Annotated in this window: 50 protein-coding genes and 1 pseudogene (1 of these 51 cut by a window edge); 22 read left to right on the forward strand and 29 right to left on the reverse strand. The window is 70.2% G+C overall.

The window, feature by feature from the left end; genetic code table 11:
- Both PV396_RS26595 and PV396_RS26600 read left to right on the forward strand, forming a co-directional pair.
- On the forward strand, nucleotides 1-92 hold the final stretch of the coding sequence (locus PV396_RS26595; protein ID WP_319208696.1) for a hypothetical protein. It extends 1,966 nt beyond the left edge of the window; only the last 92 of its 2,058 coding nucleotides appear in the window; its start codon lies off the left edge, out of view; the stop codon is at nucleotides 90-92.
- Nucleotides 89-1,243, forward strand: a complete 1,155-nt coding sequence (locus tag PV396_RS26600; protein WP_319208697.1) for a tyrosine/phenylalanine carboxypeptidase domain-containing protein — start codon at nucleotides 89-91, stop codon at nucleotides 1,241-1,243. Before PV396_RS26595 ends, PV396_RS26600 begins: the two co-directional genes overlap by 4 nt.
- Nucleotides 1,244-1,366: 123 nt before the next feature.
- Here PV396_RS26600 and PV396_RS26605 read toward each other — a convergent pair whose 3' ends face one another.
- Nucleotides 1,367-1,642 (reverse strand): DUF397 domain-containing protein, encoded by a 276-nt coding sequence (locus PV396_RS26605; RefSeq protein ID WP_319208698.1) that lies wholly within the window; start codon nucleotides 1,640-1,642, stop codon nucleotides 1,367-1,369.
- Nucleotides 1,623-2,468, reverse strand: coding sequence for a helix-turn-helix transcriptional regulator (locus PV396_RS26610; RefSeq protein ID WP_319208700.1), 846 nt, complete (start codon nucleotides 2,466-2,468; stop codon nucleotides 1,623-1,625). Before PV396_RS26610 ends, PV396_RS26605 begins: the two co-directional genes overlap by 20 nt.
- A gap of 120 nt (nucleotides 2,469-2,588) precedes the next feature.
- Between PV396_RS26610 and PV396_RS26615 the strand changes: the two genes are divergently transcribed.
- Both PV396_RS26615 and PV396_RS26620 read left to right on the forward strand, forming a co-directional pair.
- Nucleotides 2,589-2,822, forward strand: coding sequence for a hypothetical protein (locus tag PV396_RS26615; RefSeq protein WP_319208702.1), 234 nt, complete (start codon nucleotides 2,589-2,591; stop codon nucleotides 2,820-2,822).
- Nucleotide 2,823: 1 nt separating this feature from the next.
- Nucleotides 2,824-3,018, forward strand: coding sequence for a hypothetical protein (locus PV396_RS26620; RefSeq protein WP_319209363.1), 195 nt, complete (start codon nucleotides 2,824-2,826; stop codon nucleotides 3,016-3,018).
- A gap of 51 nt (nucleotides 3,019-3,069) precedes the next feature.
- On the opposite strand, the gene PV396_RS26625 is transcribed toward PV396_RS26620, so the two are convergent.
- The 7 genes from PV396_RS26625 to PV396_RS26655 all read right to left on the reverse strand — a co-directional run bounded on the left by PV396_RS26625 (nucleotide 3,070) and on the right by PV396_RS26655 (nucleotide 11,209).
- Nucleotides 3,070-3,360 carry a DUF6355 family natural product biosynthesis protein gene (locus tag PV396_RS26625; RefSeq protein ID WP_319208703.1) on the reverse strand — a complete coding sequence of 97 codons (291 nt, stop codon included), beginning with the start codon at nucleotides 3,358-3,360 and terminating at the stop codon, nucleotides 3,070-3,072.
- A 230-nt stretch (nucleotides 3,361-3,590) separates the two neighbouring features.
- A complete protein-coding gene (locus PV396_RS26630) occupies nucleotides 3,591-5,678 on the reverse strand; it encodes a cell wall-binding repeat-containing protein (protein WP_319208705.1) in 2,088 nt (695 codons plus the stop codon).
- Between the two features lie 320 nt (nucleotides 5,679-5,998).
- A complete protein-coding gene (locus PV396_RS26635; RefSeq protein ID WP_319208706.1) occupies nucleotides 5,999-7,735 on the reverse strand; it encodes a tetratricopeptide repeat protein in 1,737 nt (578 codons plus the stop codon).
- A gap of 133 nt (nucleotides 7,736-7,868) precedes the next feature.
- The gene (locus tag PV396_RS26640) at nucleotides 7,869-8,459 is read right to left on the reverse strand and encodes a hypothetical protein (protein WP_319208708.1); all 591 of its coding nucleotides are present in this window, start codon (nucleotides 8,457-8,459) and stop codon (nucleotides 7,869-7,871) included.
- A 94-nt stretch (nucleotides 8,460-8,553) separates the two neighbouring features.
- Nucleotides 8,554-9,087: a GNAT family N-acetyltransferase gene (locus tag PV396_RS26645; protein WP_319208709.1), complete on the reverse strand. Its 534-nt coding sequence runs from the start codon at nucleotides 9,085-9,087 to the stop codon at nucleotides 8,554-8,556.
- Nucleotides 9,088-9,125: 38 nt separating this feature from the next.
- Nucleotides 9,126-10,073, reverse strand: coding sequence for an N-acetylmuramic acid 6-phosphate etherase (murQ, locus tag PV396_RS26650; protein ID WP_319208711.1), 948 nt, complete (start codon nucleotides 10,071-10,073; stop codon nucleotides 9,126-9,128).
- Between the two features lie 152 nt (nucleotides 10,074-10,225).
- A complete protein-coding gene (locus PV396_RS26655; protein ID WP_319208712.1) occupies nucleotides 10,226-11,209 on the reverse strand; it encodes a MurR/RpiR family transcriptional regulator in 984 nt (327 codons plus the stop codon).
- Between the two features lie 56 nt (nucleotides 11,210-11,265).
- Between PV396_RS26655 and PV396_RS26660 the strand changes: the two genes are divergently transcribed.
- Together PV396_RS26660 and PV396_RS26665 are read left to right on the forward strand one after the other, a co-directional pair.
- Nucleotides 11,266-11,667: a hypothetical protein gene (locus PV396_RS26660; protein ID WP_319208714.1), complete on the forward strand. Its 402-nt coding sequence runs from the start codon at nucleotides 11,266-11,268 to the stop codon at nucleotides 11,665-11,667.
- Entirely contained in the window at nucleotides 11,664-11,963 is a 300-nt protein-coding gene (locus tag PV396_RS26665) for a DUF4031 domain-containing protein (RefSeq protein ID WP_319208716.1), read from the forward strand. Before PV396_RS26660 ends, PV396_RS26665 begins: the two co-directional genes overlap by 4 nt.
- On the opposite strand, the gene PV396_RS26670 is transcribed toward PV396_RS26665, so the two are convergent.
- Together PV396_RS26670 and PV396_RS26675 are read right to left on the reverse strand one after the other, a co-directional pair.
- Nucleotides 11,945-13,048, reverse strand: a complete 1,104-nt coding sequence (locus tag PV396_RS26670) for a GNAT family N-acetyltransferase (protein WP_319208718.1) — start codon at nucleotides 13,046-13,048, stop codon at nucleotides 11,945-11,947. The two genes, PV396_RS26665 and PV396_RS26670, sit on opposite strands and share 19 nt — an antisense overlap.
- Nucleotides 13,049-13,088: 40 nt before the next feature.
- Entirely contained in the window at nucleotides 13,089-13,799 is a 711-nt protein-coding gene (locus PV396_RS26675) for a hypothetical protein (protein WP_319208720.1), read from the reverse strand.
- A 46-nt stretch (nucleotides 13,800-13,845) separates the two neighbouring features.
- Between PV396_RS26675 and PV396_RS26680 the strand changes: the two genes are divergently transcribed.
- Nucleotides 13,846-14,535 carry a maleylpyruvate isomerase family mycothiol-dependent enzyme gene (locus tag PV396_RS26680; protein WP_319208721.1) on the forward strand — a complete coding sequence of 230 codons (690 nt, stop codon included), beginning with the start codon at nucleotides 13,846-13,848 and terminating at the stop codon, nucleotides 14,533-14,535.
- Between the two features lie 95 nt (nucleotides 14,536-14,630).
- Nucleotides 14,631-15,323 carry a copper homeostasis protein CutC gene (locus tag PV396_RS26685; RefSeq protein WP_319208722.1) on the forward strand — a complete coding sequence of 231 codons (693 nt, stop codon included), beginning with the start codon at nucleotides 14,631-14,633 and terminating at the stop codon, nucleotides 15,321-15,323.
- Nucleotides 15,324-15,330: 7 nt separating this feature from the next.
- Here the strand turns inward: PV396_RS26685 and PV396_RS26690 are convergent, their stop codons facing one another.
- On the reverse strand, nucleotides 15,331-17,397 hold the full coding sequence (locus tag PV396_RS26690; RefSeq protein ID WP_319208723.1) for a HelD family protein: 2,067 nt from the start codon (nucleotides 17,395-17,397) through the stop codon (nucleotides 15,331-15,333).
- Between the two features lie 311 nt (nucleotides 17,398-17,708).
- Between PV396_RS26690 and PV396_RS26695 the strand changes: the two genes are divergently transcribed.
- On the forward strand, nucleotides 17,709-17,912 hold the full coding sequence (locus PV396_RS26695; protein WP_319208724.1) for a hypothetical protein: 204 nt from the start codon (nucleotides 17,709-17,711) through the stop codon (nucleotides 17,910-17,912).
- 10 nt (nucleotides 17,913-17,922) lie between these two features.
- Here the strand turns inward: PV396_RS26695 and PV396_RS26700 are convergent, their stop codons facing one another.
- The 5 genes and pseudogenes from PV396_RS26700 to PV396_RS26720 form a co-directional block, all read right to left on the reverse strand.
- On the reverse strand, nucleotides 17,923-18,204 hold the full coding sequence (locus tag PV396_RS26700) for a hypothetical protein (RefSeq protein ID WP_319208726.1): 282 nt from the start codon (nucleotides 18,202-18,204) through the stop codon (nucleotides 17,923-17,925).
- Between the two features lie 81 nt (nucleotides 18,205-18,285).
- Nucleotides 18,286-19,932: a DNA repair helicase XPB gene (locus PV396_RS26705; RefSeq protein ID WP_319208727.1), complete on the reverse strand. Its 1,647-nt coding sequence runs from the start codon at nucleotides 19,930-19,932 to the stop codon at nucleotides 18,286-18,288.
- 414 nt (nucleotides 19,933-20,346) lie between these two features.
- Nucleotides 20,347-20,859: a hypothetical protein gene (locus PV396_RS26710; protein WP_319208729.1), complete on the reverse strand. Its 513-nt coding sequence runs from the start codon at nucleotides 20,857-20,859 to the stop codon at nucleotides 20,347-20,349.
- 17 nt (nucleotides 20,860-20,876) lie between these two features.
- Nucleotides 20,877-21,943 (reverse strand): annotated as a pseudogene (locus PV396_RS26715) (RHS repeat-associated core domain-containing protein); the annotation flags it as partial.
- A 129-nt stretch (nucleotides 21,944-22,072) separates the two neighbouring features.
- The gene (locus tag PV396_RS26720; protein ID WP_319208730.1) at nucleotides 22,073-24,634 is read right to left on the reverse strand and encodes a helicase C-terminal domain-containing protein; all 2,562 of its coding nucleotides are present in this window, start codon (nucleotides 24,632-24,634) and stop codon (nucleotides 22,073-22,075) included.
- 181 nt (nucleotides 24,635-24,815) lie between these two features.
- Here PV396_RS26720 and PV396_RS26725 point away from each other — a divergent pair, with 181 nt between their 5' ends.
- Both PV396_RS26725 and PV396_RS26730 read left to right on the forward strand, forming a co-directional pair.
- Nucleotides 24,816-25,886 carry a hypothetical protein gene (locus PV396_RS26725; RefSeq protein ID WP_319208732.1) on the forward strand — a complete coding sequence of 357 codons (1,071 nt, stop codon included), beginning with the start codon at nucleotides 24,816-24,818 and terminating at the stop codon, nucleotides 25,884-25,886.
- Nucleotides 25,887-25,940: 54 nt separating this feature from the next.
- Nucleotides 25,941-26,564 carry an HAD family hydrolase gene (locus PV396_RS26730; RefSeq protein WP_319208734.1) on the forward strand — a complete coding sequence of 208 codons (624 nt, stop codon included), beginning with the start codon at nucleotides 25,941-25,943 and terminating at the stop codon, nucleotides 26,562-26,564.
- Here the strand turns inward: PV396_RS26730 and tnpB are convergent.
- Nucleotides 26,534-28,324, reverse strand: a complete 1,791-nt coding sequence (gene tnpB, locus PV396_RS26735) for an IS607 family element RNA-guided endonuclease TnpB (RefSeq protein WP_319208736.1) — start codon at nucleotides 28,322-28,324, stop codon at nucleotides 26,534-26,536. The genes PV396_RS26730 and tnpB overlap by 31 nt on opposite strands.
- Nucleotides 28,321-28,956 carry an IS607 family transposase gene (locus PV396_RS26740; protein ID WP_319208737.1) on the reverse strand — a complete coding sequence of 212 codons (636 nt, stop codon included), beginning with the start codon at nucleotides 28,954-28,956 and terminating at the stop codon, nucleotides 28,321-28,323. Before PV396_RS26740 ends, tnpB begins: the two co-directional genes overlap by 4 nt.
- 410 nt (nucleotides 28,957-29,366) lie before the next feature.
- Here PV396_RS26740 and PV396_RS26745 point away from each other — a divergent pair, with 410 nt between their 5' ends.
- Entirely contained in the window at nucleotides 29,367-29,750 is a 384-nt protein-coding gene (locus PV396_RS26745; RefSeq protein ID WP_189145246.1) for a cold-shock protein, read from the forward strand.
- A 44-nt stretch (nucleotides 29,751-29,794) separates the two neighbouring features.
- Here PV396_RS26745 and PV396_RS26750 read toward each other — a convergent pair whose 3' ends face one another.
- The 4 genes from PV396_RS26750 to PV396_RS26765 form a co-directional block, all read right to left on the reverse strand.
- On the reverse strand, nucleotides 29,795-30,679 hold the full coding sequence (locus PV396_RS26750; RefSeq protein WP_319208738.1) for a 1,4-dihydroxy-6-naphthoate synthase: 885 nt from the start codon (nucleotides 30,677-30,679) through the stop codon (nucleotides 29,795-29,797).
- Nucleotides 30,663-31,412, reverse strand: a complete 750-nt coding sequence (locus PV396_RS26755; protein ID WP_416071494.1) for a futalosine hydrolase — start codon at nucleotides 31,410-31,412, stop codon at nucleotides 30,663-30,665. The genes PV396_RS26750 and PV396_RS26755 overlap by 17 nt, the downstream gene beginning before the upstream one ends.
- Nucleotides 31,382-31,852, reverse strand: a complete 471-nt coding sequence (locus tag PV396_RS26760; RefSeq protein ID WP_319209317.1) for a DUF2771 domain-containing protein — start codon at nucleotides 31,850-31,852, stop codon at nucleotides 31,382-31,384. The genes PV396_RS26755 and PV396_RS26760 overlap by 31 nt, the downstream gene beginning before the upstream one ends.
- A gap of 92 nt (nucleotides 31,853-31,944) precedes the next feature.
- Nucleotides 31,945-33,396, reverse strand: a complete 1,452-nt coding sequence (locus PV396_RS26765) for an MFS transporter (RefSeq protein WP_319208740.1) — start codon at nucleotides 33,394-33,396, stop codon at nucleotides 31,945-31,947.
- Between the two features lie 450 nt (nucleotides 33,397-33,846).
- Between PV396_RS26765 and PV396_RS26770 the strand changes: the two genes are divergently transcribed.
- Nucleotides 33,847-34,806, forward strand: a complete 960-nt coding sequence (locus PV396_RS26770; RefSeq protein WP_319208741.1) for a DUF3027 domain-containing protein — start codon at nucleotides 33,847-33,849, stop codon at nucleotides 34,804-34,806.
- A 204-nt stretch (nucleotides 34,807-35,010) separates the two neighbouring features.
- Here PV396_RS26770 and PV396_RS26775 read toward each other — a convergent pair whose 3' ends face one another.
- The gene (locus PV396_RS26775; protein WP_319208742.1) at nucleotides 35,011-35,898 is read right to left on the reverse strand and encodes a prohibitin family protein; all 888 of its coding nucleotides are present in this window, start codon (nucleotides 35,896-35,898) and stop codon (nucleotides 35,011-35,013) included.
- Nucleotides 35,899-36,140: 242 nt separating this feature from the next.
- Here PV396_RS26775 and PV396_RS26780 point away from each other — a divergent pair, with 242 nt between their 5' ends.
- Both PV396_RS26780 and PV396_RS26785 read left to right on the forward strand, forming a co-directional pair.
- Nucleotides 36,141-39,332 (forward strand): sacsin N-terminal ATP-binding-like domain-containing protein, encoded by a 3,192-nt coding sequence (locus PV396_RS26780; protein ID WP_319208743.1) that lies wholly within the window; start codon nucleotides 36,141-36,143, stop codon nucleotides 39,330-39,332.
- Nucleotides 39,333-39,579: 247 nt separating this feature from the next.
- Nucleotides 39,580-40,377 (forward strand): hypothetical protein, encoded by a 798-nt coding sequence (locus PV396_RS26785; RefSeq protein WP_319208745.1) that lies wholly within the window; start codon nucleotides 39,580-39,582, stop codon nucleotides 40,375-40,377.
- A 98-nt stretch (nucleotides 40,378-40,475) separates the two neighbouring features.
- Here the strand turns inward: PV396_RS26785 and PV396_RS26790 are convergent, their stop codons facing one another.
- Nucleotides 40,476-40,886: a hypothetical protein gene (locus tag PV396_RS26790; protein WP_319208746.1), complete on the reverse strand. Its 411-nt coding sequence runs from the start codon at nucleotides 40,884-40,886 to the stop codon at nucleotides 40,476-40,478.
- Nucleotides 40,840-44,457 (reverse strand): ALF repeat-containing protein, encoded by a 3,618-nt coding sequence (locus PV396_RS26795; RefSeq protein WP_319208748.1) that lies wholly within the window; start codon nucleotides 44,455-44,457, stop codon nucleotides 40,840-40,842. Before PV396_RS26795 ends, PV396_RS26790 begins: the two co-directional genes overlap by 47 nt.
- 471 nt (nucleotides 44,458-44,928) lie before the next feature.
- Here PV396_RS26795 and PV396_RS26800 point away from each other — a divergent pair, with 471 nt between their 5' ends.
- The 4 genes from PV396_RS26800 to PV396_RS26815 all read left to right on the forward strand — a co-directional run bounded on the left by PV396_RS26800 (nucleotide 44,929) and on the right by PV396_RS26815 (nucleotide 49,430).
- Nucleotides 44,929-45,537, forward strand: coding sequence for a hypothetical protein (locus tag PV396_RS26800; protein ID WP_319208749.1), 609 nt, complete (start codon nucleotides 44,929-44,931; stop codon nucleotides 45,535-45,537).
- Between the two features lie 146 nt (nucleotides 45,538-45,683).
- Nucleotides 45,684-47,261, forward strand: coding sequence for an FG-GAP-like repeat-containing protein (locus PV396_RS26805; RefSeq protein ID WP_319208750.1), 1,578 nt, complete (start codon nucleotides 45,684-45,686; stop codon nucleotides 47,259-47,261).
- Nucleotides 47,262-47,519: 258 nt separating this feature from the next.
- Nucleotides 47,520-48,377 carry a hypothetical protein gene (locus tag PV396_RS26810; RefSeq protein ID WP_319208751.1) on the forward strand — a complete coding sequence of 286 codons (858 nt, stop codon included), beginning with the start codon at nucleotides 47,520-47,522 and terminating at the stop codon, nucleotides 48,375-48,377.
- A gap of 120 nt (nucleotides 48,378-48,497) precedes the next feature.
- Nucleotides 48,498-49,430, forward strand: coding sequence for a hypothetical protein (locus PV396_RS26815; protein ID WP_319208752.1), 933 nt, complete (start codon nucleotides 48,498-48,500; stop codon nucleotides 49,428-49,430).
- A gap of 64 nt (nucleotides 49,431-49,494) precedes the next feature.
- Here PV396_RS26815 and PV396_RS26820 read toward each other — a convergent pair whose 3' ends face one another.
- The 3 genes from PV396_RS26820 to PV396_RS26830 all read right to left on the reverse strand — a co-directional run bounded on the left by PV396_RS26820 (nucleotide 49,495) and on the right by PV396_RS26830 (nucleotide 52,633).
- Nucleotides 49,495-51,942, reverse strand: a complete 2,448-nt coding sequence (locus PV396_RS26820; RefSeq protein WP_319208754.1) for an HAD-IC family P-type ATPase — start codon at nucleotides 51,940-51,942, stop codon at nucleotides 49,495-49,497.
- 193 nt (nucleotides 51,943-52,135) lie between these two features.
- Entirely contained in the window at nucleotides 52,136-52,429 is a 294-nt protein-coding gene (locus tag PV396_RS26825) for a DUF2530 domain-containing protein (RefSeq protein WP_319208755.1), read from the reverse strand.
- A 21-nt stretch (nucleotides 52,430-52,450) separates the two neighbouring features.
- Nucleotides 52,451-52,633 carry a ribbon-helix-helix protein, CopG family gene (locus PV396_RS26830; protein WP_319208756.1) on the reverse strand — a complete coding sequence of 61 codons (183 nt, stop codon included), beginning with the start codon at nucleotides 52,631-52,633 and terminating at the stop codon, nucleotides 52,451-52,453.
- Nucleotides 52,634-52,788: 155 nt separating this feature from the next.
- Between PV396_RS26830 and PV396_RS26835 the strand changes: the two genes are divergently transcribed.
- From PV396_RS26835 to thpR, 3 genes are all read left to right on the forward strand, one after another.
- Nucleotides 52,789-53,226, forward strand: a complete 438-nt coding sequence (locus PV396_RS26835; protein WP_055531761.1) for a MarR family winged helix-turn-helix transcriptional regulator — start codon at nucleotides 52,789-52,791, stop codon at nucleotides 53,224-53,226.
- Between the two features lie 294 nt (nucleotides 53,227-53,520).
- Complete coding sequence (locus PV396_RS26840; RefSeq protein ID WP_319209318.1) at nucleotides 53,521-54,858, forward strand: MFS transporter; 1,338 nt, start codon at nucleotides 53,521-53,523, stop codon at nucleotides 54,856-54,858.
- 14 nt (nucleotides 54,859-54,872) lie between these two features.
- Nucleotides 54,873-55,472, forward strand: coding sequence for an RNA 2',3'-cyclic phosphodiesterase (thpR, locus tag PV396_RS26845; RefSeq protein WP_319208758.1), 600 nt, complete (start codon nucleotides 54,873-54,875; stop codon nucleotides 55,470-55,472).
- Nucleotides 55,473-56,076 lie beyond the last annotated feature (604 nt).

Here is a 56,076-nt window from a genome sequence, read left to right on the forward strand (position 1 = left end):
GCAAACCCCGGAACCGCGCCGACCGGAAAAGGGCCTACGAGGCGTTGCACCGCAAGCTGATCCAGCTCACCGGCACCGGTGCGCAAGGATGACCACCGAGCTGACCCGGATGGCTCGTGCCGACGACGCCGTACGGCGTTTCGAGGCCGCCGCCGTGCAAATGAACTCACTACGTGTGGTGACACCGGACGATCTGCCCGGGCATCGCGAGCGGTTCGTCCGTGACTGGGAGCGGGGCCGCCCTCGCGACCCGCACTTCACCTACCAGGAGGCCCCGGACGACGGTTTGCGCGCAGCCACGGCACTGCTCACGGACATCAAAAGGCTGACCGATCCCTGGCACCGTCTGGTCCAGGACGAGGCACACAACGCCGTGGAACTCTTCCGCGCCTGCGCCGACCACGATTCCGACCGCATCACCGGGCTGACAGTGCGGGCGAACGGCCGTCCGGACGCCGCGCTGCTCACCGAGGCGCACGCCGTACTGTCCCCGCACCAGGGCACTGCGGACACCGACGTCGGAGGACTGGACGCCGCGTCCGCCGCGTCCGTACTGACCGAAATCCTGGACGCCTGCGGTCTGTCCGACTGGACCGTCCTGATCAAGGCAGACATGGCGGCCCGTATGAGCGTGCTCGCGGCCCGTCGGCAGATCAACCTGCGGTCGGACCTGCTCGTATCGGTGGAAGGCCTCGTCCATCTCACCATGCACGAAATCGGCACGCATGTGTTCCGCTCGGTCAACGCCCGCCGCGGCCCACGGATCCTCCATCTCCGGCTGCCCGGCCACACGGCGACCGAGGAGGGGCTGGCCGTCTGGCACGAGCAGACCGTGGCCGGGGCAACCAACGTGGATCCAAGGTTCGCGTTGCGCGTCATCGCCGTGCACCGTGCCCTCACCGGCAGTTTCACCGAGGTGGTCACCGACCTGCTTCCGCACACCGGCCTGCGCACCGCGTTCGACGTGGCTGTACGCGTGAAGCGCGGTCTGACCGACACGTCCGCCCCGGGTGGCTACCTCAAGGACCACGCCTATCTCGCGGGCTACCGCATGATTCGGAGTCACCTCGAACAGTTCCCGCAAAACTATCCGACCCTGATGAGCACCAAGTGGCCCCTTCGCCTCGTCGAGTCCCTGACCATGGCCGGCCTTCCCGCTGCGCTCCCCGGACCCCTGCTGCTGCCGGACACCGAACTGGCGCAATACGTCAGGTCACTCGCCGAGGAAGCCGCAGCAGGGTGATCGGTCGTGGTCGAGCGCGGTCCAGAAGGCCCGGCCAGGTCGATGTGGCCGCGCTGCGAGCGGAGTTGGGGCTCAGGCTGGGCGCATGACACCCGGGATCCCAGGTGTGGGATCCAGGCCGGGTCAGTTGTCCCGAGGCTGCTTGAGGTCTTCGACAAATGCCTCCCACGCCTCCGCCCGGAACGCCAGAATCGGCCCCCGGCGGTTCTTGGAGTCTCGTACGGGGACGTGGGTGGGGTGGCCGTCGGCGACTTCCAGGCAGTTGCCGCCGTCGCCGCCGCTGTACGTCGACTTGCGCCAGCGGGCGACTTCCAGGCAGTCGCCGCCGCTGCCGCCGCTGTACGACGACTTGTACCAGGTGGCCGTGCTCAGGACCTGCTCAAGAGTGCTCTTCTCCATGCTCGTAATCGTGCGCCACCGATTCGATGAGGGCCAGTGAATCTTGAGGCGAAAGTGCCGCCGCCTGGAGGAGGTTGAACAGCAAGGTGTGTTGGTTGACCGTGGCAGGGTCGTCCTGGAGTTTCCCCATGTCCAGTGCCTCGACGAAGGAGAGCGGGGGCGCGTCCTCGAACTCCATGAGTTTCAGGGAGCCTTCCATCGACGCGTGCGCCCCGGCGCCGAACGGCAGCACCTGCACGATGATCCGGTGCTCCCGGATCAGCGCGGCCACGTGCCGTAGCGCCTCCGCCATCACTGCCGGGCCGCCGACCGTCCTCCGGAGCACCGCCTCGTCCAGAACCGACCAAAACAGCGGGGTTGTTGGGTTGCTGTTGAGCAGGCGGGCGCGGTCGAGGCGGTTGGCCACGTCCTCGTCGATCTCGACGTCTGTGGCCAGCGGCTTGTAGGCGCGGAACACCGCCTCCGCGTACGCCCTCGTCTGCAACAGCCCCGGGATGAGCAGTTGGGTGTACTGCCTGATGGCCGTCGCCACCGCTTCCGCCTCCGCCGCCTCGGCGAAGTGGTCGGGGTACTTGGACTTCGCGAGCGCGGCGCAGTTGCGCTCGAAGAAGTCCTTCGTGCCGAGGATCGCGTCTATCTGGACGGCGTACTCGTGCATCATCCGCCGCGTACCGGCCTCCAGCTGGCCGATGAACGAACCGCTGACGAAGAGCGGTCGGCCCAGTTCCTCCTGGCTCAGGCCCGCCGCCTCGCGGGCGTGGCGCAACTCGGCGCCCAGGAAGGCGCGGGGTGAGGAGGAGGGGTCGAGGTCCTTCGGTCCTGCCATGGCAGCAACTCCCTGTTGGACACATGGGGTTGTTGGGTCTTGGTGTCTGGCCAGGTTAGACGGGTGGCCGCCACTCTGTGTGGAGAAAGCGAACACTCAGAGTGGAGAGGAGCAGGTGCGATGGAGCTGCTGTCGAACGGGCGGTTGCAGTCGACCGAGGAGATCGTGGTGCGGTTGCGGGCGGCGCTCAAGGAGGTCGGGGTCGCCCTGCCGTCGCTGGGCGTCGACCCGGTGAGCGGGGCCGGCGGCGAACCCTTCGCGCTGGTGGTTCTCGGGCGCTGCAACGTCCGTACGGCGACACGGCTCGCCGCCGTGCTCGAAGGCTTGGCCGTGGGCGGCGACGAGGGTGCGTGAGGTGGCGTACGCCCTCGATGTGCGCGACGGGCGGATCGGGGAGGTCATGGGGCGCGAGGGCGGGTACGTGCAGCTGCGGCCCGTGGGTGGCGGGTGCGAGTGGGACTGCCCGCCGGAGGCGTTGGGGGAGGCGGCGCCGGGGGAGGTGCTGCGGGCGCGGGTGCGCCGGGTCAACCGGGAGGGGCGGCTGCCGTGAGGTGGTCTCCTCGCCCGGTCGACCCTGGATCAGATCAGGTCAGGAAAGAGATCAGCAGGTGCGGCCGGTGTAGAACGCGCCGTCGACCTTGCTGCTGCTGCCGAGCCAGGTGACGCCCGGGAGGACGCACTTCTCGTAGTTCGGGCCCCACACCTCGACCTCGATCACGATGTGCGAGCCGTCGCTGGTGCAGTGGTTGTAGTACGCGTCGCTGCCCGTCGCGTAGTACCCGCAGGGGTTGGCGGCGGCCGTGGCCGCGGGGGTGGCGACGGCGAGGACCAGGGCGCTGGTCAGGGGGCCGACGACGGCGAGGGCGGTGGTCAGGAAGCGGCGGACGTTCAAGGCTGTTCTCCTGGCGGACGAATGACTCGGACACCGGCAGCATCGATGATCACCGGGCCGCCGATCCGCCACATTGCCTCGGACGAGGGACGGGGTTCACCCGGTCGTGTGGATCAAGGTTTGCGCGCTCGCGGGCAGGTCAGGAGCGATGCCCCTGCGGCCCGCCGCACCCGCCGCACGCACAGGAGCCGCCGGGCTCCCGTGCGTGCGGCGGTCGTTGCCGCCCCTGGCTAGCGGGCGCTGTGCGAGTCGGGCGCCGGCAGGTGCTCACCGGGGACCGCCGCGAGGGCGGCCGTCGGACGGCCGGTGTCGGCGCCGGACGCGGACGGCGCGGACGGCTTGGCCGGTGCTGAGGTCAGGGGCGAGACCTGGGCGGACCGTGCCGCGGCGGTCGTCGTGGGCATCGCGCCGCCCGCCGCCCACAGGGTGGTCGTCCAGGCGCTGCTCGCCGCGATCGCCGAACCGATGCCGGTGCGGTTGGCCGGCGGGTACGACGCGTTGGGGCCGAAGGCCTGCACGCCCATGATGCTCGCGGCCCGCTGGCTCAGGTAGTACGCGGTCGGCGCCGAGAGCGTGGCCCGGGAGGACCAGAGCACCGGGCCGTAGGTGGCGGTGACCGCGCCTCCGGCGATGGCGCTCTGCCAGGACCAGGTGTCCTGGACGGTGGCCCAGTTCGGCGAGGACCACCAGAAGCGGGCCAGGTTGGCGGCGACGTCCTCGTGGGTCCTGCCGCCGATGCTCCAGAAGCTCCAGACCTTGTTGAGGGTCACGTTCTCGATCGCCTTGGTGGCGTTGTAGCCGACCGTCACCAGACCCGTGGTGTTCGGGTTCAGGGCGTTCAGGTAGTTCCTGATCGAGGCGGAAACGTTCTTGCCGTTCGTCAGCAGGACCACGCCCTTGCCGCGGTATCCCAGCGCGCCGGCGGCGGCGGAGGCGGCGATCGGGTCGTGGTACTCGTTGCCGTCGGCGACGAAGATCCAGCTCGGGGCCGAGGTGATCTGCTTGGCGACCCTGACCGACAGCCCGGAGAGGTCCGTACCGTCGAGGCGTACGGGCTTGTAGCCGAGGGCCCGCACCTGGTTGGCCACGTTGTTGGCGAGGACGCGGGTGCCGCCGTTGAGGTAGACGGAGCTGCCCCGGGGGAGCGAGCGCTTCAGTTCCGTGGCCGCGGTGTTGTCCAGCCGGCCCCCGGAGGTCAGCAGGACCGGACCCTGCTTCTCGGCGGCCAGCGCGAGCGCCGGGGCCGAGTACGTGGCGTTGCCCTTGTTGACCAGCACCGCGGACCGGGCGGTGATCAGGCCGGGCTCGTGCGTGCCGCCCGTCTTGTCGAACGTCCAGCGGGACGCGGCTCCGTCGATACCGATGGAACCGGTGCCGTAGACCCGGGCCAGGGTGTTTCTCCGCAGCGGCTGCCACGCGGGCTTGGCGCCCTTGCCCGCCCCGGTGAGCTGGGTGGAGGTCCCGCTCGCCAGGTCGAGGACGCGGACCGTCTGGACGTCGTCGGACCAGCCCGCGTGCGAGCTGTGCGCCTCGTAGGCGATCCGTCCGCCGGCGGGGTCCCAGCTCGGGGCCAGGTGGTCGGATTCGTCGGTGGTGACCTGCTTGACGTCGGCGCCATTGGCGTCGGCCGTGAACAGCTGGGTCCACTCGCCCACCAGGCGCGTGAAGACCAGCTTGGTGCCGTCCGCCGAGAACACCGGTGAGGAACCGGAGGTGATGATCCTCTTCAGCGCCCTGGTGTCGGGGTTGTACGTCCAGATGCCCAGGCTCTCGTAGCAGCCGAAGGTGTCGCGCCGCTCGAAGGCCAGCGTGCCCGCGGGGCTCGCCGTCGGGTGCACGTCGCAGACCGTCGACGGTTCCTGGGCGTCCGTCAGCAACGGCTCCGGCGCCCATGAGCCGTCCGAGGGCCCGTAGACGAGCTGGCCGCCCGTGCTGAACACCACGTACCGGCCGTCGCGCCAGAACGTCGGGTCCTCATAGGGCGCGCTGGAGCGCACGTCGGTCGCCCACGGCAGGGTGATCGGCGCGGTGCTGCCGCTGACCCGGCCGGTGACCAACTGGCTCCAACCGGCCGCCAGTCGGCTGCCGTCGGGCGCCCAGTTCGGCGTGTAGCCGGAGTTCGGGATGTTGGGGACCGAACGCAGGCCGGTCCCGTTCGAGTTGACGGTCGCGATGCCGGTGCTGCCGCCGTACAGGGCGATCTGACCGGGCGTCACGGTCGCGGCCTGCGCGCCCGGTGCCACGGCGCCGAGCAGGCCGGCCGCCAACGAGGCAGCCGATGTGAGCGCCGCGAGACTGCGGCGCGTGCGAGAACTCAAGGAAGGCCCCCCAAAGAGTGATGGATCATCGCCACCGAGCGTCTCGGCCCACCCCACCACGGCGTACTGCAAGTACAGCCCGTGCACCCCGGCGCAGACGCATCCCGCGCAGCGCCCCGGACGCAATGAGCAAAGCTCAATGCCCAACGCTCAATGTTCAGTGCTCAGTTCGCAGTGCTCAGTTCTCACTGCGATGCATAGTCAGTGACCGCTTGTCGGCGGCAGGACATTATGTGATGCCGTGGGGGCCACTGGAAAGCGCTTTTCGAACATCGTGCGAAGAATGTGCTGAGCGGCTCGGTGCTCGATGACTGTCGCTGTCAGAGGTCGCTGCTCGCGGGCCGTCGGTAGACGAATGTCGGGAAGTCCTCGCCCGTCGTCCGCGTCCAGGCCCGTACGAGCGGCTCCCCGTGCTCAGCGCGGGCTTCGGCGAACGCGGTGACGCAGCCGGCATGGACGTCGGTCCGGTCGGTGCGGCCGGTGAGAGCCAGGAGGGAACGCAGGTCCGCGACCGCTTCGGCGAAGCGGCCTGCCGACAGGTGGGATCGCGCCGCCTCTTCGAGTGCGACGGCCAGGCCGGACCGGGCCGCGGCGAGGGAGGACGCGTGCCGGGTGGCTTCGGCGTCGCCTTCTCTCGCGTCGTCCAGGATCGACTCCGACTCCTCGTAGCAGGCGACGGCCGCCGTGTGGGCGCCGCTGCGGCGCAGGGCGCGGCCCAGGACGTGCAGTCGGTGGCCGGTCAGGGGGTGGTAGGCCTGCCAGTCGGACTCCGCCAGCCGCCGGGTGAGGGCCACCGCTTCACGGGCGGCGGAGACCGCGCCCTCGCCGTCGCCGTCGTTCGACCGGCGCAGACTCAAGTTGGCCAGAACACGGGCGAGTTCAGGCTCGTAAGCAGCGGGTTCGTACTCTGCGGCGCGCCGGTAGGCGGCCACGCTGCGCTCCGTGACGTCCACGGCGGAGCGGAGGTCGCCCGCTGCCCGGTGGCAGTCGGCCAGCCACTCCAGGTGTTCGGCGAGGCGGGGGCCGTGGACCCGCGGATCCTCGGCGGCCTGGGCGGCACACAGGTTCACCAGCTCCTGGCGGATGCCCAACTCCTCGTCCTCTTCCTCCAGTTCGCCCAGCACGTCCGCCAGCAGGCCGAGCGTCGCGATCAGCCACTGCTCCCCGGCCGCGCGGTCCCGGTCGGCCAGGGCGCGGGCCTCGGTGACGGCCTCGCCGACGGTCGTACGCGCCGTGAGCAGGTCGCCGGTGGCCGCATGGCAGCGGGCCAGATCCAGGAGGAGCCGTACGCGCAGCGGACGCACAGTGTCGGGCAGCGTCCACACAAGGGCGCTGCCGGTCGCCTCGCGCGCTTCCCGGCCGACGGTCAGGGCCTCCTCGTACCGGCCCAAGTGCCGTAGTCCGGAGGTGAGTTCGCTCAGGACACGGGCCCGCACCACGGGCACGCTTCCCGTCGTCAGCAGCGACATGGCCCGGAGTACTCCGGCGCCCTCCTCGTAGACCGCCACCGACTCCTCCGTACGTCCGAGGGCGCCCAGCACCAGCGCGTACGTGCGCAGGGCACCGGACAGACGGGCCGGTGCCCGCTCCCCGGGTACGGGCAGGAGCGCGCGGTACGCCGCCACGCTGTCCCGGGCCGAATCCAGCGCCTCGTCGAGCCGGCCCAGCTCGAACTGCGCCTGCGCCCGAAGGTGCGGTACGGACGCCCGCAGGCCCGGCGGCCGACGCGCGTCCGGTACGGCCTGCGAGGCGTCCAGAGCGGTGAGCGCCTCCTCGTAGCGGCCGAAGAGGAGGAGCGCGCCGGCGTGCTGGGCCAGGGCGCGGGCGAGGAGGCCGCGGTGCTGTGGACGGGGACTCGCCGCTTCGACCAGCGCCCGGTACACGGCGACGGCCTCCTCGGCCTCGGCGAGTCGCCGCGTGGGTGACGGCGGCCGCAGCAGCACCCAGCGGGGGGTGAGGCAGCGCATCAGCGCGGCGCCGAGCAGCGGGCCGCCCAGCTGCGGAGCCAGCCGGGCCGCGGCCCGAGGCAAGGGCAACAGTGTGCGCACCAGTCCCATGGCGCCCCCTCTGGTTCGTCAACCAGAGGACGAACGAGCGTCCGCCATGGTTGCGGACACAATGTTCGAAGGGGTGCGCGGGGGGTGCGCACCGCGAGCCGGTCAGGGTGCCGGAGAGGTCACAGGTCCCGGGTTACAGATCCCCCATCGGCTCGATGTCCACCTTCATCGGTGTGCCCCAGATGCGGAGGACCTCGAAGTCGGTGAACTCGTGGACCAGGCGGTAGGCGATTCCGGGGCGGGGGGAGCGGCGTTCGGCGGAGAGGTAGCGCTCGGCGTCGAGGCGGTCGCGGCGGGGGGTGCCGCAGAGTTGCCAGTTCTGGCCGGTCCAGACCTCGGGGATCCAGCGCTGCTGGGGCTGGGGGCGGTCCGCGCGGACGCCGTAGCGGGACATCGTGCGCTCGGGGGGTGCCGAGTCCGGGTCGGTGGGGCGGGCCTGCGGGTAGGTGCCGTTCTGCTCGGAGCGGCGGGCGCTGCGGCGGCGGGTCTCGCACAGGAGGCACAGGTCGACGGCGTCCTTGTCGACCGGGCCGTTCGGGTGCTCGGCGCAGCGGGTCGTGGGCGCCGAGCCGGTGACCGTGTCCTCCAGGATCGCCAGGGCCCGGTTCAGGTCGGCCTTGATCTCGTGCAGCTTCGCGTCGGTGGTGTCGCCGGTGAGCGCGTCCCCGTGCTCGCCGAGGACGCGTAGAGCCCGCCCGAGGGCGGTCAGCTGGGCGTGGTTCACGGTGTCTTTCGTCCCTTCGGCGGCGGGCGGTGCGGTCGGTGGCCAGTGGTCTCCACCGTCGCACAGGTCACTTACAACGCGCGGCGGGCCGCCTCTATGCCTCGAACTCCGTCAGGTCGATCGCGTGTACGACGAGCTGGTGGTCGTACACCGGGTGGGTCGTCACCCGCTCCTCCGTCAGGCCCAGCTTGCGGATGATGTTCTCGGAGGCCTCGTCGCCCGCCCTGCTGATGCTGATCACGCGGTCGAGGCCGCGGTCCTGGAGGGCGAACTCCAGGGTGGCGTGGGCGGCCTCGGAGGCGTACCCCTGGCCCCAGAACGGGGAGCCGAGCAGCCAGCTGATCGCCACTTCGTGCGCTGCCTCCGGCAGGAAGGCGGGCACGGACAGGCCGACCGCGCCCGCCAGTTCGCCCGAGGCGAGGAGTTCGACGGCGAAGAGGCCGAAGCCCTCCTCGTCCCACTCCTCCTCCCAGCGCTCGATGGCCTCCGCCGTGTACTCCAGGTCGCGTACCGAACCGTCGTCGATCCAGCGCATGACCTGGGAGTCCGCGAGGATCTCCGACAGGGGTACGAGGTCGTCGTCGGTCCAGCGGCGGAGGAGGAGGCGGGGAGTGTGGATCTCGGTCATGGCGCCCATCCTGCCCGACGGCCGGACGCGCGCCCGCATCAGTGGGGTGCCGCCGCCAGCGCCGCCCGCAGGTGGCCGTCGTTCTCCGCGAGGAGCCGGGTGGCCGTCGGGCCGTCGACCGAGCCGAGGAGGACCAGGATCGCGTCCTTCGTCTCCCCGCCCGTCGCCGCGAGCGCCGCCTCGATCTCCTCCTCGCTCGCCCCGGTCGCCAGGGCGACGATCCGGCGGGAGCGCGCCCGGAGCTTGTCGTTCGACGCCCGTACGTCGACCATCAGGTTTCCGTACGTCTTGCCGAGCCGGATCATCGTGATCGTCGACAGCATGTTGAGGACCAGCTTCTGGGCCGTGCCCGCCTTGAGCCGTGTCGAGCCGGTCAGCAGCTCCGGCCCGACGACGATCTCGATGCCGTGATCGGCCGCGGCGGCGAGCGGGCTGTGCGCGTTGCAGGACAGGCCGATCGTCAACGCGCCCAGCGCGCGAGCGTGTTCGACGGCACCGACCGCGTAAGGGGTACGGCCGGACGCCGAGATGCCGACCACCGTGTCCAGGGCGGTGACGCCGAGCGCGTCGAGGTCCGTCGCCGCGAGTTCCCTGGAGTCCTCGGCGCCCTCCACGGAGGTGACCAGGGCCTCGGGGCCGCCCGCGATCACGCCCGTGACCTGCGCGGGGTCGGTGTTGAAGGTGGGCGGGCACTCGGACGCGTCCAGCACGCCGAGCCGGCCCGGCGTACCCGCGCCCGCGTAGACGAGCCGGCCCCCGCGTGCCATCCGGGCCGCCAGGGCGTCGATCGCGGCGGCGATCTCCGGGAGCCGTTCGGCGACGGCGGCCGGGACGGTGGTGTCCTCGGCGTTCATGAGCCGGGCCATGTCGAGGGTGGGGAGCTGGTCGATCTCGGCCAGCTCCGGGCGGAACGCCTCCGTCGTCAGTGTCTCCAACTCCTCTTTCAACGCACGGTAGTTGGAGGAGGCGTCAGCGGTTGAGGTCATGGCGGGCGGCTCTTTCGGATCTTCCGGTACGGCGGTGGGCGACCGTGTCGCCGTGTGCCGCCGCAGCACCGTGTGGCGGTGCGGGTACCGGTGTCGTGGCTGTCGGTTGCGGCCCGGACGGGGAAGGGCGGGGAGGGTGTCCGGGGCGCGGGCTAGCGGCGCGAGGTCGTGCCGCCGCGCGGGGTGTGGCGGTGGGCGAGAGCCTCGTAGGAGGCCGAGAGCGCGGGGGCGGCCGTCTCGTACGTCCGCTGCGCCACGCCTATGAACAGGCAGTCCACGACGAGAAGTTGGCTGGTGCGCGAGGACATCGCCGCCGGGCGCAGTTCGCTCTCGCGGGCCGTGGAGGTGGTGAGGACGTGGTCGGCGTACTGCGTGACGGGCCCGTCGGGCCGCCCGGTGATCGCGACGGTCGTGGCCGAGCGCTCGAAGGCGACCCGGAGCGGCTCGATGACGTCGCCGGTCGACCCGGAGTGCGTGATCGCGACGGCGACGTCTCTCGCGCGCAGCTGCACGGCGTTGGTGACGGCGAGATGCGGGTCGCTGTGGGCGTGCGCCACCAGCCCGATGCGCAGCAGCTTCTGGGCGAGGTCCTGGGCGACCAGGCCCGAGGCGCCGACGCCGTAGATGTCGATACGGCGGGCGGCGGCGAGTGAGCTGACGGCGGCCGACAGCTGGGCCATGTCGAGGCCCGCGGCCGTGTCGGCGAGGGTCTGCTGCTCGTCGTACGCCAGTTTCGCCACGACCTCGGCGATCGGGTCGTCCACCGCGATGTCGGCGGTCACGGCGGGGGAGCGCCCCGACTGCTGGTGGGCGGCGAGGCCGGCGAGCGCGAGACGCAGGTCGCGGTAGCCGGGGTAGCCGAGCAGGCGGGCCGTACGGACGACCGTCGCCTCGCTGGTGCCGGTGAGCTCGGCGAGGCCGGTGACGGTGAGGGCCGCGCAGCCGGCCGGGTCCGCGGCGACCGCCTCGGCGACGCGCTGCATGGAACGGGTCATCGAGGGCGCGAGGGTGCGCACCTTGGCGGCGAGGGCGGCGGGCGCGGGCGGGGCGGCACCCGGGATGCCGCCCGGTGTACCGGCCGGTGCACCGGAAGGTGTGCCCGCTGCTGCGAAAATTTCCTTCACGTCTCGGCTCACATGATGAAAGATATTTTCCGTTCGGAGGTGCGGTCAAGAGTGCGCACAATGGGTGCATGACCCCCTCCGACGGCCCCGCCAACCCCATCACACCCCTGGAGCAGGCGTTGCACGCGGCACGCGCCCTGGTCCTCGCCGACCTGGCCGCACGCGAGGTCGCCGAGGCGGACGTCGTCTCCATGGTCGAGGAGTCGGTCGTTCAGCGCCGCTGGTGGGTCGAGCAGTGGCCGGACGGCGCGGACTTCGTGGCCGGCCTTGTCGCCCAGGACGTCCAGGACGCCCTGCTGGAGAAGTACGGCCGCTGGCCCCTGTGCCCGGTCTGCGGCTCCGGCGATCCGCATGCCCTGGAGGTCGAGCCGGAGTTGGGCCCCGACCCGCAGTGGGTGTGCCACAAGGCGGGGGTCCGGGTCGCGGCGCTCGGCGGACTCGGGGCTGCCGGCGGGATCGCCTCGTCGTGACCGTCTACATAGATCCCCCCACCTGGCCGGGCCACGGCCGCCTGTGGTCCCACCTGGTGAGCGACGTCTCGTACGAGGAACTGCACGCGTTCGCCGAGGAGTTGGGGGTACCGGCCCGCGCCTTCGAGCGCGACCACTACGACATTCCGTCGCACCGGTACGGGGATGTGGTGGCGGCGGGGGCGGTCGAGGTCAGCAGCCGCGAGGTGGTACGACTGCTGCACGGGTCGGGGCTGCGCAGACGCAAGGGCCCGGGCGGGCCGGGTCGGGCGGGCGGTCAGCCGCGCAACTCGTAGGCCCTGAGCCCGTCTTCGTCGACTTCCCCCTCCTCGCTCACCGGCGTGAATCCGACGCGGGTGATCACCGCCTGGGACGGGATGTTGTGCGGTTCGACGGTCGCGAACAGGGAGCGTACGTCGTCCCGGGCCAGCGCCCACCCCGCCAGTGTGCGCAGTGCCTCCGTGGCGTAGCCGTTGCCGCGGGCCGGTTCCGCGAGGTCGTAGCCGACCTCGGCCTTGCCGTCCTCGTCGGGGGCGCCGTGGAAGCCCATGCCGCCCACCGCGCGGTCGTCCTCGCGCCGGACGAGGACGTACAGGCCGAACTCCGGGCGGTGTACGCCCGCTTGGTACGCCTTGGTCACCATTCCGGCGGCGTCGCGCGTGCCCTCGAAGGGGCCGCCCTCGATCCAGTCGAAGCCGCCGGTGCCGCCCGCGCTCAGGTCGGCGGCGGCCGCCGGGGTGACGCCCTCCAGGCGGAGGCGTTCGGTGTCGAGGACGAGGTTGTTGGTCCAGTGCCACTCGGTGAGCCGGGCGCGGCCGGGAAGGTCGGCGCGCCCGGTCGCCCACAGCAGGGTCTGCCAGTGGTCGGGGCCGGGCCGGACGCTCGGGAAGATCCGGGTGAGGACGAACTCCGCGAGGTGCGCGGGCGGTTCGTACGGCAGCAGTCCGAGGCCCTCGGCCATGTCGTGGGCGTGCAGCAGGACTTCGGCGATGCCCATCGCGGCGAAGCCCTCACGGTTCGCGCTGCGGAAGGGGTACGGGTGGAAGGCGCGGACGTCACGGGGTGCGGTGCGGACGGCGGCGGTGAGGAGGGCGCCGGTGGTCGTGATGACGTCGAGGATGCCCTCGTTGTCGGCGGGGTCCAGCCCGCCTTCCCGGCCGTCGATGGTGATGTCGAACGGGACGTAACGGCTCTGCTCCCGCCCCGCCAACTGCCCCGCGTACGCGACGAGATCGCTGGCGACATGCTCGGCCGTCTGCCGGCAGTCCCAGTCCAGCGGCCCTGCCGCGACGCCCGCCCAGTCCCGGTTCACCGCGGGCCGCAGCAGCGCGACCATGCTCGCGACCGCCTCGTCCACTTCGTTCCCACCCGTGTTCAACATGCCGCGAGGATAGGGGGTCGAGAGCTCCGACCGACACGGATTAAAGCGGGGATCGAAGCCGCTCCAGCTCCGCCGCGATGTTGGCCCGCGCCGCCTCCTCCCACCGCTCCGTTCCGTACGGGGTCCAGAACAGCCTTGGCAGGTCGAGGAGTTGGCGCAGTACGTCCGCGCGGCCCTGCCTGAAGGCGTCCTCCGGGACGAAGGCGTACTCCTCGCGTACGGCGGCCGTGTAGGCGGCGTACGTGTCCTGGGGAGCGGCCAGGATCGCGAGGTCCGCGTCGCACAGGACCTGGCCGGCCAGGTCGGCGGGCTCGGGGGCATGGGTGACGGTGAGACGGACCAGGCGAGCCACCTCGGCGGTGCTCTCCGGTGAGACCCCGGCCTCGGAAAGGGCGCGTTCGGCGAGCCGTGCCGAGCGCTCCTCGTTCTCGGAGCGGTCGGGGGCGTACACCGCGTCGTGGAACCAGGCGGCGAGGCGGACCAGGGCGAGGTCGGGGACGGGTGTCCCGGCCTCCTCGAACGTCCGCTCCAGCACGTCGACGTGATCCAGGACCGCGGTGAGGTGGGTGAGGGTGTGGTAGTGCCGCTGCGGTTCCTGGTAGCGGGCCAGGAGGTTGTCGGCGTAGGGGGCGGGGTCGGGGTGAGGAGGGTTGCCGGGGGTGTCGCGGGCCGCTTCCAGGGCCTGGGTCCAGCGGGCGCGGAGGAGGGCGTGGGCGTCGTCGAGGGCGTCGTGGCGGACTTGGTCGGGCATGGGGGCATTCTCCCGTCCCGGCGGTTCCACCCCTAGCGTGGGACCCATGACGTCTTCTGCCGATCTTCATGACGTACGTGACCCCGAGCTGCCCGGGCGGCTCCTGGCCGTCGAGCGCGACGCGCTGATCCCGCTGCTGCGGGCCCGGCCCGAGGCCGACTTCGGGATCGTGACCGCCGGGTGTCCCGAGTGGACCGTGCGGGAGGTGCTCGCGCACTGTTCGGCCGCGCTGACCCGGGTGGTCGAGGGACGGCTCGAGAAAGGAACCTTCTCGCCCGAGTCGAACGACCGGGACATCGCCGAGCGGGGCGACTGGACGAACGCGCGGGTCCTGGACGAGCTGGAGAAGGGGATGACCGAGGCCGGGGCTGTGCTCGCCGGGGGCGACGGGAGGCTGGACGGGGTCGCATTTGGGGAGTGGGTGCACGCCGGGGACGTACGGGAGGCCCTCGGTGAGGCCGGGGCCTACGCGGGGTCCGGGCTGCCGTACGCGCTGGCGCTGCTCGCGCGGTTGAGCCGGGAGCGGGGGCTGGTGCCGCTCCACGCCGACGTCGACGAGCTGGACGAGCCGTTGCGGCTGGGGGATGTGTCGGGGGTCCGGACGCCGGGGCGGTACATCGGGGACGGCGCCACGCTGGTGCGGCTGTACGCGGGGCGGTTGGTGGGGGAGGGCGCCGCCGGGTCTTACGAGCTCGCCGGTGTCGAGGCGGCGGAGTTGAACATGTACGGCGGGTGAGTGACGGGCCTGGGGCTCATGGGCGTACCCTCTGAATTGGACTAGACCTGTTGTCGCTCGTGGAGAGCCAGAGGGAACCCAGAGGAAGGGGTCCGATGAGCCAGCGTGCTGTGCTGGAGGTGATCGCCCTCGGTGTCGAGGACGCCGTCGCCGCCCAGGCCGGGGGTGCGGACCGACTCGAACTGGTCGCCGACATGGCGGCGGACGGGCTCACCCCGACCGTCGGGACCTTCGCCGGGATCCGTGCCGCCGTCGACATCGACCTGCGCGTGATGCTCCGGTCGGCCGACGGGTTCGCGGTCGGGGACCTCGACCGGGTGATCCGGACGGCCCGCGAGCTGCGGGCCGCCGGGGCCGACCAGTTCGTGCTCGGGTATCTCGATGCCGACGGGGGCGTGGACAGGGAAGCCGTCGAGCGGATCGTCGATGTCCTCGACGGCTGCCCGTGGACCTTCCACCGAGCCCTCGACCACGCCGCCGACCGCGAAGCCGTACGCAAGCAGCTGGCGGACCTGCCCGGCCTCGACACCTTTCTGACCGCCGGGTCCGCCGCCGGTGTCGACGACGGGCTGCCCGTACTGCTCGCCGAGGCCGCCCGGCGCGGCGAACCCGGGTACACCGGGCAGCTGCTCGTCGGCGGCGGCCTGGGTCTCGAGCACGTGCCGACGCTGCGCGCCGCCGGTGTCGACGCCTTCCACGTCGGGAGCGCGGTACGGCCGGGCGGATGGACGGCGCCCGTGTCGGCGGACGCGGTCCGGGAATGGCGTACGGCGCTGAGCCGCGACTGATGCCGAACTACTGCTGGTGCCCGGCCAGTTGCGCCGGCAGCGGCGCCGCATGCGTCACGATCAACCCCGACACCGCTCGGGTCAGGGCCACGTACAGGCGCCGCAGGCCGGTGCGTTCGTCGGGTTCGCCGTCCACCACGGCCCGGGGTTCGTCCAGGACCACGTAGTCGTACTCCAGGCCCTTCGCCAGCGACGCCGGCACCAGCGTCAGCCGGGTCTCGTACGTCGTCTCCTCGCCCGGGGAGAGGTGGCCGATTCCCGCCGCCGTCAGCGCCTCGGCGAGGGCGGGGACACGGGCGTCCGCCGCGATCAGGCCCGTCGAGCCCTCGTTGCGCAGCAACTCCTCGCAGGCGCACACCACTTCGGACGTGCCGCTGATCGACCGTACGTCGAAGAACCCCGGGTTCTCGCGGACCGACGCCACCGGCGCCAGACCCGGCGCGATGTGCGGCAGCAGCCGGGAGGCGTACGTGATGACGTCCGTCGGGACACGGAAACCGGCCGTCAGTTCCTCGATCACCGCGTCCGGCTTGCCCAGGTGTGCCAGGGCCTCGGCCCAACTCCGGGTCGCCCAGGGGGTGGTGCCCTGCGCGAGGTCGCCGAGGACCGTCGCCGAGCCGGTCGTGCAGCGCCGGCCCACCGCCCGGTACTGCATCGGCGAGAGGTCCTGCGCCTCGTCCAGGACGACATGCCCGAGCGAGTGCGTGCGCTGGACCAGGTCGGTCGTCTCGTCGATCAACACCGCGTCCGCCGCTGACCACTTGGCCGACTTCACCGACCGTACGGGCTTCGCCCAGAGGATCTCCTTCTGCTCGTCCGCGTCCAGGACTCCGGCCGCGTGGACGGCGAGGAAGTCGGCGTCGGTGAGCAGGCGCAGGACGAGTTTCGCAGGGTCGACGGGCGGCCACAGGGTCTTCACGGCCGCCTTCACCGCCGCGTTGCGGGCGACGGAGTCCTGCACGCGGTCGTCGGGTGCCTCGCCCGACCGTTCCATCTGCACCAGCACCAGATGCGCGATGCGCTGCGGCAGGGCCTCGCGGGCGGCGCCGTAGCGGATGCCCCGGTCCAGCAACTCCCGTACGACACCCTCGAGTTCGTACGCCGGGATGCGCCAGCGCCTGGACCCCCGTACGACCACGACGGGCTCGGTGGGCAGGGTCACGTGGGAGTGGACGGCATTCCGCAGCACCTCCGCCATCCGCGCGTCGCCCTTGATGACGGCCGCCGCCGCGTCGTCCGTGCCGCTCACCTCGACATGGGCCACCAGATCGTCGACGGTGGCCTGCTTGACCTCCAACTCGCCCAGGGCGGGCAGCACTTGCTCGATGTACTGGAGGAAGGAGCGGTTCGGCCCGATGACGAGGGTGCCGGTGCGGGCCAGCCGCTCCCGGTGGGCGTAGAGGAGATACGCGACCCGGTGCAGACCGACGGCCGTCTTCCCGGTGCCCGGTCCCCCCTGCACACACACCGACCCGCCGAGCCCGCTACGGACGATCTCGTCCTGCTCGGGCTGGATGGTCGCCACGATGTCGCGCATCGGGCCCACACGCGGGCGCTCGATCTCCTGCTGGAGCAGCTTGCTGGTGGCCGCCGTCTCGGCGGGGTCGGAGAGATGCTCGTCCTCGTACGCCGTGAGGTCCCCGCCGGTGTAACCGAACCGGCGGCGCAGACCGACGTCCAGCGGGTCCTTCTTGGACGCCCGGTAGAACGGCTGGGACACGGGGGCACGCCAGTCGATGACCATGGGGTCCCCGTCGGCGTCATGGACGTGCCGCCGCCCGATGTAGAACTGCTCGCCCTCCGCGCCCTCGGCCTGCTCGGCGCCGGGAGCGTGCAGGTAGTCGAGGCGGCCGAAGAACAGCGGGGTGTGACTGAGGTCGGCGAGGGCCTTGATCCGTTCCTCGATCTGGCGGGAGAGGACCGCCGCGTTGACCCAGTTCGCGGTGACGTCCTTGATGTCGAGGGACTCCGCGTCTTCCCGCATCGCACGCAGGGCCGCCCGGGAGGCGCTGAGGTGGGCGCGTTCGCGGCCGAGGGGGTCGTCGGAAACGGGGTCGGGAACGGGGCTGGACAAGGTGGTGCCTCCGGATACCTGCCGCAGGTCGCGGCGGATCTGCTGCTCGGGTGACGTCGAGAGCCGACCGGTTTCCGTCCGGGCGGCGGCACTCCGCGAGAGGGAGGCGGGCAAGAGCGGAGATCTTAGGGGACGGAAGCGGGGGGAGGCCAATCAATTTCGGCGGGGCGCGCGTACGACGCCTGTCGTCCCCTAGGGGGCGGACTCCCCTTCCTGTGGGGGAGACGTCCACCCGGGGTCGTACGGAGGGACGACGAAGGTTGGACCCGCAGGCCGATGGCATCGGCGGCGCCGGAAGCAACCATGGACACATGAGCGCAGCAGCCTTCACCCCCGCGTCCGTAGCCCCCGTGGCTTCCGCCCGCTCCGGCGCCACCCCCGTGCGGGGCGGCCACCGCCACCCCGTCGGCGACGCCCTGCGCGCCGCGCGAGTGTTCGCGGGCGCGGCCCTGAGCGTCGTACTCCTCGGCGAGTACCGCGAGTACGGCGAGGAGGCCGGTGTGCGGCGCAGGTGAGCGACAGGGGTCAGCCTTCGGGCAGCAGGATGTCCGCGTCGTCGAAGATCCGGAGCATCACGAGCAGCAGACGCCCCCGGGACACCATGTACTCCGCCACGATCTGCGAGGTCAGCCGGATCTCCCGGTCCTGCTCACCGACACCGATCGCACGGGAGACCTCGGTGTACGGATCGCGGGCCAGTATCGTGATCGCCTTGTCGAGCGTGGCCCTCCGCACCGGGTCCAGACGGTCGCGGTCCCGGGCCGCCGGCTCGGTGTAGAGCACCTCGTAGAGGTCCTCGTGAGGCATGTGGTCCTCCTTGCCGTGGCTTGCCGTGGCTCGTCCAGTGAGAGCCAGCCTACCGAGGTGCACAGACCGCGGGGCCGGAGTTCAGCCCTCCTCGGACGCCAGCAGCTCGTCCGCGTCCACGATCCGGTACGCGTAGCCCTGTTCCGCCAGGAAGCGCTGGCGGTGGGCGGCGAAATCCTGGTCGATGGTGTCGCGGGCGACCACCGAGTAGAAGTGGGCCTTGTGACCGTCGGCCTTCGGCCGCAGCACGCGCCCAAGGCGCTGCGCCTCCTCCTGCCGCGACCCGAACGTGCCCGAGACCTGGATGGCGACGGTGGCCTCCGGCAGGTCGATGGAGAAGTTCGCGACCTTGGACACGACCAGCACGCTGATCTCGCCCTCCCGGAACGCGTCGAAGAGCTTCTCGCGCTGCGAGTTCGGGGTCTCGCCCTTGATGACGGGCGCGTTCAGATGCTCACCCAGTTCGTCGAGCTGGTCGATGTACTGGCCGATGACGAGGATCTGCTGGCCCGCGAAGCGCCGCACGATCGCCTCCGTGACCTTCCGCTTGGTCGCGGTGGTCGCACAGAAGCGGTACTTCTCCTCGGTCTCGGCGGTGGCGTACGCGAGCCGCTCCGACTCCGTCAGATTGACCCTGACCTCGACACAGTCGGCGGGCGCGATGTAGCCCTGCGCCTCGATCTCCTTCCAGGGCGCGTCGAACCGCTTCGGCCCGATGAGCGAGAAGACGTCCGACTCGCGCCCGTCCTCCCGTACGAGGGTCGCGGTGAGCCCGAGCCGCCGCCGGGCCTGCAGATCGGCGGTGAACTTGAAGACGGGCGCGGGCAGCAGATGCACCTCGTCGTAGATGATCAGCCCCCAGTCACGGGAGTCGAACAGCTCCAGGTGCGGATAGACGCCCTTACGCCTGGTCGTGAGCACCTGGTACGTCGCGATGGTGACCGGCCGGATCTCCTTGCGCGTACCGCTGTACTCGCCGATCTCCTCCTCGGTCAGCGACGTCCGCTTCACCAGCTCGTGCTTCCACTGCCGGGCCGAGACGGTGTTGGTGACGAGGATGAGGGTGGTGGCCTTCGCCTCGGCCATCGACCCGGCCCCGACCAGCGTCTTCCCCGCACCGCACGGGAGTACGACCACTCCGCTGCCGCCGTGCCAGAAGTTCTCCACGGCCTGCTGCTGGTACGGGCGCAGCGCCCACCCGTCCTCGGCCAGCTCGATCGGATGCGCCTCGCCGTCGACGTACCCGGCGAGGTCCTCGGCCGGCCAGCCCAGCTTCAGCAGTACCTGCTTGATCTGCCCGCGCTCGGACGGGTGCACGGCGACGGTGTCCGGGTCGAGCCGGGCGCCGACGAGCGGCGTGATCCGCTTGGAGCGCAGGATCTCCTCGAGCACGGGACGGTCGGTGGTCGTCAGGACCAGTCCGTGCGTGGGGTGCTTGCTGAGGGTGAGCCGTCCGTAGCGGTCCATCGTCTCGGCGACGTCGACGAGCAGCGCGTGCGGCACGGGGTAGCGGCTGTACTGCACGAGCGCGTCGACGACCTGCTCGGCGTCGTGCCCGGCGGCCCGCGCGTTCCACAGGCCCAGCGGGGTCACCCGGTAGGTGTGGATGTGCTCCGGCGCCCGCTCGAGCTCCGCGAACGGCGCGATGGCCCGACGGCAGTCGCCGGCCTGCTCGTGGTCGACCTCCAGGAGCAGGGTCTTGTCCGACTGGACGATTAGGCAGGACACGCATACCTCCGGAGATAGGGTCGTCTCATGACAGAACCAACGCCTGTCACAGCACGGGCTATGCCCCGTGCCCGACGCCGGAAGGGTGTCCCGGCCGGCGCGTCGGGGATGCGCGCCGCTATCTATGTTCGCCTATAGCGCGAAACCGACGAGACGACTTCGCCAGAACGTCGGCGCGCGGCCTGCAACGCATCCTGGCCAGGCTCGGCGAGCACCAGGGCGTCGCGCTCGCGTCTGCGACGGAGCCGCTCGACCTCACGTCATCCATGGGCCGGGCAATGGCGGAAGTGATCGCCGGTAGTCGAGGACGGAAAGCCGATCCTGGCCCCCCGCCCCTCCTGTGCTTCGCATCCTCACAAGGCCACGGGCCCCGGCACAGTGTGCCGGGGCCCGCGGTACGGTGCGAGCGGACGGTCAGACCGTACGCAGCGTGGCCTCGTGCGGGGCCCGCTTCAGGTCCTGCTCACGCGAGGGCGTGCCGCCGCGGAGCAGGTCGGTCCAGCCATCGTTGTGGCGGAGGTGGAATTCCGACGCCCCGCCGAAGAGGCGCCGACGCTGCGATACCCGGAGCTCCCGGGACAGCTCTCTTTCGACGGCTGTCGTCATTTCCCCGAGGGAGGGCGCAGCCGCCGCGAATAACGCCACGAGCGGGCTCTCTCCCAGCTCGCCGCCCCAGCCGACGGTGAACGACTCGCTTGTCAGCAGCACGCGCAGGGCGAACTCACGGTCCCACCCCAGCGGCAGGGCCAGCTCCAGATTGTCCTCGCCCCCCAGCGCCGTGCCCAGGTACCACTGAGCCTCGTCCCTGATGATCCCGGCAGGGTCGGCGGCGGCGAGGAGCGCGTCGACCATGTCGATCAGCTCCCGCTCGCGTTCCGTCGGTTCGTCCCGGGCGTTGAGCTCCGGGTCGGTGTGCAGGTAGGTCATGGCGTAGGCGTCCTTCGTCAGAAAAGGTTGAAGTGCCGGGGCTTGTTGCGCCAGCGCCAGCCGATGCGGAAGGTAGGTCGACCAGCGAACATGTTGTAGTTCCAGCCGATCTTGACCCGGCGTCCCTGATGGTTCCAGCGCCCGGCCGCGGTGCCCCGCTGCCAGGCGTTCTTGGCCCGGCCATAGTTCGCCACGCTGATGTTGCCGTACCGGTAGCTCAGACCGCCGAAGCGGCCCGAGCGCAGCGCCCGGCTCGCGAACTTCGCGGTCTTGGCGAGGCGGTAGGCCCGGTACGCCGTGTAGCCGAAGCGCGCTGCCGCGACGAACTGGCCGCCGGGTGCGAAGGTCAGTGCTGCCGCCCCGATGTTCCACTTGTTCTTCCAAGCCCAGCGTCCAGCCTTCTTGCACCAGCCGCAGATCCACCTGCCGTCCAGGTCGTACTGGTTCAACGGGTCGGCATTGGTGTACTCGTAAGCGTTGGCCGAACCGCCATAGACCGGGTCCAGGGAGAGAAACCGGCCCGCCTGCGGGTTGTACAGGCGTACGCCCATCAGGGTGAGGCCCGTGAGGGTCTCGGCGGACCGCTGCTTGGCGCCCAGCCAGTTGTACCGGGTGGCCGCCTGACCGGCGCGCGTGTTGCCGTACTCGTCGGCGTCCATTGCGACCGGCGCCTCGGAGGTGTCCAGCGGGAGCTGCAGGGCCACGTCGCCGTGGATGCGCGGAAACGCTGGTTCGCGTCCAGCTGCCAGGTCTGTCGCTGGCCGCCCCAGGTCTGCTGGTGGACCAGGTCATTGGAGTAGAAGCCGAACGTGGATCCGGGCAGCGCGGTGGTGCGGCCGAAGGCGTCGTAGGTGTAGCCACTGTCGACGAGGCGATCGCCCCTGTCGTACGTGTGGCTGTCGGTGGTGCCGCCCGTAGCCGGGCAGTCCGTGCCCGGCGTGCCGGTGGCGGTGGTGCGGGTCTTGTGGTTGGTGCGCGTATCGAAGGTGTACGTGCGCTTGGTGGCCTGGGTGCTGTACGTGTCCTCTGCCGAGATGCCTGTGCCTGACCAGTACGTGGTCACCCGGGTGCCGGCGTCGATGCCGTTGGCGCCGGGCAGCAGCTGCTTGACGACTCGACCCTGGGCGTCGTACTCGGTGATCGCGAGGCCGCCCGGCAAACGTCCAGGTGGTCTTGCCGGCGGGCGGTCACGGCAGAGTGCGGATCACACACCTTATGGCTGGGTGTCCGCCAGTTCAGCCACGCCCGTGACCCGGTGCAGCGGGTACGTCCGTACCTCGTCCGCCGTGTGGTCGTACGCCGTCACGAAGCCGCCCTCCACGCGGATCGGGGCGATGACGCGCTGGCTGGCGGCGCCCTCGGCGTTGACGTAGCCGATCCACACGGCCTCGCCGGTCAGCACGGCGGCCTGCATGGTGGCCAGGGTCTCGGCGGGGCTGGTGCGCGGGAGGTCGCCCTTCGCGGCCGGGGTCTCCGTCGGCTTGCGGGGCGTCGTCGAGGCCAGGTCGCCCGCCCTGATCGCGCGGATCGCCGCCGAGAGGAGGGTGGCGTCGGGGGCCGGCGGGCCGTCCGGCACCGGCTCCGGGGCCGTGCGGGCCGGGGTCCGGTGCGCGAGGGCGCGGGTGATCAGGACGTCGCCCTCGGCGGACTCGGCGGCCGGCGCGAAGCCCATGCCGCGCAGGCCCTCCAGGAGCGTCGCCGGGTCGGTCTGGGCGGCCAGAACCGTGGGCGCCAGGCGCCGCAGGCGCAGATTCGCGGACCGCTTGTCGGCGAGGATCTCGCTGAGCACCGCGTCGTCGTCGCAGCGCACGTACGCCGACGCCGCGCCGATCCGCAGGTGGCCGTGCCGGCGTGCGACGTCGTCGATGAGGTAGGAGAGGGGCTGCGGGACCGGCGTACGGGAGTGGGCGGTCAGGAAGTCGTGCAGGTCGGAGGCGGAGCGGCCGGCGTCCAGGGCGCGCCGTACGGAGCCGGGCGTGAAGCGGTAGACCGTCGCGCCGCCCTTCGACTCGACGTCCGCGAGCACACCGAGCATGTCGGCCAGCGGACGCCTGAGCGGGCCCGGGGCCACCGCCGTCAGGTCCGCCTGGAGCAGGACGTGGTCGAGCGGTTCGGGGAGGAGAGGGGTGAGCAGACGGGCGGCCGTGGCGGAGGCGAGGGCCTGCTCGGGCGGCGAGAGGGGCTCCGCGACGAGATGCGACGCCGTACGGGTGCCGTGGTCGTGATGGTGGACCGGGAGTTTGTCGCCGGGGCCGACCGGCTCGGCCGCCCGCACCGGCGCGGCGGGGACACCGAGCAGCGCCCGGCCCTGCGAGGACAGCGCCCCACGTCCGGTGACACCCAGCGACTCGGCCTCGGACAGGGTCCAGCGGGCGAGCCTGGTGCGCAGGTCCTCGTCGCCCTCCCGGTCCTGCTGCGGGCCACGCGTCGGGCGCTCCCAGTGCAGGCGGGCCAGCACCGAGTCGACGGTCGGCGCCGTCCCCTCCGGGAGCGCGGCGAGCAGGGCCAGCACCCGGTGCCGTACCTCCGGCGCGGCCGAACGGTCCAGGCCCGGGCCGAGGGCGGACAGCGTACGGTCCTTGGCGTCCCGGCCGCCGATCACCCCGGCCGTCCGCGTCGCCGTCAGCCACGCCTCCGTGAGCCGCGCCCAGCGCGTCGCGGCCGGCTGCTCCAGCCACTCGTCGTACGCCGGGGTCGCCGCGTACCGCTCGTCGGCCTCGCCGTCGGACGCCAACAGGCCCGCCGCATAGGCGAGTTCGACCCAGAAGGCGGCCATCGGCTCGGACACGTCCAGGGCGACGGCGGTCCGCTTGAGGTCACGGACGCTCAGCCCGCCCGCCCGCAGCACCGCCGGCCCGCCCTCGTCCCAGTCCTTCAGCAGCTCCTCGACGGTCGCGAGCGCCGTGTACGCCTGCCCGGCCGCCGCGCTGTCCACAACCTGTGGACGATGCGACGCGGCCGCCTCGATCCCGGGCGGCAACGGCTCGGTCGTACGGTGCGCCCGCCCGCCCCGCAGATGCAGGGCCACCTCGCGCGGCAGCACGACCGTGCCCGGCGAGGTGGGCAGCAGCAGCCCCCGGTCCAGCAACCAGCGCAGATGTACGGCCGGATCGGCGGTGACCTGCCCGTACGGCGGCCCCCAGACCAGCCGCCGCAGCACGTCCACGGAGTCGGGGGAGGCGCTGTCGAGCAGCGCGGCCATCCGCTTCCGGTCGGTGAACAGGGCCGTCAGCGAGGCCACCGCGCTCACCGCGTCGTGCGTCGACGTGAGCCCCGCCGCCGCCACGATCTCCTGCACCCGGCCCGGCGACATCCCCGCCGTCGCCTCCGCGACCGTCGGACCGAGCCCCGTCGGGGACGGATGCTGCGGCGAGGGCGCCAGCAGCTCACGGGCGGTACGCACCAGACGCAGCCGGTCCGTACCGCCCCACACCAGCGCCTGCTCGCGCAGCACACCCAGGGCACGCGGCAGGGCGGCCGTCACGCCGGGATCGGCGTCGTCACCCGCGAGAAGGCCCAGCAGATCGTCGTACGCCGCCGGGTCCGGGGCCACGGCCAGCGCCTGCGCCGTCTGGAGCGTGAACCTGTCCAGGCGCTCCAGCGCGCGCACGACGGACGCGCGCGTGCCGGCGCGGGTGGCCAGCTGGGTGAGGTCGGTGGGGACGGGGGTGATGAGGTCCGGACGGCTGCGCAGCAGCGCGGCGAGTGACGCGTCGTCCCGCGCGCGAAGCGCTTCCGCGAGAGAACGCGGCGCCGGTGTCTCCTCGGTGCTCATCCCGCCCACGGTAGCGGGTGGGTGCACGGGTGTGTCTTTCGTCGGTGCGGGGAGTCGGTGCGGGCGTCACCGGGGGCTGCGCCTCCAGACCCCCCTCCGGCCCTGAACGGGCCTTGTCCTCAGACGCCGGACGGGCTGAGGGTGGCTGCCGGGACGGAGATGCCGGGTAACGTCTGACTTCGTGGGTATCGAGAGCGATCAGGTCGTCTACGAGTATCTGAGCAGGGTCGGAGACCTGGCCCAGCAGCGGCAGTTGCCGTCCGGGGCTCGGATGCGCCTCGTCTCGGGGCTGCGTGAGGAGATCGACCGCCGCCGCGCCAAGGCGCCGGTCGACAGCCCCGCCTCCGTGCGCCGCATCCTCGACCGCATCGGAACCCCGGACGAGGTCGTGGCCGGCGCGGACCCCGCCCCGGCGACGCCCGCCGCTCCCGAGGTGCCGCGCGCCTCCGTACCCGTACAACGCGACCGCGAGGACCCGCAGCGCAAGGGCAGAGGAGGGGGCAGGAGCAAGGGCAACGGACTCGGGCGCTTGGTACCGCGCCCACGCCCGACGGAGACGACGAATCCGGCGGAATCATTCGCTCCGTTTCCCACGGGGGACGACCCCGCCCCTCCCCACCTCTCGGCCTCGGGCGGGGCCGAACTCGAGGACACGGACTGGTGGCTGGCGCGCCGCACGGGCCCGCTCGCGGAGATGGACAGCCTCCCGCCCGGATTCGTCGGCGGAGTGGAGATCCCCGACCTGCTCAAACCACCCCGCAGGCTGGAGAAGGACAACAGGAAGACAGGCCCGGGCACGCCTCCCGAGCCCGCCGCCGAAGGAGCCGAACAAGGCACCGAGGGAACAGTCGAGCAGGCTGCCGAAACCGGCCGAGCCCGCCGCCGCCCCCGACTGCGCCTCCCCCTCCCCTCCGGCCGCTGGAGCAACCCCCTGCTCCTCCTCGCCGCCGCCCTCCTCGTCGCGGGAGCGGTCCTCGGCAACCTCTGGGCCCTCCTCGTCGGCTGGGCCATCGCCTACGCCTCACGCCGCCTGTCCCAGGCCGAGACGAAATGGGCGGTCGTGTACCTGCCCGGAGCGGCGCTGGCGGGTGGCGCCGCCTGGCTGTGGGGCCGCGCCCAGGGCCGCTGGGGCACCCCCATCGCCGAGGGCCACATGAACGAGGCCCTCACCCAGACCTGGCCCTGGGTCGTACGAGGCGCGGCGATCACCTCCGCCCTGTTCCTGGTGTGGCGCTCCCAACGCCAACGCTGAGCAGTGCAACGGGCCGGCGCCCGAGTCCCCCGCCCGCTCCCGCACAATGTGCATATGACACTCACCGTCGGCTTCGACCTCGACATGACCCTGATCGACTCCCGGCCCGGCATCCACGCCTGCTACCTGGCGCTTGCCGAGCGGACGGGCACGTTCATCGATGCCGACCTTGCCGTCACCCGGCTCGGGCCGCCCCTCGCGGAGGAGCTCGTGCACTGGTTTCCGGCCGATCGGATAGAGGCCATGAGCGACCTCTACCGGTCCATGTACCCGGCCATCGCCATCACCGCGACCCCCGCCATGACCGGCGCCCGCGAGGCCATCGCCGCCGTGCGCGAGGCCGGTGGGCGGGCGGTCGTCGTGACCGCCAAGTACGAGCCGAACGCCGAGCTGCATCTCGCGCACCTCGGCATCGAGCCCGACGCGCTCATCGGAAACCTGTGGGCCGAGCAGAAGGCGGTGGCACTGCGCGAGCAGGGCGCGAGCGTGTACGTCGGCGACCACGTCGGAGACGTACGCGGCGCACGGACCGCCGGCGCGCTGTCGGTGGCCGTGCCCACCGGCCCCTGCGACGCCGCCGAGCTGCGCGCGGCGGGTGCGGACGTCGTCCTCGACGACCTCACCCACTTCCCGGCCTGGCTGACCTCCTACTCGGCGGCGGTGGCCGCGCGCGCCTGACGGCGGCCCTCGGCCACCGACCGGAGCACACCGGCGCCCGCGACGAGGAAGCCGACACCCATCAGCATGCTCAAGCCGAACATGAACGTCGGGAATGGCGTCGTACCGAGGAGGAATGGGGCCACGGTGACCAAAGTGGCCACCGCGCCGACGAAGAACACGATGGCACCGGCACGGATCAGCCGATCTCCGGCCGCGGCGGAATTCGCTTGGGTTTTGTCACGCACTCGACCAGGGTAGTTCCGTTGCCGGGAGCCGCAACAGCTCTCAGTATTCCGGGCATTTCGGCCCGGAAGGTCCGTCTCGTCACCAGAGCTTGAGGGCTTCGGTTTGAGTACGGTCTCTCGTTTCTGTCTGCCGCTGGTGCGGCAGGGTTGTGCCACCTGCCCGCCCCGTCCCCGTCTTGCGGCGGGGGCGGGTGGTGCGGGTCTTCTGGTCGGCTCCACGAGGCTTCGGCTCCGCGTTGGCGGGGGCCCAGGTCTCCGGCCACTCCCGGTACCTGTGTTGCGGGCCGCTAGTGCGGCCAGGTTGAGTGCGGCGTTGTCGTCCCGGTCGAGGACGAGGCCGCAGTGGTCGCATGCGAAGACGCGGACGCCGAGGGGCAGCTTGGCTTTCGCCACTCCACAGCCGGAGCATGTCTTCGACGACGGGTACCAGCGGTCGGCCACGATCAGGCGGCTGCCTCGCTGCGCGGTCTTGTAGGTGAGCTGGCGGCGGATCTCCCCGAAAGCGGCATCGGCGATCTGGCGGGCCAGACGCCGGTTGAGGAGCATCCCGGCGACGTTGAGGTCTTCGACGACGACGGTGCCGTACTCAGCGGCGAGGCGGGTCGTCAGCTTGTGGATCGTGTCCGCGCGGAGGTTCGCCACCCGGTGGTGGACCTTGTTGCGGGCGGTGTTGGCCTTCTCCCAGCGCTTCGACGCTTTCTGTCCGGTCCTGCGGTCGGGGCCCTGGCGGCGGGATACGGTCCGGCTGGTCCGGCGGAGCTGCTTGAGCGCGGCATCGAGGTGGCGCGGGTTGGGCTCCTCGGCGGTGGTGCCGTCGCTGTCCGCGTACACGGCGAGGGCCCTGACGCCCAGGTCGATGCCGACAGCCGTGTCCGGGCGGCGGGCAGGACCGGCCTGAAGGCGTTGTTCGACCTGGAGGGAGACGAACCAGCGCTCGTGCTCCAGTCGGACGGTCGCGGAGAGGATCCGCAGTTCGCCCGCCTCGACGAGCGCGACCAGGTCGGGGCGGTGCTCGTGCAGGCGGATCGTGCCGAGGCGGGGCAGGGTGATGTGCCTGCCACCGGCCTCGATCCGGATGACACCGGTGGTGAAACGGCAGGTGCGGCGGGCACGGCGCAGCGTCTTGAAGCGGGGGATGCCCATCTTGCGGCCCTTGCGTTTCCCGGACTTGGACTTCGCGTAGTTGGTGAAGGCGGCCGAGGCATTGGCGAGTCCGGTGTTGTATGCCTCCTTGGAGTTCTCCTCCCACCAGGAGGAGAACCGGGGGTCGGTGTGCTTGGCCTCGTTGAACGCTTTCCGCAGCGCGTACAGGGAGAAGTCCCGCCACGGCGTCAGTCTGTCCTCGCCGATGCCGTAGGACTGCTCGGCCCCGCGCTGCCACCACGTGGCAGTGACCCAGCCGACGGCCCAGTTGTACGCGGCGCGAGCGGCTCCGGTGTGCGACATCAGACGGCGGGACCCTTCGGCACCCGGGTCCAAGGCCAGCTTGTGCGCGACGAGCTGGAAGCCGGGGCGCTGCTGGAACTTCTTCATTCGCCGGTCTCGCCGGTCTTGCCGGCGATCGCGCGGGCGGCGCGGTCCTTCGCCGCCCGCCGTCCGTACAGACGGGCGCACATCGACGTCAGCACCTCGGTGATGTCCCGCACCAGGTCGTCGGCGCTCTCGGCGGGGTCAAGGACGACCAGACGTCGCCCAGACGCGGACAGGGCGGCCTCCAGGTGCTCAACACCGAACCGGGCCAGCCGGTCACGATGTTCGACCACGACAACGGCCGCGCCCGGATCGGACAGGAGCCGGTGCTGCTTGCGCCGCCGCCCGTTCAGCCCCGAGCCGATCTCGGCCACGGCCAGGCCCTGCCGATTCGCACCGGCCACGACCTGGACCGCCCTCCGGTCCAGATCGGCCTTCTGGGCGGCGGACGACACACGGCAGTACGCCACCACATGCCCAGAAACCCGCTCAGTGGGTTCATCGACCAGCCATGTCCCGGACGGCGCCTGGCGGACCGGGACAGGCATCTTCCCGGCCTTCACCCACCGCCAAGCGGTCTGGTGGCTCACGTGCTGCTGACCCTGCCCGAAGGAACAACCGGACGCACGCAGCACACCACGGGCACAGGCAGTGCGGGCCGTCTCGCCCTCGCCGAGCGGCAGCTTCCGGCTCATTGATGCCCCTCCCCGCCCGCGATGCTGTCATCCGATCAACGACACCCCCGCGAGAAGGTCACGCATTCGATCCACGCACGCACACACGACACCACCAAGTGTGAGCCTGATACCGGCTGGTCCGACGACCGGCCCAAGACCTGCATGACTCACTGTCAGAGCGGAGAGATCCGTAACCCGTCCGTTGGGGCTGTCTCTCAGCTCAGGCTCTCCAGGCTTGGCGGCGATGAGAGTCGGAGCCGAACGCCCCTTGCGCTACCCCCACTACTTTTCAGCCTCTGCCGATACAGGCAGGGGCTGAGCCTCGTTTTAAGGCGTGTTGGGCTGGAGAGACCCCCGGTAAGGTGTTTCGACGGCAGGTCGACAGTGGTTCAGCGGTGATCCGGGGACCGAACGAGGGAGCGTGTGCTTTGCCGACTGGCAAGGTCAAGTGGTTCAACAGTGAGAAGGGCTTCGGCTTTCTCTCCCGCGACGACGGCGGTGACGTCTTCGTCCATTCCTCGGTTTTGCCCGCCGGAGTCGATTCCCTCAAGCCGGGCCAGCGCGTGGAGTTCGGAGTTGTCGCCGGGCAGCGCGGTGACCAGGCGCTTTCCGTGGTGATCCTGGACCCGACCCCGTCCGTCGCGGCGGCGCAGCGCAAGAAGCCCGACGAACTGGCCTCCATCGTCCAGGACTTGACGACCGTCCTGGAGAACATCACCCCGATGCTGGAAAGGGGCCGTTACCCCGAGAAGGCGTCGGGCGCGAAGATCGCCGGCCTGCTGCGGGCGGTCGCCGACCAGTTGGACGTGTAGGCGGGCCTCCGAGATCTCGGGGATCTTGGGGAGTTCGGAGATTTCTAGGGGAAATCGAGTGCGTTCGGGCCGAGGGGCGGTACCAGTCCCTCGGCCGCCGCGCGTGTCAGCAGCCCCCTGACCGCCGCATAGCCGTCCTCGCCGAGGCCGGCGGTGAACTCGTTGACGTACAGCCCGATGTGCTGGTCGGCGACCTTGGGGTCCATCTCCTGCGCGTGCTCCAGGACATAGGCCCTGGAGACCTCAGGGTCGTCCCAGGCGGCGCGTACGGACGTCCGGGCGGACGAGGCCAGGAGTTCCAGTGTCTCCGTTCCCAGCGACCGCTTGGCGATGATCGCGCCGAGCGGGATCGGCAGCCCGGTCGTGGCCTCCCAGTGCTCGCCCATGTCCGCGAGCTTGTGCAGCCCGTAGTTCCGGTACGTGAAGCGCGCCTCGTGGATGACCAGCCCCGCGTCGACCTTCCCGTCCCGTACGGCGGGCATGATCTCGTGGAACGGCATCACGACGACCTCCCCGACCCCGCCGGGCACCGTGTCGGCGGCCCACAGGCGGAACAGCAGGTACGCCGTCGACCGCTCGCTCGGCACCGCGACGGTACGCCCGGTCAGGTCGGCCCCCGCCTCACGGGTGAGCACCAGCGGACCGCAGCCCCGCCCCAGCGCGCCCCCGCAGGGCAGCAGCGTGTACTCGTCGAGGACGTACGGCAGCACGGCGTACGACACCTTCAGTACGTCGAACTCGCCGCGCTCGGCCATGCCGTTGGTGATGTCGATGTCCGCGAAGGTCACGTCGAGCGCGGGCGCGCCCGGCACCCGGCCGTGGGCCCAGGCGTCGAAGACGAAGGTGTCGTTCGGGCAGGGCGAGTACGCGATCCGCAGCGGCTGTTCAGTCCGTTCGGTCTGTTCGGTCCGTTCAGTTCGTGGGCTCATGCGGGTTCCAACTCTCCAGTACCGGTGCGAGCTTCCCGAAGGCCTCGGTGAGGGCGGCGAGCGCGTCCCCGATGCGCCAGGCGGCGCGGTCGCGGGGGCCGACGGGGTTGGACACGGCGCGGATCTCCAGTACCGGCACACCATGCGCGGCGGCGGCCTCGGCGACGCCGAAGCCCTCCATCGACTCGGCCAGCGCTCCGGGGTGGCGGGCGCGCAGTTCGGCGGCGCGTTCGGCGGTGCCGGTGACGGTGGAGACGGTCAGGACGGTGCCGGAGCGGGCTCCCGTCATGGCCGTGAGGTCTCGTACGAGTGTTTCCGGTGGACGGTGGGTGACGGTGCCGAAGCCGAGACCGGTGACCGGCACGAACCCGTCGGGGGTCTCGGCGCCCAGGTCCGCGACGGTGATCTCGTCGGCGACGACCAGCGAGCCGACCGGTGCCTCCGGCTGGAAACCGCCGGCGATGCCCGTCGAGACGACGAGGCCGTACGGGGTGCCGCGCAGGGCGGCGGTGGTGAGCGCGGAGGCGACGGACGCGGCGGAGGCGGCGGGGCCGACCCCCGCGGCGATGATGTCGACCGGTCCGCCGTCTGTGCCGTCCGCGCCCTCAAACGCCTGTGCCACCGCGTCCCGTTCGACGGGGACCGCGGTGGCGACCAGTACGCGTACGCGTGCTCCTGGCGTCGTCGGAATCGCCGGAATCGTCAGGAGTCCTTCTTCAGCCTGAACGACCAGAGGCCGTTGACCTCGTTCTCGCCCTCCTTGACGGAGACGAGCGTCGAGTTCCCCTGGGCGCCGTACTGCGCGTTGAAGAACACGCTGCCCGGGATCGTGCGGTACGTCTTGGTGCTGGAGTCGGTCAGCGGCTGACCGTTCAGCAGGATCGTCCAGCCCTTGTCGGCGATCTTCGGGTCGACACCGAAGCGCACGGTCTCGTCCGGGTCGACCTTGATGCTCTTGATGTCCTTGTCCTTGAGGCACTCGGCCACGTCGGCGGTCTTCAGCTCCTTGCCGTCGTCGTAGCAGGAGGCCTCCGAGTTCACCGAGGAACGGCCGACGGTGATCGTGGAGATCGGCGTCGGCTTGTCGCAGGCGGACAGGACGAGCAGTCCGGCACCAACGGCGCCGACGGCGGCAACAGCGCGGCGACGGCGCGCACTGGAAGCGGAACGCATCGAGGTCATGGCCGAAGGTTATCGGGCGCCCGCGACAGGGTTGTCACGTGGGTACGGCGTGCCGGGCGTCGGGCGGGGCCGGCTGAGGGGCGTCAGGCGACCCGGGGGTGGGCCCGTCCACCGTGGCGGGCGGAGCCGACCAGGCCCTTGACCGTGGTCAGCCAGCCCGCGGCGACGATCGCGGCGGCCACCCCGAGCCCCAGTTCACCGACCAGCGGCAGCGCGATCCCGACCGCGCCCCCGAGCACCCAGGCCATCTGGAGCAGCGTCTCCGAGCGGGCGAACGCGGAGGAGCGGACCAGCTCGGGGACGTCCCGCTGGATCAGCGCGTCGAGGGACAGCTTGGCGAGGGCCTGGCAGAAGCCGGCGACCGCGGCGAGGCACGCGACCATGGCGGCGCCGAAGAAGATCGCGGCGACGACCGTCGCGGCGAGGACCACAGCGACGACCGTCACGACGATCAGCTCCGGCGCGCGTTGCTTCACGGCCGCCCCGACCGCCGTACCGAGCGCGTTGCCGACGCCCGCCGCGACCGCGACCATGCCGAGCGACCACGCGGCGCTCTCGCCGGTCAGCGGATGCTCGCGGAGCAGGAAGGCGAGGAAGAAGGTGAGGAAGCCGGAGAGGCAGCGCAGGGCGGCGTTGGCGCCGAGGGCGTGGGTGACGGCCGTGCCGACCGTGCGCAGTCCGGGTCGCTTGACGGGGTGCAGGTGCGGGCCGTGCAGATGGTCCGCGTCCGCCGCCAGCAGGGCGGTGTCCTCGCCCTTCGCCGAGTCCACCTTGGCCGGGAGCGTGAAGGACAGGAACGTACCCGCGATGAAGATCACGAAGGCACCGTAGAGCGGATAGCGGGGACCGAGGGCCTGGAGCCCGGCCCCTATGGGAGCCGCGACACCGGTGGCGAGCAGGCCGCTGAGCGTGACCCGTGAATTGGCCTTGACCAGGGAGAAACGGGGTGGCAGGAGGCGGGGTACGACGGCGCTGCGGACCACGCCGTACGCCTTCGAGGCGACCAGGACGCCCAGCGCGGCCGGGTACAGCTCGATGCTGCCGGTGGCGACCGCTCCGGCGAGCAGCAGGGCGAGGAGGGCACGGGTGAGCATCGCGCCGGCCATGGCGGCGCGGCGGCCGTGCGGGAGGCGGTCGAGGAGGGGGCCGATGACGGGGGCGAGGAGGGTGAAGGGCGCCATGGTGATGCCGAGATAGATGGCCACGCGCCCGCGTGCCTCGTCGGTGGGGACGGAGAAGAAGACGGTGGAGGCGAGGGCGATGGTGATCATGACGTCGCCGGCGCCGTTCACCGCGTGCAGTTCGATGAGTTTGCCGAGCCCGGATTCCCCGGCGCCGTGCGCGTGGGTGGCCTTGCGGATGCCCCGGGCGGTTCCGGTCACCGGGAAGTGCAGGGCACGGCCGACCGCACGTACGGACCCGTTCATCCGGTCCCGTACGCCACGCCGGCCGCCCTTGGCGCCGGTGCCGCTCCGGTTGCTCCCCGCGGCCCCGCCGATTCCGGTGGTGCCGTGGGGCGACCTCTCGGTTGCCACTCCGCCATAGTGCCCCGAGAAAGCCGTACCTAGTGCGGTTACCGCGCGTATGGGGCCGAGCGGGGTGGGGGAGGAGGGGGTTGGCGAGGGTGCGGTACGTCTCTCGGACGGTTCGGGTGGGGTGTTTTCCGGCCATCGGGAGCTGGGAAGGGTGGGGTGAGAGGCGGGTGGAAAGGGGGCCGGAGTTGCCACGGTTCGATGTCGGTCGTCGAGAACCGTCCCGTCGGTGTGGGCCCCGGGCGCTGGAGAAGGTAGCGTGCGTAGCGCGCAGTGGCGGTTGTTCTCGGCCGCGCGCCTCTCGGCCATCCCGCAGAATGGATGACGTAGGTGCGCCCGAGCGCGATCGGGCGCGAACGTTGACGCGGCCCTCTGGTCCGCTCCGTTCGCAACCGTTCGCACCCCGTCGGGACGGGCGCACTCGTGAGACGGCGTAGGAGAGAAGCGATACCTGTGAGCGCAGCGACAACGCGAAGCCGCACCCCCGACCGCCTGTGCGCCGAGGCCGTCGACCTCGCCCTTTCCGCGGCGGAGGAGGCGGCGGCGCCAGGCGTGGTGGGTGAACACGCGGGCCTGATCTCCGAGGGGGACCGGGTCGTCACGCACTTCTTCGAGTGCAAGGAGTTCGGCTACCGGGGCTGGCGCTGGGCGGTGACGGTCGCCCGGGCGTCCCGGGCCAAACTGGTCACGCTGGACGAGGTGGTCCTTCTCCCCGGCCCCGACGCCCTCCAGGCACCGGAGTGGGTGCCGTGGAGCGAGCGTCTGCGTCCCGGCGACCTGGGTCCCGGGGACCTGCTCCCGACGGACGCGGAGGATCTGCGGCTGGAGCCCGGCTACTCGGGCGAGGACGAGCCGCTGCCCAACTCCGTGGTGGTGACGAGGTCGGCCTCGGTCCCGGCCTCGGTGGAGCTGGCCGCGGATCTGGCGGACGCCGAGGACGCGGACATCACGGCGGGTTCACCGGCCGACTTCACGGTCGTACCGGCCCGCGGTTCGATCGCGGCGGTCGCCGAGGAACTGGGCATGCGCCGGGCGCGCGTCCTGTCGCGGTACGGCCTCCACACGGCCGCCGACCGCTGGGAGGACGCCTACGGCTCCAACACCCCGATGGCCCAGGCCGCGCCGGCGACGTGCGTGAGCTGCGGTTTCCTCGTGGCGATCGGCGGTTCGCTCGGCCAGGCGTTCGGTGTGTGCACGAACGAGTTCGCCCCGGCGGACGGACGCGTGGTGTCCCTGGCGTACGGCTGCGGGGGCCACTCGGAGGCAGCGGTCATGCCGACACCGCCGGTACCGCCGCCCCCGGTGATCGACGAGACAAAGGTCGACCCGTTCCCCCTGCGCCCGGCAGCGGACTCCGGCTCGGTCCCGGCGGGCGAGGGCGACGCTTCAACGGCGGAACTGGGTCACTCGTAGAAGTACAGGACGGTAGGCAGAACCCCGCGCCCCCTTTGATTCGGGGGCGCGGGACTTATTTTCCGGGCTGCGGGACCTGTGCGCTTCAGGGCTGCGGCACCTGCCTGCTTTTAGGGGCGCGGGGCTGTATCGATTTGCGGCTCCGCCGCGGGGCGCGACAAGCCCCCACCGGCCCGCAGCGAACGAACAACCTCCCCCACGGAGTCAGTTCTTACCGTTGTTCACAATCACAGGCGTCCCGTTAGAAGACGCCCCACAAGGCACCGCATACACCGGATTGGCCTTCGCGGCCTCCTTGTAAGCCTCGATGCACTGGTTGAACAACACCTTGTCACTCAGCGACTTAGCCAGAATCTCGTTGGCCCGAGCAATCCCCTCCGCCTCGATCCGCCGCCGCTCCGCCTCGGCCTTAGCCGTCCGCGCCGCCTCGACGGCCCGCTCGGTGGCCTGCTCCTGCTGGATCTTCTTGTCGATCTGGTCCTGGAGCTTGTCCGACGGCCGCACATTGCGCAGATTGACGTTGGTGACGTCGATACCGCGAGGCTCCAGCCGCGCCTTGATGAGCGTGGCGATCTCCGCGCCGATCTGCTCGCGCGCGGAGGCGTACCCCTCCTCGCTGGTGTGCTTCGCGAAGACGTTACGGATGATCTCCCGGCTGTCCGGCTCCACCAGCCGCTCCTGCACGGCCTCCTCGCTGCCCGCCAGCCGGTACAGCTCGACCGCCCTCGCCGGGATGACGGCCCACTTGATGGTGATGTCCGCGTACAGCACCCCGCCCTGCGCCGAGCGGACCTCGACCACGTCCTTGCCGAAGAGGTCGAGATCCACGGGACGCGTGGAGAAGGATGTGACGTCGGTGAACGGCGACTTGAACTGGACGCCGGAGGTGATCGGCTTGCCCACGTTGCCGAAGGTCACCGGCACCCCGACCTCGTAGGCGCTCACGACATGGACGCACGCGAAGACACCGGAGAGTACGGCCGCGACGGCGCTGAGCACCGCCCCGATCTTCCAGCCGCCGGAGTCCTGGCTCCGGCCGACGAAAAACAGCACGACCGCCGCTATGAGCAGCAGTATGGACAGCACGAACACGGAAATTCCCCCCTGAGGAACAGGTACCTGACATGTGGGACCTGGTAAGCGGACCGGCGCCGATTCGGGCGCGACCCGCACGAATGGTAAGGGGCGCCGGTTACATGACTTCCGACCCCTGGGGCATGTGTGGCCGCGTGTGTGGCTGTGTGTGGCTCATGGGGAAGGAAGGGCCGGTGGGCGGGCGCCCTGTCCGGCGCGCGGTACCTTCTTGCTCACGCCGATGAGGAGAGTGAACGTCCGTGAGCAAGTTCGTGCGGCCAGCAGCTGAGGGCGCGGATCCTTTCGGTACGGCCCGGCTGCGCCGGGGTGTTCTGGACGCGTGGGCCACCAGCCCCGCCCGGTTCCGTGAGGACGCCAACGCCGAGGAGGATCTCGTCCTCGGCGGGTACCGGGACCGGCTTGTCGTCGAGCTTGCCCAGAACGCCGCCGACGCCGCCGCGCGGGCCGGGGTGCCGGGCAGGTTCCGGCTCACTCTCCGCGAGGGCGTCCTCGTCGCCGCCAACACGGGCGCCCACTTGGACGCCACCGGTGTGGAGTCCCTCTCGACGCTGCGCGCCTCCGCGAAGCGGGACGCCGAGGACGCCCAAGGCGGTCAGAACGGCAAGGGCACCGGCGGCGCCGTCGGACGGTTCGGTGTCGGGTTCGCCGCCGTGCTCGCCGTGAGCGACGAGCCCGCCGTCGTCGGACGGCACGGTGGTGTGCGGTGGTCGCTCGCCGAGGCCCGCGAGCTGGCCGCCGAGACCGCCCGGCACAGCCCCGGGCTCGGTGACGAGGTCCGCCGGCGCGACGGCCATGTGCCGCTGCTCCGGCTCCCGTTCGCCGCCGAGGGCACCGCCCCCGCGCCGTACGACACGGCTGTCATCCTCCCGCTGCGCGACCCCGCCGCCGAGGATCTCGCGGAACGGCTGCTGAACGGCGTCGACGACGCGCTACTGCTGACGCTGCCCGGCCTCGAAGAGGTCGTCATCGAGGTGGGGGAGCGCACCCGCACCCTCAGCCGCCGCACCGACGGCGCCCTGACTCTCGTCGAGGACTCCCGGGACGGTACGAGCCGTTGGCGTACCGTCTCCGCGCACGGCCCGCTGGACGCGGCCCTGCTGGCCGGGCGGCCGGTCGAGGAGCGGCTGCGTCCGCACTGGTCGGTCACCTGGGCCGTGCCCGTCGACGCGGACGGGGCTCCCGTGCCGCCCCGGACCAGTCCCGTCGTGCACGCGCCGACGCCGAGCGACGAACCGCTGGGCGTACCGGCGCTGCTCATTGCCTCCCTCCCGCTCGACACCGCCCGCAGGCATGCCGCGCCCGGCCCGCTCACCGACTTCCTGGTGCAGCGCGCGGCCGACGCGTACACCGAACTCCTCGCCGACTGGCGTCCGGTGGGGGAGGGCGTCATCGCGCTCGTGCCCGGCCCGCTGGGGAAGAGCGAGCTGGACGGGCAGCTGCGACAGGCGATCCTCGAACGGCTGCCGCGAACGGCCTTCCTCCCGCCCGCACTTGACCCGGGTGACGACGACGAACTGCCCTCCGCGCTCCGCCCGCGGGACGCGGAGGTCGTCGAGGGTGCCGGGGCCGAGACGGTCCGTGTCCTCGCCGAGGTGCTGCCCACACTGCTGCCCGCCGGGCTCGAACGCCGGGTGGAACTGCGGACGTTGGGGGTCGCCCGCGTCCCCCTCACCGACGCCGTCGACCGGCTCGCCGGCCTGGAGAAGGCGCCCGAGTGGTGGCACCGGCTGTACGACAGCCTGGCGGGCGTCGACCCCGACCGGCTGACCGGACTGCCCGTGCCGCTCGCTGGGGGCACCTCCCAGGCTTTCGGCACTGGGGGAGGGCGTACGACCATCGGCCCCCGCCAGGTACTGCTGCCCGCGGGCGGCGAGGTCCAGGGGCCCGCCCCCGAGACGCTCGCCCGCCTCGGCCTCAAGGTCGCCCACCCGGACGCCGCCCACCCGCTCCTGGAGAAGCTCGGCGCCCTCCCGGCCACCCCGCGCGCCGTCCTCACCACCCCGCAGGTACGGGCCGCCGTCGCCGCCTCCCTCGACGAGGACGCCACCGGTCTCTCCTGGGACGACGAAGACGCCCCGGACGCCGAGGAGTTGGCCGACACGGTCCTCGCCCTCGTCCGGGACGCGGGCCTCGAGCCCGGTGACGAGCCCTGGCTCGGCGCCCTCGCACTCCCTGACGAGGAAGGCGAGTTGGCGCCCGCCGGTGAACTGGTCCTCCCCGGCAGCCCGTTCGCCGAGGTGATCAGGGAAGGCGAACTGGCGTCCGTGGACGCCGAATTGGCCGAGCGGTGGGGCGAACAGCCGCTCGCCGCGTGCGGGGTCTTGGCGAACTTCGCCCTGGTCCGCGCCACCGACGTCGTCCTCGACCCCGACGAACTGGAGCCCCGGGACAGCGACTTCGCCGAACCCGACGACCCGGGTCTGCTCGACGCCGTGGACGTGTGGAGCGAGGACATCCTCGACCGCTTCCCCGACTCGCCCGTGCCCCCCGTCGCCACGGAACTCGTCGCCGTACGCGACCTGGACCTCGTCGACGAGGACCGCTGGCCCCAGGCCCTCGCCCTCCTCGCCCAGCCGCCCCTGCGGGACGCGATCGTCCAGCCGGTGCGCGTCCTGCTGCCCGACGGCACGCACGAACTCGTACGCCCGTACACCGCTTGGTGGTTGCGCGGAAACCCGGTGCTGGACGGGAGGCGCCCGGCCGGCCTCCTGGCTGCGGGCGGCGACCCACTCCTGCGGGGCCTGTACGAGGAGGCCGACGCGACCGGCTTCGACGACGAGCAGGTGCTGCGGGCGCTGGGCGTACGGACGTCGGTGGCCGCCCTCCTCGACGAGCCGGGCGGCGCCGCCGAACTCCTGGACCGTCTCGCCGACCCCGACCGGGAGGTGAGCGGCGCCCAACTGCACGCCCTGTACGGGGCGTTGGCCGACCTCGACCCGGAACAGGTCACGTTGCCGGACGACCTGCGGGCCGTGGTCGACGGGCACGTGGAGGTGGTGGACGCGGCGGACGCCGTGGTCGTCGACTCACCCGACCTGCTGCCGTTCACGGCGGGGGTGCCGCTGCTCCCCGTACGCCCGGCACGGGCCGCCGAACTGGCCGAGCTGTTCCAGGTACGGCGACTGAGCGAGTCGGTGACGGGCGAGGTGACGTCGGAGGGCTCGGAGCACGACGTACCGGAGTCGGTACGGGTGCTGCTCGGTCCGGCGACGCCGGCCACGTACGTCGAGCACGAGGAGCTCGTCGTCGACGGCGTGGAGTTGGACTGGCGCAGGACGAGGGACGGGGTCCTGCACGCGGCGACCCTGGAGGGCGTCGCGGCCGCACTCGCCTGGGCGGCCGGTCAGTGGCCGCGCCGCTTCGAGGTGGCAGCGCTGCTCGAGGATCCGTCGAGGACGACGGAACTGGCGCGGGACCGGTGGTTCGACTGAGGCGCGTCGACGGACTACTCGCGGCGGCTGGTCATCGGCAAACAAAAACGGTAACGGGCGCACAAAATCTCCGCCCCTTGGGCAACATCCCGCCACTTCCGTACAACCATCCCCACCCGTCACGGATCTGATCTGTCGAGTCAACAGACTCCAAGATCACTCGGGCCCGGGTGCGACCGCGTGCCGCACGGATGCACTCCGTGCGGCCCCGCACCACCGGGCCCCCTTTCTCCACCTGGGGAAACGCATGCGCATTCGTGCCACTGTGGCCGCCGTCACCGGCGCCCTGGCCATCTCCGCCTTCGCCGTGCCCGCCGCGCAGGCCGCCACGGCGCCCGACGTCACCTTCACCAAGGTGACGGTCAACAACGGCAAGCCGATCGTCGTCCGCGCCACGGGGACCACCTCGGTGCCGGTGACGTACACGTTCAAGCACGGGGCGGGGCAGAGCATCGGGCAGAACAAGCTCGTCACCCTTCCGTTCTTCTACGTCGGCAGCACCGTCGACCTGGACAAGGTCCGCCTCGGGGCCGACGATCCCGGAACCTGCACGGCCACTTCGTCCACCGTCGCCAGCTGCAAGGTTGTCATCAACCTGCACACGACTGGCGACGACAACAGGCTCCTCAACACCGACGCGCGCAAGTGGAACGTGGGCGTCGTCGCCGTCACGGACCAGGGCGGCTTCAAGAGCCAGGGTGGCCTGGGCCTCGCCCAGATCAAGTTCCACTCCAAGCTGAGCACCACCGACGCCACCCCGGAGCCGGTCAAGAAGGGCGCGACCATTACGGTCAAGGGCACTCTGACGCGCGCCAACTGGAAGACCCGCAAGTACGAGGGTTACGTCAACGCCCCGGTGGCACTCCAGTTCCAGAAGAAGGGCACGAGCGCCTTCGTCACCGTCAAGACGGTCAAGGCGGGTGCCGCCGGTGTCCTGAAGACCACGGTCAAGGCGACGGTCGACGGCACCTACCGCTACGCCTTCACGGGCTCGACGACGACGGCGCCTGTGGCGGCGGCGGGTGACTACGTCGACGTGAAGTAGACGGCGCGAGCTCGCGGAGCCCAAGGAAACAGGCTGGTGCCGCCCGATCAGGGCGGCACCAGCCTGTCTGCCTGCATCGTAATGGTTGGTCAGAATCTCTACTGGTGGAATCTCGAGTAAAGATCACGATCGCGCCACGAATCGGAAAAGGCGTCTTTAATCGCCTCGTAGAGTCGCAGGTTGCTGACGTTCCCAATCGGGTGAAGAATTCTACTGTCGACTTCTACTTCGACCGCCTTCCATCGCAGCTCATGCATGACGAAGGAGATCAACTCGACTACTCCTTCTTTTGGGTAATCGAGCAGTGCAATCAGTTCATCCTCGAACTGTCTCCTCAGGTATTGGTTCCGCTGTAGAACTGTGAGCGCCCGCTCCAAGCCTTGTTCGATATTGTCGACTCCGCACGATTCCTCGGCGACATGCAAGATTTCTTGCACAATGCGCCGAAAATTCGCAACTGGATCAGCATTCGGGTTTCCCCCATGCGGCGATGTATTTTCCATCAGCACTGAGTCCGTTCTTGTTGAATGCGTCGATTGCAGCTTGCTGCGCATTCGCGCCGTATGGCCTATAGTGTCCAGATTTATTGTCAAGATAAACAACCGCCCTTCCCTTGGTCTTGAATTCGCCCGCAGCCAGGACGCGACCACCTTTAGCGAGGCTGACATGGCCGGCTGTCCGTTTGCCGATGATGAGCTCACCGCTTTCTGTCACCACGTATGCATAGTTTCCTGATCTGGACAGGGCGGTCCCAGGGGCAATTTGCTTGAACCACTCAGGCGTGTCTGCGGGTTTCAAATTTGAGAAGATTCCTGGGTCTTCCTCGGTAATGCTGTGAAAGAGGGCTGGTGTAGCCCCTGTCGATACGTGATAGGTATTGGTGTCCCCGGCGGCGAGCTTCTCGGGGCCGGCGCGGGTCGCGAACAGTTTGGTGCCGAGCGGGGTGCGTTTACAGAATCGCTGTACCCACTTCAGATTGTCGTATGCTTTTTCTAGGGCCTTGAGTTTGGCGCTGATGAGGGCGTCTGCTGCGAGGCTGCTGCAGTGTTCGAAGTCTTTCTCCTGCAGGCAAGCTTCGAGCTCTCCGAGGCCTGCCAGTTCCTTGGCGCCGTCCCACAGGTCCTTCATGGCGTCGCCGAACTCTTCGCCGTTGTCCACGATGTCGCAGTAGATTTCGCTCTGTTGGCACCAGCGGGCGAAGCCCTCGGGGTCGCATGGGATGAATCCCTGCTGGCAGCGGTACAGTGCGCGTGCGCGGGCCCCCTCGTCGTTCTTCGCCTTTTCTTTGGCTTCGACGGCAGCTTTGCGCCTGGACTCTTCCTCTTTCCGCTGCTTCTCTACCGCGACGGTGAACGCTTCGGTGGCAGCCTTGAGGGCGGCATCCGCGTCCTTCCCCGCGTCGATGGCCGACTGCCTTGCCTCGTCGGCGTAATACCATGCCGTGGAGGCGCTGGCCTGTGCCACCTCCGAGGAAAGGGTGGCGTCGGCTGCTGATCGAGCGGCGTCGGTGGCGGCTGCGTCGGCGCTGTTGGCCGCGTCTCGGGCTGTTTTCGCGGATGCGGCGGCGTTCGCCGCGGAGGCCTCGGCGGCCTTGGCGTGCTGAGCGGCCTCTGTGGCGTACCCCTTGGCCTTAGTAGCGGAGTCGCTCGCTTTCTTCGCCCACTCGGTGGCCTCGGCCGCCGCCTTACGTGCTGTGGCGGCTACCTTCTGGGCGGTCGCGGCGTTCTGTTGTGCGGTGGCAGCGACCTTCGCCGCGTCCGCGATCATCTTTTGAACCTGGGCCGCGTGAGTGGCGGTCAAGTAGTCCTTGCGCTGAGCCTGGTACTGGCCGGAGACGATGAACGCGTGCAGCGACTGGGGCGAGCCCTCCAGTGCGATCCGGGCAGCCGATTTCACCTCCGGACTGCCAGTGTCGAACAGTTGCGCCGTCCTGACCCGCTCGTCCTGGGTCCGTGCGGTGAACTGTGTCCTGGTCAGGAACTTGCTGAACTTTTTGGGGTCGTCCGAGTTGAGGGCGGCGATCCCGGCCTCGGTGAGGATGGGGCCGGTGGCGGAGACTATCCGGGCGATCGCGACGCGCATGCTCTGTGCGGCGACCTTGTACTGGCCGTTGTCGATGAACTCGGTGACGGCAGCGGCGTCGCCGTCGAGGGCAGCCTCTGCGGCGTTCCGTACCTCCTTGTCCTCGCTTTCCTCCGCAAGGCGCTCGACGTAGAAGCGGTCGTCGCCCTCCTTGGCGCTCTGCCAGCCGTTGCGCAGGTAGTCGATGACGGTGTCGTCGCTTCCGGCAAGTGCGTCCTCGGCGGCGGCTCGTCCCCAGGCAGTGCCGCTCTGCATCACTAGGACGGCCAGTTTGCGGCCCTGGGCCGCGATCGTGGAGAGATTGGCCCCGGACTTCGCGGCCTCGGCCACCAGCCGGTTCCGCTCAGCTTCCCGGTCCTTGGCTGCCTGCTCCAGTGCGGCCTGTCCAGCCGTACGAGCGTCGGCCTCCGCCTGATAGTCCCGAGCTCGCTCGATGCCCGCGTTGGTTCGGCCGAGTAGTTCTTCGGCCTCCACCTCGCGGGCGATTTTGAAGATGTCCTGGGCCTTGGTTACGGCGGCGGTGGCCACGTTCGCGGCGGCGGTGGCAGCGCTGGCATGACTCGTTGAACGGCCTGCGGCCTTCGCTGCGTTGCCCGCGTCCTTGGCCGCTTCTTCGGCGAAGGTGGCCGCGTCGTTCGCGTGTGTGGCCGCTGACCTGGCGGCGTCGCGCGCCTCACGGGCCGCCTTTGCGGCTTTGACAGCCAGCACCTCGGCGGCGGCAGCGGCACGGTTGGCCTCGGCGGCGTGGCGTCGGGTAGCCGCGGCGGCGGCGCGCGCCTCTGCGGCGGCTGCGCTGGACTGGCCCGCGTAGCTGCTGGCCTCAACGGCGGCGTCGGCGGCGAGCTGCGCATTGGCGCCTGCGCTCGCGGCCGAGTGCGCGGCGTTCCCCGCCTCGTCAGCTGCGATGGCCGCCTGGTCGGCGGCATCGGCGGCAAGAGTGGCGCCCTTCGCGGCTGTGCGGGCGTTCTCGGCGGCCTCTCTCGCTGCCTGCGCGTTGCCCGCGTCCACCGCCGCGTCGGCGGCGGCGTTTCGGGCCCTGGACGCTGCCTGGGCAGCGCCGGCCGCAGCTGCGGCTGCCTGGGAGGCGGCGTTCGCGGCGATACGCGCCGAGCTGTTCGCGGCACGGGACGCGTCGATGGCTGTCTGCGCGGAGGCGGCGGCTTGGTTCGCCGCTGTGGCGGCTCGACCTGCGGCCCTCGCTGCCTTGATGGTGTCGCCCTTTGTTGCCTCGGCCTCGACAGCTGCCTTCAGCGCGGCTTCCTTGGCGAGTTGCGAGGCCTGCACAGCCTTGACGGACTCCGCCTTGGCCGCTGCGGTCTCCTTGGCAGCCAGGTTGCCGGCTGCCTTCGCCTGCTGGGCGAGCTGGGCGACGGTGGCGTGCTCCTGGTCCTTGGCGAGCGCGACGTGTTGGCCGACCGCCAGGAACTCCCGGACATCTGCGGCGTTGCCGTTCAACGCGAGGCGTCCTGCGAGCTGCACGTTTGTGCCGCCCGCGCCCATGATCTGGGCGATCTGGACCCGCTCGTCCTGCTCGCGCTGCTTGTACTGGACTTCTCGCAGGAATTTCCGGACGTCGTCGGGCGTACCGTTGAGTGCGGCGCGACCGGCGTCCTGGACGTTGGGTCCGCTCACACCCATGATCTGGGCGACTCGGACCCGGTTGTCCTGCTCCATCGGAGCTATCCAGCCGTCGTCCAGGAAGTCGCGTAGTTCGTCAGGGGTGCCGAACAGAGCTGCGTGAGCTGCAGTCAGCAGCTCAGGACCACCCACCGAGGCGATCCGGGCGGCGGTCACACGCTGGTCCTGGAAGGTCAGGTCGTCCGCGATCCCGAGGAAGGCGGCCACATCGGCGTTGCTGCCGAGCAGGGCGGCCTGGGCAGCCTCCTTGACGATGGGCCCGCCGTCTTGCCAGTAATCGACGACCATGCTGCGGTCGGCCGAGGCCACCTCTGACGCAGCGACAGATTCTGCTGCCCCCGTAGGCAGTTCTGCAGCCACCGAGGGCATGGAGCCAAGCAGGCTGGCACTGAGAGCCAGCGGCAGCAAACTTAACGCAGTTCTGCGTATCAGGTGGGCCGCTTTACCGGCCGTGTCGAATTGGTCAGTTCTTCGATTCACTGAGCACCTGCCTCGGTCATTGGCGACGCCCCCGTGTGTGTGTCACCAAATAGTGGAAGGGGAGAGCATAACTCCCGCGATCTCTGTGATCGAGTCAGATATTTGGCCAACGAATGAACGAGAGGGCAGATTGGCCTAAATGGCCGTTTTGGGCATTTCTGCGTTCGCGGCAGCGCCTGGATTTCGCCTCGAGGCAGCTCTTTTGTGGTGGTGTGAAGGAAAGGTGTTGACTGCCGTCAAGTCTATGGTTACGGTATGTTCTGCCTTTGCGCTCGCTTTGCCATTCTGGTTGTGACGTTCGTCAAGAAGGTGCCTTGACCTGGCCCTTCTCCTTCCGGGATCTTCGTGGAGGTGGCAGAGGCTGCACCTTGTGCTCGCAAGGGGAATTTACTGTTCCATCGCATCTTGGCGGAGGCTTCTGCTCTGGAGGCCCGCGCCCGAGGGGGTTTTCCGTTGCTTTTCCGTGCCCGGAGTCTTGTCGTTTCCGGAGCCTTGGGGTTTTCTGCCGTTCTGGCAGGAGTTTCTATTGCTTCCGCTGAAGATCCGCCTCAGTCACCGGCTGCTGTGACGCCGCCTGCAGCGATCGAAAACTATGAATACCCCGGAGCCAGTCGAATCCTGACTGAGAGAGGAATCAAACTGAAGAAGGGTGACGGGCGTATCCTGCTGGCCGAGTGCGACCAGGCTGCCCAGCAGATCCGAGTGCTGACCGTTGCGGACGACTCCGTCGGTCGTGAGGGAACCTACTGCTTTAAGGCACTTGGTAAGGCTGGCAACCTCACGTTGGAACTTCCCAGGGTCTTCATGGTGCAGGCCGCGGATCACCCGTTCAGCGCCGACCTCACTGCCAACGGAGCGACCACGACGGTGAACGTGGCCAAGGACAAGACCGTGTCCGTGGGAGAAGCCGCACCCGGGGGCGCCCGGTCGGTGCTCGTCGAGTTGCGAGTGACTGGTTGATCCCTGCCCGCCTCCGGTGTGGTACCGGGAGTGCGGGCGGTGGTAGGCCTCCTGATGACCGGTCATGGTTGCGCGCCACATGACGCACGTGATCGACATGTTCTTCTGTGTACGCAGAGCAGACTTTGTGATTCGAGGGAAACGTGATGAACGCCCGCCCGCGCAGAACGCGCACGGTGTGGACTACTGGATTCCTGATGGCTGGTCTCACAACTGGCCTGTTGGTCGCTCCGTCAGCTCAGTCGGTGACGGGTAAGCAAGTCGCTGTAGGCGAGGACCAGTTCGCGGTCAAGCTCCACATCGGGCCTGGTACGGACAGAGAGCGGAGCTGCTCCGGCGCGCTTGTGGACCAGCAGTGGGTGCTCACTGCTGCCAGCTGCTTTGCGGCGGACCCCCAGCAGAGCTTCAAGATCAGCGCCGGAGCGCCGACAGAGACGACCATCGTGACCCTTGGTGGCGATCGCCCGACTGCTGCCGAGAGTGCCAAGCAGAAGGTCCTGGAACTGGTTCCGCACCGGGACCGAGACCTGGTCATGGCCCGCATCAACGACGCGACCACGACTCAGGATTCGCTCGACGGGCCGTTCCCTGACATCTCCGCCATTGATGTCGACAGCAGCCAGCCGGCTCAGGGCGACCAGTTGAGAGCCGTCGGTTTCGGGCGTACGAAGGACGAATGGATTCCGGGTCCAGCGCACGCTGGTGCCTTCGCTGTGGACACCGTGGAATCGGCCACCCTTGCCATCTCTCCCGCGACCTCTGGTGGGGCTGCTCTCTGTAAGGGTGACGCCGGTGCGCCGGTGCTGCGCGACGGCAAGGTGGTCGGCGTAGTCACCGCCGCGTGGGACGGAGGTTGCTTCAACTCCGACGAGACCCGCACCGGGGCACTCGCCACCAGAGTTGACGATGTCGAGGACTGGATGCAGCAGGTCCGCCTGACGTCTCGGAAGGCGCATGTCACCGACGTGATGATGGCTGTTGACTTCAACCGTGACGGTCGTACAGACATTGCGGCTCAACTGACGAACGGTAGCGCGCAGGTCTTCTACGGCCGCGCAGACGGCACTCTCGAGTTTGGGAGCGGGTTGCCAGGCTTGGGGCGTTCCACGCAAAGGGAGCTCATTGCGGGCAACTTCGTTAAGGGAGCAGACCCGGAGGTAGTCATAGTTGAGGATGACGGCAGTCTGGTTCTGGCAAAGTCGCGCGTCGCCGGGTTTCCGCAGCTAGGGGGGTTCAGTCGCGACAGGCTGTGGACGGACGCCACCTGGATGACTGATCTTCCTGTCGCCTCCCTCAAGTCCGGTGCCTCCGGACTTGACACGCTGCTATTCCAGTGGCCCGATGGATCTCTGTATACGTACAAGAGGGATGCCAGCGGCAATCTGGTCAACCAGAAGCAGTCGATGTGGCCTGACAAGACGTGGAAGAAGAGGCACATCGCCACGGCCGACTTCAACGGGGACGGCTACGATGACATCGCTGCCGTAGCCACCGACGCAGCGCTGCACCTCTATCCAGGCAAGGCCGACGGTTCCTTCGACAAAGCACGCTTGATGTGGCCCGACAAGGCCTGGACCACTCAACGCCCTGTTCTGGCAGGCGACTTCAACGGTGACGGCAAGGCTGACATCGCTGCAATGCGCACCTCTGGCGACCTGCACTTCTTTGCGGGCGACGGCAAGGGCGGACTGGCCGCGAGTCGAACCATGTGGCCGACCGTGTAAGCAGCCGATCATGAGGCTCGCTTCGACTTCGTCCCGTACGAACCCTGTTCCGTACGGGACGAACCACAAGCTGAGCAGTGTTGGTGACGGAAGCCACGCGCGTAATGGACCGACCTCGTTACCCCCCGTACAACTTTTCCCGCGGGTCACTAATCTGAGCATGTGAGCCAGGAGGCTCAACGATCACTTGGGCTCCGGTGTGAGGACAAGCCATGAGACGACCACCATCGGGCGCCCCTTCTCCGCTTGGGGAAATGCATGCGCATACGTGCCACAGCGACCGCCTTCGTCGGTGCCCTGGCTCTCTCCGCTCTCGCCGTACCGCCCGCGTCGGCCGACGGGGCGGTGGCTGCGGCTGAGGCCGCCGCGCCGTACGCGCTCAACGCCTCCTTCTCCGGTATCAAGATCAACAACGGTAAGTCGATCGTGGCCGGCACCACCGGCACCCTCACCGTGCCGATCACCTACACCCTCACCCACGGCACCGACGTCGACATCACCGCCGAGGACTTCTTCACCGACCTCGAGCTGTACTACGGCGCCTCCTACTTCGACTCCGCCGCCGGGCTGTACGGCAACGACTGGGCCCACTGCACCGCCGCCTCGCCGACCGTCGCCCACTGCACCCAGTCCATCGTGGTCCACCCCGCCGAGGACCTGTTCAACTCCACCGCCGGGAAGTGGAAGGCGTACGCGTACGTCAGGGCCCTGAACGGCCAGGACCCGGGCAGTGACGACTTCGACGTCACCAAGACCGGGGCCGTCGAGAAGGACGGCATCGCCGGACCCAGCGTCCTGCGCGCCGCGAAGCTCTCGGTCAACGCCTCTCCGGAGCCGGTCAGGAAGGGCGCGACCATCACCGTCACCGGCAAGCTGACCCGCGCCAACTGGGAGGCCGGCACCTACGACGGCTACGGCAACCAGGCGGTGAAGCTGCAGTTCCGGAAGAACGGCACCACCGCCTACACCACCCTCAAGACCATCAGGACGGCCGCGAACGGCGACCTGAAGACCACCGTCACCGCGACCGTCGACGGGTTCTACCGGTACGTCGCCGCCACCACGACGACCACTTCGGACGCCTTCGCCGCACCCGACTTCGTCGACGTGAGATAGCCGTTGTGCAAGGCGTGCGCAAAATCATGCCCCATCCGCACAACCAACCACGCCCCCCACGAATCTGATCATGGGGGCCAACAGGCTCCACGATCACCTTTCTCCACGTGGGGAACACGCATGCGCATACGTGCCACTGTGGCCGCCGTCTCCGGCGCCCTGGCTCTCTCCGCTCTCGCCGTACCGGCCGCGCAGGCCGACGTCCACGCCTCCGGCGGCGACGCCAACTACCGCGCGAGCGTCGCGAAGGTGCTGGGCGGCAAGTCCGCGTTCGTCACGTCGCCCGTCGACGACGGCGTGCCGTACGAACTGAACGTCTCCTTCTCCAACCTCAAGGTCGCCAAGTCGATCACCGTCGGCGCCACCGGTCATGTCGTCGTGCCGGTCACCTACACGCTGACCCACGGCACCGAGGTCAACATCAAGGCCGCCGACTTCATGAGCGGCCCCGTCCTCTACGAGGGATCCGACATCGAGTCGATCGACACGGTCGGCTCGCTCATGGGCGAGAACCCTGCCACCTGCACCGCCACGTCGACGACAGCCGCCAACTGCAAGGCCAACATCGACATCTACCCCGCTGAGGGCGACCTGACCGTCTTCGACGCCGGGAAGGTCTGGACGGCCGGCGCGGTGGCCATTGCCCTCAACGGCCAGGACCTTGCGGGCGACAGCATCGACCCCTCCAAGATCGGCATCAAGGAGCAGGGCGGCCTCGGCACCACCACCGTGCGGCGCCTCGCCAAGCTCACCGTCAACGCCTCCCCTGAGCCGGTGAAGAAGGGCAGGACCATCACCGTCACCGGCAGGCTCACCCGGGCCAACTGGGACGGCGCCAACTACACCGGCTACGGCAACCAGGCGGTGAAGCTGCAGTTCCGGAAGAACGGCACCAACACCTACACCACCGTCAAGACCATCAGGACGGCCGCGAACGGTGACCTGAAGACCACCGTCACCGCGAACGTCGACGGTTTCTTCCGCTACGTCGCCGCCACCACGTCGACCACCTCGGACGCGTACGCCGCGCCCGACTTCATCGACGTGCAGTAAATCGCGTACGTCTTCGGCGTACGTCTTCGGCGTACGTCTTCGGCGTACGTCTTCGGCGTGCGCCTCACGCCGGGAAGCGGCGGTCCACCCACCTCCACAGGATCTCCAGGGTGGCCGCCGCCACCGCCGCGATGCCCACCGCGATCCACGGCATCGTCACGCCCACCAGCTTCAGCGCGAAGAACTCCTGGAGCGACGGTACGACCAGGACCAGCAGGAACCCCGCGCCCATCGACGAGACCAGGGCGATCCGCCACCAGGTGTAGGGGCGGGCGATGATCGCCAGTACCCACATGGAGATCAGGAACAGGGTGAGGGTCGCCGCACTCGTCTCCGCGTCCAACGCGCCCTCGCCCGTGTAGTGGTGACGGGCAGTCAGATAGGTGGCGAAGGTCGCCACGGCCGCCAGTACGCCGCCCGGGATCGAGTAGCGCATCACCCGGCGTACGAAGTGGGGTTTCGCGCGTTCCTTGTTGGGGGCCAGGGCGAGGAAGAAGGCCGGGATGCCGATCGTCAGGGTGGAGAGCAGGGTCAAGTGGCGCGGCAGGAAGGGGTATTCGACCTGCCAGCAGACCACCAGGACGGCAAGCAGCACCGAGTAGACCGTCTTGACCAGGAACAGTGTCGCCACGCGCGTGATGTTGCCGATGACCCTGCGGCCCTCCGCGACCACCGAGGGCAGCGTCGCGAAGCTGTTGTTGAGGAGGACGATCTGCGCCACGGCCCGCGTCGCCTCCGAGCCCGATCCCATGGCCACGCCGATGTCGGCGTCCTTCAGGGCCAGTACGTCGTTCACGCCGTCGCCCGTCATCGCCACCGTGTGTCCGCGTGACTGCAACGCGCCCACCATGTCCCGCTTCTGTTGCGGGGTGACCCGGCCGAAGACCGTGCCCTCGTCGAGCGCCTCCGCCATCTCCGGGGTAGTGGTGGGGAGTTGGCGGGCGTCCATCGTTGTGCCCTTCAGGCCCAGTTTGTCGGCCACCGCGCCCACCGACACCGCGTTGTCGCCCGAGATGACCTTCGCGTCGACATCCTGCTCGGCGAAGTAGCGGAGCGTGTCCGCAGCGTCGGGGCGCAGGCGCTGCTCCAGGACGACCAGGGCGGTGGGGGTGGTGTGGGTGGCCACCTCCGGGTGGTCGAGTTCGCGGGTGGTGCGGGTGAGGAGGAGGACGCGCAGGCCGGCCTGGTTCAGACGGTCCGTCTCCGCGAGGGCCGGGTCCTGGGAGGGGAGGAGGACGTCCGGGGCGCCCAGCAGCCAGGTGCTGCTCTCCCCGTTGCCCTCGCTGAACGACGCCCCGCTGTACTTGCGCGCCGAGGAAAACGGCAGCGACTCGGTGCAGCGCCAGTCCTCGCTGTCCGGGTAGGCGTCGATGATGGCCTGGAGGGACGCGTTCGGGCGCGGGTCCGACTCACCGAGGGCGCCCAGGACGCGTCGTACGTACGTCTCGTCGCTGCCGTTGAGGGAGCGCAGCTCGGTCACGTCCATGCCGCCCTCGGTCAGCGTGCCCGTCTTGTCCAGGCAGACCGTGTCGACGCGGGCGAGGCCCTCGATCGCCGGCAGCTCCTGTACGAGGCAGTCCTTGCGGCCGAGCCGGATGACACCGATCGCGAAGGCGACGGACGTCAGAAGGACGAGACCCTCGGGGACCATCGGGACGATGCCGCCGACCGTACGGGCGATCGAGTCCTTCAGGTCGTTGTCCTTGACGACCAGTTGGGTGATGCACAGGCCGATCGCGGCCGGCACCATCATCCACGTCACGTACTTGAGGATCGTCGAGATACCGGTACGCAGTTCCGAGTGGACCAGGGTGAAACGGGAGGCCTCCTCGGCGAGTTGGGCCGCGTACGCCTCGCGGCCGACCCTCGTCGCGGTGAAGGCGCCGCCGCCCGCGACGACGAAGCTGCCCGACATGACCTGGTCGCCGCGCTGTTTGACGACGGGGTCGGCTTCGCCGGTGAGCAGTGACTCGTCGATCTCGAGACCGTCGGCCTCCACGCACTCGCCGTCCACGACGATCTTGTCACCGGGGCCGATCTCGATGAGGTCGCCCAGGACGAGGTCGGAGGTGCTCACGTGGGCGGTGACGCCGTCGCGCCGGACCGTCGGCTTGGCCTCGCCGATCACGGCGAGGGAGTCGAGGGTTTTCTTCGCCCGCCACTCCTGGATGATGCCGATGCCGGTGTTGGCGAGGATGACGTACCCGAACAGGCTGTCCTGGAACGGGGCGACGAACATCATGATCAGCCAGAGGACGCCGATGATCGCGTTGAACCTGGTGAAGACGTTGGCGCGGACGATCTCGGAGACGTTGCGGCTGCTGCGTACGGGGACGTCGTTGACCTCGCCGCGGGCGACGCGTTCGGCGACTTCGGCGGCGGTGAGGCCGGGGGCGCGAGTGCTGTCGCCCGCGGCGCCTTTACCGGGGGCGTTGGCCGGGGTGGCGCCGGTAGGGGGGCGGGGTACGGGGTGCACAGGATCGAGTTCGGCGCCGGCGTCGATGTGCGTCATGTGTTCGACGGTACGTGCGGATTTGCGGCTTCACCTGGTGAGTGCACCAAAGATCCGACCTGGGGAGGAGGGGTGGGGTGGGGAATCGTGCGGCGGTTGTACTCGGGGGTGCGTAAGGGTGGGGCTCGTTTATCTCGCCCCCGCCGCCCCTACCCGTCCCATCCTGTCCCTGGGGGCTGCGCCCCCAGACCCCCTACGGCCCTGAAGGGGCCTCGTCCTCAAACGCCGGACGGGCTGAGAGGGCCGCCGACGTCCTTTTGATCGCGGCGTCCCTGCCCCGGACGTACCAGATGCCGATCAGGCCCAGGCCCGCGCCCGCGAGGCACGTCCAGATCCACCACTCGTGGTTGTGGTCCTCGTACCAGCCGTAGAAGGGGAGCTGGGCCAGGAAGAGGACGAACCAGAGGATCGTGCCGCCCGTGATGGTGGCGACGACGGGGCCCTCCAGGGGCTCCGGCGCCTCGTGCTTCGGTGTCCACTTCGCCATGGGCACAGCTTACGAGGTCGCTCAGGTGACCCCGTAGAACTTCTCCGTCTCCTCGACCGCGCTCTGGAAGCGCTCGTCGAAGTCGTTTCGGATGAGCGTCTGGATCACATAGTCCTGCACGCTCATTCCCCTCTTCGCCGCATGGTCCCGGAGCCGGTCGAGCAGCTCCCCGTCTATCCGCAGGCTGAGCACGTTGGTCCCCATGGAGACGAGGGTCGCGGGCGGATGTGGGGCGGCGGGGGGCTTTTTGCGGTCGTTTCACTCGTACGGGTGCGGTGAAGGTTCAGTGGTCCTTGTCACGGGCAGTTTGGCGCGTTGCGAGTGGTCTTTAGTCAGAGTAATGAGTTACGCTAAAGAACATGCCGGACCTAACCCATGGCGACGACGCTGCCGCCGTGAACTCACTGCGCTCCGCCGTTATGCGCCTGTCGCGCCGACTCAAGCACCAGCGGGTCGACGAATCGCTGAGCCCCACCGAGATGTCGGTGCTCGGCACCCTCGCCCGCTGCGGCTCGGCCACACCGGGTGAGCTCGCCCGCAAGGAGCATGTGCAGCCACCCTCCATGACCCGAATCGTCGCGTTGCTGGAGGGCAAGGGACTGGTCAGGCTGGAGCCGCATCCCGAGGACCGGCGCCAGAAGGTCGTCACCCAGACCGAGCGGGCCGAAGCGATGCTCGAGGAGAGCCGTCGCAGACGGAACGCCTGGCTGGCCGGCCTGGTCGAGGACCTCGACGAGGACGAGTGGGCCAAACTGCGCGCCGCCGCCCCCGTACTGGAGAAGCTCGCGCATCTGTAGCCGGCGCGGCTCGCAGCAGTGGCTCGCACATCTCAGGCAGACCCCGCAAGGAGGCGAATCCCTTTGAGTTCGGGACCCGGAGCAGATTCCGCACCCGCACCAGCCACCCACGACACCCAGCCCGCCCACGATCTTGTTCCTTCCGAGTCGGCCCCCGCTGCCGACTCCGCTCCCGCTGTCGAGTCGGCATCCGTTTCCGAAGCCGCTTCCGTTCCCCCCACCCCGGTCGAAGCGGAGTCAGCCAGTCCAGGGAGCCCCGTCCCGGTGGGCGCCCCCACCCGTACCCGTACCTCGATGTTCAAGTCGTTGCGTGTACGCAACTATCGGCTCTTCTTTCTCGGGCAGGTCGTTTCCAACATCGGGACCTGGATGCAGCGCATCGCCCAGGACTGGCTGATCCTCAGTCTCACCGGGTCCTCCACCGCCGTCGGCATCACGACGGCGCTGCAGTTCCTGCCGATGCTGCTCTTCGGTCTGTACGGCGGTGTCCTCGTCGACCGGCTGCCCAAGCGGCCCACGCTGCTCGTCACCCAGACGATGATGGCCGTCACCGGCCTCGTGCTCGCCGTTCTGACGCTCACCGGGCAGGTCGAGGTCTGGCACGTCTACCTCGCCGCCTTCGCCGTCGGTCTCGCCACCGTCGTCGACAACCCGGCCCGCCAGTCCTTCGTGTCCGAGCTCGTCGAGCCCGACCAGCTCCAGAACGCCGTCAGTCTCAACTCCGCGAACTTCCAGTCCGCCCGTCTCGTCGGTCCCGCCGTCGCCGGTCTGATGATCACCGGGGTCGGCACGGGCTGGGCCTTCCTCTCCAACGGCCTCTCCTTCGTCGCGCCCATCGCCGCCCTCCTCCTCATGCGCGGCCGCGAGCTGCGCGCCGTCGAGCGGGCGCCGCGTGCCAAGGGGCAGCTGCGCGAGGGGCTGCACTATGTCGCCGGGCGGCCCGACCTGATCTGGCCGATCGTCCTCATCGGGTTCATCGGCACCTTCGGCTTCAACTTCCCGGTCTTCCTCTCCGCGTACGCGGACGATGTCTTCGACGCGGGCGCCGGCGCCTACAGCCTCTTCAACACCCTCATGGCGGTCGGTTCGCTGGCCGGCGCCCTGCTCGCCGCCCGGCGCGGTACGGCGAAGCTGCGCGTCCTCGTCGCGGCGGCCGTGGCCTTCGGCACGCTGGAGATCGTGGCCGCGGTGGCCCCGTCCCTGTGGCTGTTCGCGCTGCTGATGGTGCCGCTCGGGATCGCCGGCCTCACGGTCAACGTCACGGCGAACACCTCGGTCCAGATGTCCACAGATCCGGCCATGCGCGGCCGGGTCATGGCCCTGTTCATGATGGTCTTCATGGGCGGTACGCCGGTCGGCGCACCCATCGTCGGCTGGATCACGGACCAGTACGGTCCCCGGGTCGGCCTCGCCTTCGGCGGCATCATCGCGACGGCCGCCGCCCTGGCGGTGGGGCTGGTCCTGGCCCGCGTCGGGGGCCTGCGGGTCAGTGTCGTCCGGAACTCCGGCCGACTGCGCGTCCGCCTCGTCAAGCGGGACGAGGAGCAACGGCAGGAGCAACCGCAGGAGCAGCCGGAGGAGGACGAGGAGCGGCCGGACGAGCGGCGGGGGGCCGTCGCCTCCGCGGCGTGAGTACGGTGAGCGCCATGAGTGCCACCAGTGCCATGAACACGGTCAGACTGTTCGCCGCCGTACTGCCGCCCGCGGACGTGTCCGAGCAACTCGCCGCCGCCGTGGCCGGGTTGAGGAGCTTGCCCGGCGCGGAGGCGCTGCGCTGGACCGGCGTACCCGGCTGGCACTTCACCCTCGCCTTCTACGGCGAGGTGGAGGAGGACGTCGTACCGGAGCTGTCCGAGAGGCTGGCGCGGGCAGCCCACCGTACGGACGCGTTCGCGCTGTCGGTGCGCGGCGGAGGGCAGTTCGGGCACGGGCGGGCGCTGTGGGCCGGCGCCGCCGGCGAGGTGGGCACGCTGCGGCTGCTGGCCGACCGGGCGGAGGCGGCCGGCCGGAAGGCGGGCGTGGAGATGGGGGAGCACCGGCGTTACCAGGCCCACCTCACCGTGGCGCGCTGCCGCGAGGCGTTCGAGACGCGGCCGTACGTCGAGGCCCTGGACGCGTTCGCGAGCCGCAGGTGGACGGTGGACGACCTGGCGCTCGTACGCAGCAATCTGCCGAAGTCGGGGGTGCCGGGGGAGCAGCCCCGGTACGAGGTGGTCGCCCGTTGGCCTCTCGGCGCGGCCGGTTAGGCTCGACGGCGTGAATCCGAAAATCCGGAACAGGGTAATGGCCGGTGCGCTTGTGCTGATGTTCGCGGCGGTCGCGGTGGCGGCGGCGATGGGGAAGTGACGCGCGGGACCGACGCGGCTTGCACCGCAGGTCCCGACGGAAAGTGACGCGAGCCTGACGCGGCCCTGCGCCGCAGGTCCTGACTCGGGCTCGCGTCGTCGGCTTCGTCTCGGCCGCGCGGCGGCGGCCCCCGGCGGGGGCCCGTTTCACCGGCTTTCCCGCCGGGCCTGCGTCGCAGGCTCTGACTCGGGGCCGGTCACTGGCTTCGTCTCGGCAGCGGGCGACCCGCGAGGTCGGCGTGCTTCACCCGGCTTTCCAGCCGGGCCCGCGTCGCAGGTCCTGACTCGGGTCCCCGTCACCGGCTTCGTCTCTGCCGCGCGGCGACGGCCCACGAGGTCGGCTGCTCACTGGCCTTCCAGTTGGGCCGGGGCGCAGGCCCTTATTTCGGCCCGCGACGCCGCCTCGCGACGCCGCCTCGCGACGCCGCCTCGCGACGCCGCCTCGCGACGCCGCCTCGCGACGCCGCCTCGCGACGCCGCCTCGCGACGCCGCCTCGCGACGCGG

Origin of the sequence: Streptomyces sp. ME02-8801-2C, from assembly GCF_033793965.1 — a bacterium.
Lineage (GTDB): Bacteria > Actinomycetota > Actinomycetes > Streptomycetales > Streptomycetaceae > Streptomyces.

Coding starts and splice junctions, on each gene's coding strand:
- PV396_RS26610 (WP_319208700.1), bottom strand. CDS start 2,468: ATGGCAGGACCGAAGGACCTCGACCCCTCCTCCTCACCCCGCGCCTTC.
- PV396_RS26815 (WP_319208752.1), top strand. CDS start 48,498: ATGCGCATACGTGCCACTGTGGCCGCCGTCTCCGGCGCCCTGGCTCTC.
- PV396_RS26840 (WP_319209318.1), top strand. CDS start 53,521: ATGTTCAAGTCGTTGCGTGTACGCAACTATCGGCTCTTCTTTCTCGGG.
- PV396_RS26695 (WP_319208724.1), top strand. CDS start 17,709: ATGAGCGCAGCAGCCTTCACCCCCGCGTCCGTAGCCCCCGTGGCTTCC.
- PV396_RS26785 (WP_319208745.1), top strand. CDS start 39,580: ATGCGCATTCGTGCCACTGTGGCCGCCGTCACCGGCGCCCTGGCCATC.
- PV396_RS26750 (WP_319208738.1), bottom strand. CDS start 30,679: ATGAGCCCACGAACTGAACGGACCGAACAGACCGAACGGACTGAACAG.
- PV396_RS26600 (WP_319208697.1), top strand. CDS start 89: ATGACCACCGAGCTGACCCGGATGGCTCGTGCCGACGACGCCGTACGG.
- tnpB (WP_319208736.1), bottom strand. CDS start 28,324: ATGAAGAAGTTCCAGCAGCGCCCCGGCTTCCAGCTCGTCGCGCACAAG.
- PV396_RS26760 (WP_319209317.1), bottom strand. CDS start 31,852: ATGCGTTCCGCTTCCAGTGCGCGCCGTCGCCGCGCTGTTGCCGCCGTC.
- PV396_RS26645 (WP_319208709.1), bottom strand. CDS start 9,087: ATGACCGAGATCCACACTCCCCGCCTCCTCCTCCGCCGCTGGACCGAC.
- thpR (WP_319208758.1), top strand. CDS start 54,873: ATGAGTGCCACCAGTGCCATGAACACGGTCAGACTGTTCGCCGCCGTA.
- PV396_RS26700 (WP_319208726.1), bottom strand. CDS start 18,204: ATGCCTCACGAGGACCTCTACGAGGTGCTCTACACCGAGCCGGCGGCC.
- PV396_RS26710 (WP_319208729.1), bottom strand. CDS start 20,859: ATGACCTACCTGCACACCGACCCGGAGCTCAACGCCCGGGACGAACCG.
- PV396_RS26810 (WP_319208751.1), top strand. CDS start 47,520: ATGCGCATACGTGCCACAGCGACCGCCTTCGTCGGTGCCCTGGCTCTC.
- PV396_RS26670 (WP_319208718.1), bottom strand. CDS start 13,048: ATGTTGAACACGGGTGGGAACGAAGTGGACGAGGCGGTCGCGAGCATG.
- PV396_RS26805 (WP_319208750.1), top strand. CDS start 45,684: ATGAACGCCCGCCCGCGCAGAACGCGCACGGTGTGGACTACTGGATTC.
- PV396_RS26680 (WP_319208721.1), top strand. CDS start 13,846: ATGACGTCTTCTGCCGATCTTCATGACGTACGTGACCCCGAGCTGCCC.
- PV396_RS26825 (WP_319208755.1), bottom strand. CDS start 52,429: ATGGCGAAGTGGACACCGAAGCACGAGGCGCCGGAGCCCCTGGAGGGC.
- PV396_RS26635 (WP_319208706.1), bottom strand. CDS start 7,735: ATGGGACTGGTGCGCACACTGTTGCCCTTGCCTCGGGCCGCGGCCCGG.
- PV396_RS26820 (WP_319208754.1), bottom strand. CDS start 51,942: ATGACGCACATCGACGCCGGCGCCGAACTCGATCCTGTGCACCCCGTA.
- murQ (WP_319208711.1), bottom strand. CDS start 10,073: ATGACCTCAACCGCTGACGCCTCCTCCAACTACCGTGCGTTGAAAGAG.
- PV396_RS26720 (WP_319208730.1), bottom strand. CDS start 24,634: ATGAGCACCGAGGAGACACCGGCGCCGCGTTCTCTCGCGGAAGCGCTT.
- PV396_RS26685 (WP_319208722.1), top strand. CDS start 14,631: ATGAGCCAGCGTGCTGTGCTGGAGGTGATCGCCCTCGGTGTCGAGGAC.
- PV396_RS26835 (WP_055531761.1), top strand. CDS start 52,789: ATGCCGGACCTAACCCATGGCGACGACGCTGCCGCCGTGAACTCACTG.
- PV396_RS26615 (WP_319208702.1), top strand. CDS start 2,589: ATGGAGCTGCTGTCGAACGGGCGGTTGCAGTCGACCGAGGAGATCGTG.
- PV396_RS26730 (WP_319208734.1), top strand. CDS start 25,941: ATGACACTCACCGTCGGCTTCGACCTCGACATGACCCTGATCGACTCC.
- PV396_RS26605 (WP_319208698.1), bottom strand. CDS start 1,642: ATGGAGAAGAGCACTCTTGAGCAGGTCCTGAGCACGGCCACCTGGTAC.
- PV396_RS26830 (WP_319208756.1), bottom strand. CDS start 52,633: ATGGGGACCAACGTGCTCAGCCTGCGGATAGACGGGGAGCTGCTCGAC.
- PV396_RS26660 (WP_319208714.1), top strand. CDS start 11,266: ATGACCCCCTCCGACGGCCCCGCCAACCCCATCACACCCCTGGAGCAG.
- PV396_RS26675 (WP_319208720.1), bottom strand. CDS start 13,799: ATGCCCGACCAAGTCCGCCACGACGCCCTCGACGACGCCCACGCCCTC.
- PV396_RS26740 (WP_319208737.1), bottom strand. CDS start 28,956: ATGAGCCGGAAGCTGCCGCTCGGCGAGGGCGAGACGGCCCGCACTGCC.